The 55,877-nt window shown below is 63.3% G+C and carries 55 protein-coding genes and 6 tRNA genes (1 of these 61 running past the window's edge); 21 read left to right on the plus strand and 40 right to left on the minus strand.

All coding sequences use genetic code 11. The annotated features are described in order from the left end of the window. Positions 1-563: 563 nt before the first annotated feature. The 8 genes from GTP44_RS05600 to gltX form a co-directional block, all read right to left on the minus strand. Complete coding sequence (locus GTP44_RS05600) at positions 564-800, minus strand: hypothetical protein (RefSeq protein ID WP_161018667.1); 237 nt, start codon at positions 798-800, stop codon at positions 564-566. Between the two features lie 360 nt (positions 801-1,160). Beyond that, positions 1,161-1,236, minus strand: a tRNA-Glu gene (locus GTP44_RS05605). A 37-nt stretch (positions 1,237-1,273) separates the two neighbouring features. After that, positions 1,274-1,349, minus strand: a tRNA-Ala gene (locus GTP44_RS05610). A 47-nt stretch (positions 1,350-1,396) separates the two neighbouring features. Further along, a tRNA-Glu gene (locus tag GTP44_RS05615) sits at positions 1,397-1,472 on the minus strand. A gap of 38 nt (positions 1,473-1,510) precedes the next feature. Then, a tRNA-Ala gene (locus GTP44_RS05620) sits at positions 1,511-1,586 on the minus strand. A 41-nt stretch (positions 1,587-1,627) separates the two neighbouring features. Continuing rightward, a tRNA-Glu gene (locus tag GTP44_RS05625) sits at positions 1,628-1,703 on the minus strand. A 33-nt stretch (positions 1,704-1,736) separates the two neighbouring features. After that, positions 1,737-1,812, minus strand: a tRNA-Ala gene (locus tag GTP44_RS05630). A gap of 85 nt (positions 1,813-1,897) precedes the next feature. Continuing rightward, complete coding sequence (gene gltX / locus GTP44_RS05635) at positions 1,898-3,307, minus strand: glutamate--tRNA ligase (RefSeq protein ID WP_161018668.1); 1,410 nt, start codon at positions 3,305-3,307, stop codon at positions 1,898-1,900. A gap of 162 nt (positions 3,308-3,469) precedes the next feature. Here gltX and GTP44_RS05640 point away from each other — a divergent pair, with 162 nt between their 5' ends. The 4 genes from GTP44_RS05640 (at position 3,470) to GTP44_RS05655 (ending at position 5,218) form a co-directional block, all read left to right on the plus strand. Then, positions 3,470-4,012: a hypothetical protein gene (locus GTP44_RS05640; RefSeq protein WP_160991781.1), complete on the plus strand. Its 543-nt coding sequence runs from the start codon at positions 3,470-3,472 to the stop codon at positions 4,010-4,012. 17 nt (positions 4,013-4,029) lie between these two features. Then, positions 4,030-4,311 carry a transcriptional regulator gene (locus GTP44_RS05645; RefSeq protein WP_202423998.1) on the plus strand — a complete coding sequence of 94 codons (282 nt, stop codon included), beginning with the start codon at positions 4,030-4,032 and terminating at the stop codon, positions 4,309-4,311. A gap of 12 nt (positions 4,312-4,323) precedes the next feature. Then, positions 4,324-4,713 (plus strand): DUF2306 domain-containing protein, encoded by a 390-nt coding sequence (locus GTP44_RS05650; RefSeq protein WP_161018669.1) that lies wholly within the window; start codon positions 4,324-4,326, stop codon positions 4,711-4,713. 94 nt (positions 4,714-4,807) lie between these two features. Further along, positions 4,808-5,218, plus strand: coding sequence for a DUF2141 domain-containing protein (locus tag GTP44_RS05655; protein ID WP_161018670.1), 411 nt, complete (start codon positions 4,808-4,810; stop codon positions 5,216-5,218). Positions 5,219-5,246: 28 nt separating this feature from the next. Here GTP44_RS05655 and GTP44_RS05660 read toward each other — a convergent pair whose 3' ends face one another. Together GTP44_RS05660 and GTP44_RS05665 are read right to left on the minus strand one after the other, a co-directional pair. Further along, entirely contained in the window at positions 5,247-5,993 is a 747-nt protein-coding gene (locus GTP44_RS05660; RefSeq protein ID WP_161018671.1) for an alpha/beta fold hydrolase, read from the minus strand. Between the two features lie 128 nt (positions 5,994-6,121). Continuing rightward, positions 6,122-7,231, minus strand: coding sequence for an alanine racemase (locus GTP44_RS05665; protein WP_161018672.1), 1,110 nt, complete (start codon positions 7,229-7,231; stop codon positions 6,122-6,124). Between the two features lie 61 nt (positions 7,232-7,292). Here GTP44_RS05665 and GTP44_RS05670 point away from each other — a divergent pair, with 61 nt between their 5' ends. Beyond that, the gene (locus tag GTP44_RS05670) at positions 7,293-8,276 is read left to right on the plus strand and encodes an ornithine cyclodeaminase family protein (RefSeq protein WP_161018673.1); all 984 of its coding nucleotides are present in this window, start codon (positions 7,293-7,295) and stop codon (positions 8,274-8,276) included. Here the strand turns inward: GTP44_RS05670 and apbC are convergent, their stop codons facing one another. Further along, a complete protein-coding gene (gene apbC, locus GTP44_RS05675; RefSeq protein ID WP_161018674.1) occupies positions 8,277-9,365 on the minus strand; it encodes an iron-sulfur cluster carrier protein ApbC in 1,089 nt (362 codons plus the stop codon). A 101-nt stretch (positions 9,366-9,466) separates the two neighbouring features. On the opposite strand from apbC, the gene metG reads away from it, so the two are divergent. From metG to GTP44_RS05690, 3 genes are all read left to right on the plus strand, one after another. Further along, on the plus strand, positions 9,467-11,632 hold the full coding sequence (gene metG / locus GTP44_RS05680; protein ID WP_161018675.1) for a methionine--tRNA ligase: 2,166 nt from the start codon (positions 9,467-9,469) through the stop codon (positions 11,630-11,632). Positions 11,633-11,642: 10 nt separating this feature from the next. Further along, positions 11,643-12,122: a GNAT family N-acetyltransferase gene (locus tag GTP44_RS05685; RefSeq protein ID WP_161018676.1), complete on the plus strand. Its 480-nt coding sequence runs from the start codon at positions 11,643-11,645 to the stop codon at positions 12,120-12,122. A gap of 107 nt (positions 12,123-12,229) precedes the next feature. Beyond that, positions 12,230-12,538 carry a hypothetical protein gene (locus GTP44_RS05690; protein ID WP_161018677.1) on the plus strand — a complete coding sequence of 103 codons (309 nt, stop codon included), beginning with the start codon at positions 12,230-12,232 and terminating at the stop codon, positions 12,536-12,538. A 40-nt stretch (positions 12,539-12,578) separates the two neighbouring features. Here GTP44_RS05690 and GTP44_RS05695 read toward each other — a convergent pair whose 3' ends face one another. Beyond that, complete coding sequence (locus tag GTP44_RS05695; protein ID WP_161018678.1) at positions 12,579-14,564, minus strand: 2Fe-2S iron-sulfur cluster-binding protein; 1,986 nt, start codon at positions 14,562-14,564, stop codon at positions 12,579-12,581. A 2-nt stretch (positions 14,565-14,566) separates the two neighbouring features. Next, positions 14,567-15,190 (minus strand): glutathione S-transferase family protein, encoded by a 624-nt coding sequence (locus GTP44_RS05700; RefSeq protein ID WP_161018679.1) that lies wholly within the window; start codon positions 15,188-15,190, stop codon positions 14,567-14,569. A 110-nt stretch (positions 15,191-15,300) separates the two neighbouring features. On the opposite strand from GTP44_RS05700, the gene GTP44_RS05705 reads away from it, so the two are divergent. Then, positions 15,301-16,206 carry a LysR family transcriptional regulator gene (locus tag GTP44_RS05705; RefSeq protein ID WP_161018680.1) on the plus strand — a complete coding sequence of 302 codons (906 nt, stop codon included), beginning with the start codon at positions 15,301-15,303 and terminating at the stop codon, positions 16,204-16,206. Here GTP44_RS05705 and GTP44_RS05710 read toward each other — a convergent pair. Next, a complete protein-coding gene (locus GTP44_RS05710; RefSeq protein WP_161018681.1) occupies positions 16,203-17,105 on the minus strand; it encodes a DMT family transporter in 903 nt (300 codons plus the stop codon). The genes GTP44_RS05705 and GTP44_RS05710 overlap by 4 nt on opposite strands. Before the next feature lie 126 nt (positions 17,106-17,231). Between GTP44_RS05710 and GTP44_RS05715 the strand changes: the two genes are divergently transcribed. The 3 genes from GTP44_RS05715 to panC are packed head-to-tail and all read left to right on the plus strand — an operon-like array spanning position 17,232 to position 19,173. Beyond that, positions 17,232-17,441: a DUF3460 family protein gene (locus tag GTP44_RS05715; RefSeq protein ID WP_160991766.1), complete on the plus strand. Its 210-nt coding sequence runs from the start codon at positions 17,232-17,234 to the stop codon at positions 17,439-17,441. A gap of 20 nt (positions 17,442-17,461) precedes the next feature. After that, on the plus strand, positions 17,462-18,307 hold the full coding sequence (locus tag GTP44_RS05720; protein WP_161018682.1) for a segregation and condensation protein A: 846 nt from the start codon (positions 17,462-17,464) through the stop codon (positions 18,305-18,307). Between the two features lie 26 nt (positions 18,308-18,333). Continuing rightward, positions 18,334-19,173: a pantoate--beta-alanine ligase gene (gene panC / locus GTP44_RS05725; RefSeq protein WP_161018683.1), complete on the plus strand. Its 840-nt coding sequence runs from the start codon at positions 18,334-18,336 to the stop codon at positions 19,171-19,173. Between the two features lie 54 nt (positions 19,174-19,227). Here panC and GTP44_RS05730 read toward each other — a convergent pair whose 3' ends face one another. The 15 genes from GTP44_RS05730 to GTP44_RS05800 form a co-directional block, all read right to left on the minus strand. After that, entirely contained in the window at positions 19,228-20,439 is a 1,212-nt protein-coding gene (locus tag GTP44_RS05730) for an EAL and HDOD domain-containing protein (RefSeq protein ID WP_161018684.1), read from the minus strand. A gap of 76 nt (positions 20,440-20,515) precedes the next feature. Continuing rightward, positions 20,516-20,905 (minus strand): chemotaxis response regulator CheY, encoded by a 390-nt coding sequence (gene cheY, locus GTP44_RS05735; RefSeq protein ID WP_160991762.1) that lies wholly within the window; start codon positions 20,903-20,905, stop codon positions 20,516-20,518. A 124-nt stretch (positions 20,906-21,029) separates the two neighbouring features. Then, a complete protein-coding gene (locus GTP44_RS05740) occupies positions 21,030-22,106 on the minus strand; it encodes a protein-glutamate methylesterase/protein-glutamine glutaminase (RefSeq protein ID WP_160991761.1) in 1,077 nt (358 codons plus the stop codon). An 18-nt stretch (positions 22,107-22,124) separates the two neighbouring features. Continuing rightward, positions 22,125-22,724, minus strand: a complete 600-nt coding sequence (gene cheD, locus GTP44_RS05745; protein ID WP_161018685.1) for a chemoreceptor glutamine deamidase CheD — start codon at positions 22,722-22,724, stop codon at positions 22,125-22,127. Between the two features lie 8 nt (positions 22,725-22,732). Beyond that, positions 22,733-23,596: a CheR family methyltransferase gene (locus tag GTP44_RS05750; protein WP_160991759.1), complete on the minus strand. Its 864-nt coding sequence runs from the start codon at positions 23,594-23,596 to the stop codon at positions 22,733-22,735. An 82-nt stretch (positions 23,597-23,678) separates the two neighbouring features. After that, entirely contained in the window at positions 23,679-24,173 is a 495-nt protein-coding gene (locus GTP44_RS05755) for a chemotaxis protein CheW (RefSeq protein WP_160991758.1), read from the minus strand. A 9-nt stretch (positions 24,174-24,182) separates the two neighbouring features. Beyond that, positions 24,183-26,369: a chemotaxis protein CheA gene (cheA, locus tag GTP44_RS05760; RefSeq protein ID WP_161018686.1), complete on the minus strand. Its 2,187-nt coding sequence runs from the start codon at positions 26,367-26,369 to the stop codon at positions 24,183-24,185. A 45-nt stretch (positions 26,370-26,414) separates the two neighbouring features. Further along, on the minus strand, positions 26,415-26,780 hold the full coding sequence (locus GTP44_RS05765; RefSeq protein WP_160991756.1) for a response regulator: 366 nt from the start codon (positions 26,778-26,780) through the stop codon (positions 26,415-26,417). 34 nt (positions 26,781-26,814) lie between these two features. Then, the gene (locus GTP44_RS05770) at positions 26,815-27,363 is read right to left on the minus strand and encodes a chemotaxis protein (protein WP_160991755.1); all 549 of its coding nucleotides are present in this window, start codon (positions 27,361-27,363) and stop codon (positions 26,815-26,817) included. A gap of 62 nt (positions 27,364-27,425) precedes the next feature. Beyond that, the gene (motB, locus tag GTP44_RS05775; RefSeq protein ID WP_161018687.1) at positions 27,426-28,382 is read right to left on the minus strand and encodes a flagellar motor protein MotB; all 957 of its coding nucleotides are present in this window, start codon (positions 28,380-28,382) and stop codon (positions 27,426-27,428) included. 37 nt (positions 28,383-28,419) lie between these two features. Next, positions 28,420-29,280 carry a flagellar motor stator protein MotA gene (gene motA / locus GTP44_RS05780; protein ID WP_161018688.1) on the minus strand — a complete coding sequence of 287 codons (861 nt, stop codon included), beginning with the start codon at positions 29,278-29,280 and terminating at the stop codon, positions 28,420-28,422. 131 nt (positions 29,281-29,411) lie between these two features. Beyond that, positions 29,412-30,140, minus strand: coding sequence for a class I SAM-dependent methyltransferase (locus GTP44_RS05785; RefSeq protein WP_161018784.1), 729 nt, complete (start codon positions 30,138-30,140; stop codon positions 29,412-29,414). A gap of 67 nt (positions 30,141-30,207) precedes the next feature. Next, positions 30,208-30,756: a flagellar transcriptional regulator FlhC gene (flhC, locus tag GTP44_RS05790; RefSeq protein WP_160991752.1), complete on the minus strand. Its 549-nt coding sequence runs from the start codon at positions 30,754-30,756 to the stop codon at positions 30,208-30,210. Positions 30,757-30,774: 18 nt separating this feature from the next. Beyond that, the gene (flhD, locus tag GTP44_RS05795; RefSeq protein ID WP_090177486.1) at positions 30,775-31,092 is read right to left on the minus strand and encodes a flagellar transcriptional regulator FlhD; all 318 of its coding nucleotides are present in this window, start codon (positions 31,090-31,092) and stop codon (positions 30,775-30,777) included. A 146-nt stretch (positions 31,093-31,238) separates the two neighbouring features. Then, positions 31,239-31,469: a hypothetical protein gene (locus GTP44_RS05800; protein ID WP_161018689.1), complete on the minus strand. Its 231-nt coding sequence runs from the start codon at positions 31,467-31,469 to the stop codon at positions 31,239-31,241. A gap of 188 nt (positions 31,470-31,657) precedes the next feature. Between GTP44_RS05800 and kynU the strand changes: the two genes are divergently transcribed. After that, complete coding sequence (gene kynU / locus GTP44_RS05805; RefSeq protein ID WP_160991751.1) at positions 31,658-32,908, plus strand: kynureninase; 1,251 nt, start codon at positions 31,658-31,660, stop codon at positions 32,906-32,908. A 16-nt stretch (positions 32,909-32,924) separates the two neighbouring features. Then, on the plus strand, positions 32,925-33,776 hold the full coding sequence (gene kynA, locus GTP44_RS05810; protein ID WP_161018690.1) for a tryptophan 2,3-dioxygenase: 852 nt from the start codon (positions 32,925-32,927) through the stop codon (positions 33,774-33,776). Between the two features lie 14 nt (positions 33,777-33,790). On the opposite strand, the gene GTP44_RS05815 is transcribed toward kynA, so the two are convergent. From GTP44_RS05815 to GTP44_RS05825, 3 genes are all read right to left on the minus strand, one after another. Further along, positions 33,791-35,716 carry a CocE/NonD family hydrolase gene (locus tag GTP44_RS05815; protein WP_161018691.1) on the minus strand — a complete coding sequence of 642 codons (1,926 nt, stop codon included), beginning with the start codon at positions 35,714-35,716 and terminating at the stop codon, positions 33,791-33,793. 60 nt (positions 35,717-35,776) lie between these two features. Next, the gene (gene htpG, locus GTP44_RS05820; RefSeq protein ID WP_161018692.1) at positions 35,777-37,687 is read right to left on the minus strand and encodes a molecular chaperone HtpG; all 1,911 of its coding nucleotides are present in this window, start codon (positions 37,685-37,687) and stop codon (positions 35,777-35,779) included. A gap of 70 nt (positions 37,688-37,757) precedes the next feature. After that, complete coding sequence (locus tag GTP44_RS05825) at positions 37,758-39,362, minus strand: aminotransferase-like domain-containing protein (protein ID WP_161018693.1); 1,605 nt, start codon at positions 39,360-39,362, stop codon at positions 37,758-37,760. A gap of 76 nt (positions 39,363-39,438) precedes the next feature. Between GTP44_RS05825 and GTP44_RS05830 the strand changes: the two genes are divergently transcribed. From GTP44_RS05830 to GTP44_RS05845, 4 genes are all read left to right on the plus strand, one after another. After that, a complete protein-coding gene (locus GTP44_RS05830; protein ID WP_161018694.1) occupies positions 39,439-40,392 on the plus strand; it encodes a DMT family transporter in 954 nt (317 codons plus the stop codon). 99 nt (positions 40,393-40,491) lie between these two features. Next, positions 40,492-40,953 carry a RidA family protein gene (locus tag GTP44_RS05835; protein ID WP_161018695.1) on the plus strand — a complete coding sequence of 154 codons (462 nt, stop codon included), beginning with the start codon at positions 40,492-40,494 and terminating at the stop codon, positions 40,951-40,953. A 100-nt stretch (positions 40,954-41,053) separates the two neighbouring features. After that, a complete protein-coding gene (locus GTP44_RS05840; RefSeq protein ID WP_161018696.1) occupies positions 41,054-42,247 on the plus strand; it encodes an aminotransferase-like domain-containing protein in 1,194 nt (397 codons plus the stop codon). Positions 42,248-42,624: 377 nt separating this feature from the next. After that, a complete protein-coding gene (locus tag GTP44_RS05845; protein WP_161018697.1) occupies positions 42,625-43,983 on the plus strand; it encodes a diguanylate cyclase in 1,359 nt (452 codons plus the stop codon). On the opposite strand, the gene GTP44_RS05850 is transcribed toward GTP44_RS05845, so the two are convergent. Next, the gene (locus GTP44_RS05850) at positions 43,961-45,082 is read right to left on the minus strand and encodes an MFS transporter (protein ID WP_161018698.1); all 1,122 of its coding nucleotides are present in this window, start codon (positions 45,080-45,082) and stop codon (positions 43,961-43,963) included. The genes GTP44_RS05845 and GTP44_RS05850 overlap by 23 nt on opposite strands. 158 nt (positions 45,083-45,240) lie before the next feature. Here GTP44_RS05850 and GTP44_RS05855 point away from each other — a divergent pair, with 158 nt between their 5' ends. Continuing rightward, positions 45,241-46,293 (plus strand): AraC family transcriptional regulator, encoded by a 1,053-nt coding sequence (locus GTP44_RS05855; protein WP_160991743.1) that lies wholly within the window; start codon positions 45,241-45,243, stop codon positions 46,291-46,293. On the opposite strand, the gene GTP44_RS05860 is transcribed toward GTP44_RS05855, so the two are convergent. The 3 genes from GTP44_RS05860 to GTP44_RS05870 are packed head-to-tail and all read right to left on the minus strand — an operon-like array spanning position 46,285 to position 50,053. After that, a complete protein-coding gene (locus GTP44_RS05860; protein WP_160991742.1) occupies positions 46,285-47,148 on the minus strand; it encodes an SDR family oxidoreductase in 864 nt (287 codons plus the stop codon). The genes GTP44_RS05855 and GTP44_RS05860 overlap by 9 nt on opposite strands. Continuing rightward, positions 47,145-48,653, minus strand: a complete 1,509-nt coding sequence (locus GTP44_RS05865) for an aldehyde dehydrogenase (RefSeq protein ID WP_161018699.1) — start codon at positions 48,651-48,653, stop codon at positions 47,145-47,147. The genes GTP44_RS05860 and GTP44_RS05865 overlap by 4 nt, the downstream gene beginning before the upstream one ends. An 11-nt stretch (positions 48,654-48,664) precedes the next feature. Next, a complete protein-coding gene (locus GTP44_RS05870; protein WP_161018700.1) occupies positions 48,665-50,053 on the minus strand; it encodes a flavin-containing monooxygenase in 1,389 nt (462 codons plus the stop codon). 210 nt (positions 50,054-50,263) lie between these two features. Here GTP44_RS05870 and GTP44_RS05875 point away from each other — a divergent pair, with 210 nt between their 5' ends. Further along, positions 50,264-52,699 carry a TonB-dependent receptor gene (locus tag GTP44_RS05875; RefSeq protein WP_161018701.1) on the plus strand — a complete coding sequence of 812 codons (2,436 nt, stop codon included), beginning with the start codon at positions 50,264-50,266 and terminating at the stop codon, positions 52,697-52,699. Between the two features lie 19 nt (positions 52,700-52,718). On the opposite strand, the gene GTP44_RS05880 is transcribed toward GTP44_RS05875, so the two are convergent. Together GTP44_RS05880 and GTP44_RS05885 are read right to left on the minus strand one after the other, a co-directional pair. Continuing rightward, positions 52,719-53,150 (minus strand): hypothetical protein, encoded by a 432-nt coding sequence (locus GTP44_RS05880; RefSeq protein ID WP_229256797.1) that lies wholly within the window; start codon positions 53,148-53,150, stop codon positions 52,719-52,721. A gap of 13 nt (positions 53,151-53,163) precedes the next feature. Continuing rightward, positions 53,164-53,607: an SRPBCC family protein gene (locus tag GTP44_RS05885; protein WP_161018702.1), complete on the minus strand. Its 444-nt coding sequence runs from the start codon at positions 53,605-53,607 to the stop codon at positions 53,164-53,166. 47 nt (positions 53,608-53,654) lie between these two features. Between GTP44_RS05885 and GTP44_RS05890 the strand changes: the two genes are divergently transcribed. Continuing rightward, the gene (locus GTP44_RS05890; protein ID WP_161018703.1) at positions 53,655-54,053 is read left to right on the plus strand and encodes a VOC family protein; all 399 of its coding nucleotides are present in this window, start codon (positions 53,655-53,657) and stop codon (positions 54,051-54,053) included. Here GTP44_RS05890 and GTP44_RS05895 read toward each other — a convergent pair. Both GTP44_RS05895 and GTP44_RS05900 read right to left on the minus strand, forming a co-directional pair. Beyond that, complete coding sequence (locus GTP44_RS05895) at positions 54,050-54,250, minus strand: hypothetical protein (RefSeq protein WP_160991736.1); 201 nt, start codon at positions 54,248-54,250, stop codon at positions 54,050-54,052. The genes GTP44_RS05890 and GTP44_RS05895 overlap by 4 nt on opposite strands. Positions 54,251-54,262: 12 nt before the next feature. Beyond that, a protein-coding gene (locus GTP44_RS05900; protein WP_161018704.1) for a M16 family metallopeptidase crosses the window boundary here: on the minus strand, positions 54,263-55,877 show its 3' portion. The gene runs 1,211 nt beyond the window's last position; the window shows 1,615 of its 2,826 coding nt (coding positions 1,212-2,826); the start codon falls outside the window, past its right edge; the stop codon is at positions 54,263-54,265.

Here is a 55,877-nt window from a genome sequence, read left to right on the forward strand (position 1 = left end):
GACCACGAAAAAGGTGGTTCTGGACAGCAAGACAAGTGCCAAAAGGTCTGAAGCCGCCGTGCGAATCCGTCCACAGCCGGCGTTTTCTCAGCACATCAGTTCAAATCAGCAGTAATTCGAGGTCCCCCATAGTAGACGGGGCCGTTATCAACACTCCCGGACCACTTCACCTCTCCGCCACACCTCACTTTTATTCCGAACTGCACTAGAAAATGCTCCAAATTGAATTTCAACATCAGCTATTGGCCGTATGCCGACTGCAATGCTGTACGCCTATTCATATATCTTGCCGCAGTAAAGGAACACCGCGAATTTCTTCCATGGTGATGCCACTGAAAGTCCATGCCTAGCTCCGAATCCAGAATCATCAGCCCAACTTCCGGCAGCCTCTAAGAAATCTTCAATTGAAATCATTTTCCCAAGTCTTGCCATCCGCTCGCCGGTCTTTAGCGAGTGCTTGAACAAACTCCAAGAAAGTCGCTTCGTCAGTTACCGCTTCCAGTTTTTCGTGCAACTGCATGTTTCGTTTCCAAGTTAGTTCTGGCACCGTCCGCTCTTGGCCGCTAGGCGACTTTTTTTCGAGAAAAAGTCTGCCAGCAAAAAATCATCGCCAAAAGCAGAGAGATAAAGGACAATCCAGTAACCAAAGGCTCAGGTAAAAGGGCCGGAAATACCTTATCGAAAATTATGTAGCTTAACGAAAAGGCGAAAATCAACGATGGCAGCCATTGCTTTTGCCAAGTAAAGGTCGCTACCGCAACAGTCGAGGCGACAATACTTAACATCGTTGCGAAGTGCATTCCTGACCTCATAAATTTGTATGTACGGTTGTGGCCGATAGCAGGTTTAAGAACGATTCACGCTTCCTGTCAGCTTATTAAAAACTGCATGGCGACTATTGTAAAAATATTCATTTCACAACTAAAAAACCAGACATTCAGTTTGAACCCCGCCTGCACCAATATAGCGAAGAGCACACATAACGAAAATTGCACAGATCAATTCGTCCGTGCTTTTCCAGGATACCAACAATGGCAACAGAATAACAGCTTACTTTGACGAAAAATACGTGGATTGTCACCACGGCGGAGGGATGAGAGGAAAGCGGGCGCAGAAAAACAAAAAGCCGCTTCATGGCGGCTTGATCACTTACGCTGTGTTGGCGTCCCCACGGGGATTCGAACCCCGGTACTCACCGTGAAAGGGTGATGTCCTAGGCCTCTAGACGATGGGGACCTTGGAACTTCTGATGACTTATCGCATTCTACGCTAATGGTGGAGGTAAGCGGGATCGAACCGCTGACCTCTTGCATGCCATGCAAGCGCTCTCCCAGCTGAGCTATACCCCCCGGGCGTAGAAAACTGCGTTACTGCTACCGACCAGCGTTGGCGTCGCTGGCGTCCCCACGGGGATTCGAACCCCGGTACTCACCGTGAAAGGGTGATGTCCTAGGCCTCTAGACGATGGGGACCTCGGAACTACCTGTACAACCTGCTATCCCCTGTGCGGTGGTGGAGGTAAGCGGGATCGAACCGCTGACCTCTTGCATGCCATGCAAGCGCTCTCCCAGCTGAGCTATACCCCCTCTGGCACAGAAAATTTACTACTCACCAGCCTTGGCGAAGCTGGCGTCCCCACGGGGATTCGAACCCCGGTACTCACCGTGAAAGGGTGATGTCCTAGGCCTCTAGACGATGGGGACCTTGGCACTACCGTACTACAACCTCTGCAAACTTGGTGGAGGTAAGCGGGATCGAACCGCTGACCTCTTGCATGCCATGCAAGCGCTCTCCCAGCTGAGCTATACCCCCGTTTGCGCGAGAGACAAGAGTATAGCAGAGGCGCCGTATTATGCAAATACCCTTTTGCAACTTTGCCCCTGCTTCAATCAATATTTCAAAGGAACTTCGCCAGACGTGCCACAACGGTGTCGCGGCCGAAGATTTCCAGCACGGCGTCGATCGCCGGCGTCTGCAACTGACCGGTGATAAACAGACGCAGCGGCATGGCCATCTGCGGCATCTTCAAGCCATGCGCCGCCAGCACTTCCTTGATCATGGCCGACAGCGCCGCCTTGCTCCACTCCACTGTCGCGCAACGCGCGGCGAAGTCGGCCAGCGCCGGTTTGACGGCGTCGGTCACGTGCTGGGTCAGCAGCGCGGCGTCCGGTTGTGGCTCGCGGTAGAACAGCATCGCGGCGTCGGCCAGTTCGTTGACCGTGTTGGTACGCTCTTTCAGCAGACCCAGCACGACGGACAAGGCAGGCGCGCCTTCGAACACCGCGCCATTCGCCAGCATGCGCGGCTTGGCCAGCTCGGCCAGGCGTTGGTTGTCGGCCTGCTTAATATAGTGATTGTTCAGCCAGTTCAGTTTTTCGATGTTGAACTGCGCGGCCGAGTTCAACAGGTGCGAGCCGTCGAACCATTCGCACACCTGCGCCATCGAGAACACTTCGTCGTCGCCATGGCTCCAGCCCAGGCGCGCCAGGTAGTTCAGGATGGCTTCCGGCAGATAGCCTTCGGCCGGATATTGCATGACGTTGACCGCGTCCTTGCGCTTGGACATTTTGGCGCCGTCAGAGCCCAGGATCATCGGCAGGTGGCCGTACTCCGGCAGCGGTGCGCCGATGGCGCGCAGGATGTTGATCTGGCGCGGCGTGTTGTTGACGTGGTCGTCGCCGCGCAGCACATGGCTGATTTCCATGTCCAGGTCGTCAATGGCGACGCAGAAGTTGTAGGTCGGCGTGCCGTCCGGGCGGGCGATCACCAGATCGTCCAGCTCTTTGTTGCCGATGGTGATGGTGCCTTTGACGAAATCGTTCCAGGTCACTTCGCCATCGAGCGGGTTCTTGAAGCGTACCACCGGCTTGCGGCCTTCCGGAATCGCCGGCAGCACTTTGCCAGGTTCCGGCCGCCAGGTGCCGTCGTAGCGCGGCTTTTGGCCGGCGGCGGTGGCGCGGTCGCGCATTGCCTGCACTTCTTCCGGCGACGAGTAGCAGTGGTAGGCGGTGCCGGCTTCCAGCATCTGCGCCACCACTTCGCGGTAGCGATCCATGCGTTGCATCTGATAGAACGGACCTTCGTCATGGTTCAGGCCGAGCCAGGCCATGCCTTCGATAATCGCTTGCACGGCCTCCGGGGTCGAACGTTCCAGGTCGGTGTCTTCGATGCGCAGCACGAAGGTGCCGCCGAAGTGACGGGCGAAGGCCCAGGAATACAGCGCCGTGCGGGCGCCGCCGAGGTGGAGATAGCCGGTCGGGCTGGGAGCGAAACGGGTGCGGACTGGCTTGGCTGGTGCGTTGGTCATCGAAGTAAAAGCTGAGATATATAAAGCAGCTATTTTACCGCGTCGCCAGCGGCAACGGCCAACGGTCGCGCGGCCATGCTCCGCCATACCAAAAAATAAATTGACCAAAAAGAAAATCCTCGCTAATCTACTCTGCATTACAGAGTACTCTACACAAAGAAAATGATCACTCAACAGCATGCCCGCGAACTGCTCGACCAGATCGAGACCACCGAACAACGCAGCCAGTACTACCTGGGCTACTGGCGCTACGCCATTTACGTTCAGTTATGGGGCGTCATCTGGATTGTGGCCCACCTGGCCAACTACGCCCTGCCCGGCCACGCCGGCACCATCTGGGCGATTGCCGACGCCATCGGCATTGCACTTACCATCGCCGGCCGTTTGCGCCAGCAAGAACGCACCGGCGGCGAGCGCCGGCTGCTGTGGGGCGCGCTGATCCTGGCCGCCTTCGGCATGATGGTGACCATGCTGATCGGCGGGCGCCCGCAAGCCATCGAAGTGTTCTGGACCTGCCTGGTGATGACGGTCTACATGCTGTACGGCCTGTGGGCTGGTCCACGCTGGACGGTGCTCGGACTGCTGGTCAGCCTCGTCAGTCTGGCGACGTACTTCTATCTGCGCCCATGGTTTGACCTGGTGATGGCGTTCGCCGCCGGCGGCGGCTTGTTGCTGGGCGGCTTCTGGCTGCGCCGCGCGGCATGAAACCGGCCGATAGCGCCATGGACGAAGTCATACACCAAAGCACCCGGCTGCGCATCATGACCGCGCTGCAGGCACTGCGCAAAGACGAATGGATCGAATTCGTCCGCCTGAAAGCCCTGCTCGGCGCCAGCGACGGCAATCTGGGCGCGCACCTGGAAACACTGTCGCGCGCAGCCTATGTGGAAATCGACAAGCAGATCGCCGGCAAAAAGCCGCTGACGCGCATCCGCTCAACCAGCGCAGGCCGCGCCGCTTACCGCCAGCATGTGGCGCAGTTGCGGGCCCTGCTCGACATGTAGAAAGGTAAGAAAATGAACTTCACCCTGATCGGCTGGCTGCACACCCTGGCCTGCACCTATTCGCTGCTGGCCGGGGCCCGGTTGTTATGGGGCGCCAAGGGCGGCGCGGCGCATCGGCAGGCCGGCCGGCGCTACGTCTACGCCATGACGTTCGCCAGCCTGAGCGCGCTGGGCATCTACCAGATCGGCTCGTTCAATATCTTCCATGTGCTGGCGCTGTGCACGCTGCTCAGCCTGGCGCTGGCCTGGTTCAGCGGGCGGCGCCGCCTGCCGCGCCGTCATTGGCTGCGCGTCCATCTGAGCGCCATCGTCTTTAGTTACTACCAGCTTATCGGCGGCCTGATCAACGAACTGTTTTCCCGCGTGCCGGGACTGATCGGAAAAGCAACCTGCTCGGGTTGACGCAAGCCGTCACGCTGGTGGTGTTCCTGATGATGCTGTCGTATTTCTGGGGCGCGACCACCGCGCCCTCCTTGCAAACTCGTGGGAGTCCACAATGAAGATGATTTTTTCGCTGGTCGTGGCAATGTCCGCTGCGTCGGCACAAGCAGGCGACCTGACACTGGAGCTGCATGGCATCCAGGCCGGCAAAGGGCAACTGATGATCGGCGTCTTCGATAGCGCCGAGAGTTTCCTCAAGAAATCCATGCGCAAGCTGGTGGTGCCGGCCACCAGCGCCGATATGACCGTGTCGCTGCAGAACCTGCCGGAGGGCGTGTATGCGGTGTCGCTGTATCAGGATCTCAACAGCAACCGCAAGTTCGACACGCACCTGTTCGGCATCCCGGCCGAGCCCTACGGCGTCAGCAACAACGCCGAAGGGTTCATGGGTCCGCCTAAATTCGACGCGGCGAAAATCACCGTGCCGGCTCAGGGGCTGACGACCTCGATCAAGCTGCACGACTAAGCGCGCCAGCGCCTTGCGGCCCACGCGATCAGCGTTGCGCGGCGGCGATAATCACCTCCGCCACCTTGGCCGGCTGCGACATCATCGGCACGTGGCTGGTCGGCAACGTGGTGGTGACGGCGTTGAGTTTCTTGGCGAACGCGCGCTGCAGTTCAGGGTCGATCATGCGGTCTTTATCGGCCACGATGTAGTAGTTGGCCTTGTTTTTCCATGCGGCCACCGTGGTGGTGTCGCCGAAGGCCTTGGCGGCGATCGGGCCCTGCGTGGCGTAGATCATGCCCGCGGTGGCGGCCGGCACGTCCTGGGCGAAGTTCTTGGCGACCGAGTCGGCGGGCAGCCACAGGTAGCCGGTGGCGTCGGCGGTCAGGGTTGGCACGCCTGGCGGCACGGCGTAGTTCTTGCCGAGGTTGCCGCTGGCCTCCCCTTCCGACGGCGCAAACGCCGCCACGTACACCAGTGCCTTGATCTTGTCGCTGGTGCCGGCTTCGGTAATCACGGTGCCGCCCCACGAATGGCCAACCAGGACCACCTTGCCGGTTTGCGCATCGACCACGCGCTGGGTCGCGGCAACGTCGTCAGCCAGCGAGCTCAACGGGTTTTGCACGGCCACCACTTTATAGCCCTTGGCGTGCAGGATCGGAATCACTTTGTCCCAGCTGGAACCGTCGGCGAAGGCGCCGTGGACCAGCACGATGGTGGTGTCGCTGGCCGGGGTGGCGGCTACGGCGAAGGTGGTAGCGGCAAACAGGGCGGTGGCGATCAGCGTGCGTTTCATGGTGTGGCTCCTTTAAGTAGTTCATTATTAAATCGTGCTCAATGTATGAATAATAGCGCACAACTAAATTGTGCGCAACTTAAATTTAAAAATATTTTTACAGCGGCCGACGTGAGGTCGGCCCGCATTCACCAGCCGCTAAAACGCGGCCACACCTTCCACTGGCCGCCGGATGCCGGGATCATCAGATACCGGCTGTGCTGCGCGCCGGTGGCGCAGGCATGGTTGGGCAAGATGCGCAGGCTGCTGCCGACCGGGAACAACTGGCCGATATCGCCCTCGCCCGTCCATTGCAGCACGCCGTGTTCCTGGTTGGCCTTGCCGAACGCCAGGCCAGGGATGGCGTTGCCGTCGGCATCGCAGACCAGGCCGTAGCCGTGGCTTCGATGGCCGAGGTCGCGGCTCATCGCCATCCAGCCGCCGTCGGTGATGAGCCAGCCCTTGTCCGCCTGATGACCGATGACCGTGCACAGCACGCTGATGGCGACGTCCTCCGCCGTGCACACGCCCACATCGGCCATCACCATGTCGAAGAAGACATAGACGCCGGCGCGCACTTCGGTCACGCCTTGCAGGTGCTGCGCGCTCAGGGCGGTTGGCGTGGAGCCAACGCTGACCACTTCGCATTGGTGGCCGGCGGCGCGCAGATGTTCGGCGGCGGCCACGCAGCCGGCGCGCTCCTGTTCGGCGATCGCCGCCAGCGCTTCCGGCGTGTTCAAGTCATACGATGCGCCGGCGTGCGCCATCACGCCCTTGAGACGGGCGCCGCCTTGCAACGCGGCGGCGATCTGCGGCAACACCGGATCGGCCGGCTTCACGCCGGAGCGGTGGCCGTCGGTATCGATTTCAATCAGCACGTCGTAGCAGACGCCATGTTCGGCGCCGTGGCGAGCGACCTGCTCCGCCATCGCCACCGATTCCACCAGCAGCGTCAGGCGCAGGCCGGCGCGGATCAGGTTGAGCGCATGGTCCAGTTTGTTGGGCACGATGGCGACGGCGTACAGAATGTCATCCACACCGGCGCGGAAGAACTCTTCCGCCTCCTTCAGGGTGGAAACCGTGATGCCGCGCGCGCCGGCGGCCATCTGTCGGCGCACCACCTCCAGGCACTTGCTGGTCTTCACATGCGGACGGAAGATCACACCCAGCTGGTTCATGCGGTTCTGCATGCGTTCGATGTTGTGTTGCATGCGGCCCTCGTCCAGTAACAAGGCCGGCGTTTCCAGATTGTCGTACATGACTTACTCCTCAAATATCGATACAATACATTCTATCCAATTTTAGACAAAAAAGTTAATAATGCGCAATCACGCTCAACTTCTGATGCTGGGCCGGGATGTCATCGCCGGCCTGCTCACCGCCGATGTCGCGCTCGAAGCCACACGAACCGCTTTCAAACTACAGGCGGCGCGGCAAGGCCGCAGCTTTCCCGTTGTGCGCGAGGCGCTGGCGACCGGCGGCGTGTTCGGCATCAAATCGGGGGATGTCGCTTCGCGCGATCTGCTAGGATTCAAGGCGGCCGGTTTCTGGCCGAGCAACCGCGAACTGGGCGGCGAACCGCATCAGGCCACGGTCATGTTATTCGATCCGACCACGGGACGACCGCGCGCCATCCTCGACGGCAACGCGATCACCACCGCGCGCACCGCCGCCGCCGGGGAACTGGGCTTGCGCCTGCTGGCGCGGCAGGACAGCGCCGCAGTCTGCGTCTTCGGAACGGGTGTGCAAGCGGGCGCGCAACTGGCGGCGGCCGTGCGCGCCCTGCCCTTGCTGCGCGTAGCGCGCTATGTGTCGCGCAGCGGCCGGCCGGACGCAGGCTTCGAGGCCCGGTTTGCCGCCTTGGGCGCCAGCCATTGCACGCTGCAACACACGCGGGACGCCGATGCGGCCGTGGCCGCCAGCGATGTCGTGATCACGGCGACGCCGGCGCGCGCGGTGCTGTTCAGCGCTGGCGCGGTGCGGCCGGGCACACATATCAACTGCGTCGGCGCGGATACGCGCGGTAAGCGCGAGTTGCCGGAAGGCTTGCTGCAACAGGCAAAAGTGATGGTGGATGATCAGGCCCAGGCGAGCGCGCTGGGGGAACTGCAATGGGCGCCCGACACGGCATGCACGCCGCTGGGCGAGGTGCTGACCGGCCAGGCGAGGTTCACACGCGACAGCGGGGACATCACCATCTTCGATATGACCGGCCTGGCCTTGCAGGATCTGGTGCTGGGCGAGTATTTATATCAGGCCGCGCGCCACCAGGGCGCCGGCCTCGCTATTCACTGGCCTTGGTGATCAGTCGTTTTTGACGACGATAGTCGGGAACTTGCTGGTCATGTCCTTGGCTTTTTCCGCGACCTGCACCGCGACTTTGCGGGCGATCGCCTTGTAGATCGCCGCTTCCTTGCCATCCGGATCAGCCACCACGGTCGGCTTGCCGGCATCGGCCTGCTGGCGAATGGCCAGCGTCAGCGGCAGCGCGCCGAGGAAGTCGACGCCGAAGTCGTGACACATCTTCTCGCCGCCGCCATGGCCGAAGATCTCTTCCGCATGGCCGCAGTTGGTGCAGATGTGCACGCTCATATTCTCGACCACGCCCAGAATCGGGATGCCGACTTTTTCGAACATCTTCAGGCCCTTGCGCGCGTCCAGCAGCGCGATGTCCTGCGGCGTGGTGACGATGACGGCCCCGGTGACCGGTACTTTTTGCGACAGCGTCAGCTGAATATCGCCGGTGCCCGGTGGCATGTCGACGATCAGGTAATCCAGATCGCGCCAGTTGGTCTGTTCCAGCAACTGTTGCAGCGCTTGGGTGACCATCGGGCCGCGCCACACCATCGGCTCGTCCGGATCGATCAGGAAGCCGATCGACGACACCTGTACGCCATAATTCTCCAGCGGCTCCATCGACTTGCCGTCCTTGGTTTCCGGACGGCCTTTAACGCCCAGCATCATCGGCTGCGACGGGCCGTAGATGTCGGCGTCCAGCAGGCCGACCGAGGCGCCTTCGGCGGCCAGCGCCAGCGCCAGGTTGACGGCGGTGGTCGATTTGCCCACGCCGCCCTTGCCGGAGGCGACGGCGATGATGTTTTTCACCTTGACCATCGGCTTCAGGCCGCGCTGCACGGTGTGCGCCAGAATCTTGCTGAACACGCTGACGCTGATGTTGCCGACACCCGGCAAGGTCTTCAGACCGGCAATCACGCTGGCGCGAATTGCATCGATCTGGCTTTTGGCTGGGTAGCCCAGTTCGATGTCCAGCGAAATATCGCCGCCATCGACCTTTAAATTCTTGACGGCTTTACCACTGACAAAATCCTTCGTTGTGTTTGGGTCAACAATTTTCGACAGGGCGGCCTTGACGTCTTCTACTGTGATGCTCATGTAACTCTCCGATAAATATGTCGTCATTCTAGCGCAAGCTGCGCAAGTACCGCATCCGCTGTTAAAATGCTCCTTTTCCACCCACAAAGTGCAACAAGACCATGACCCGCAAGCTGTTCGTCACCACTGCCCTGCCCTACGCTAACGCCGCTTTCCATATTGGCCACATGATGGAGTACATCCAGGCCGACATCTGGGTCCGGTTCCAGCGCATGCAGCGCGACAACGGTGTGGCGCGCGAAGTCCACTTTGTGGGCGCCGACGACACGCACGGCACGCCGATCATGATCGCCGCCGAGAAGGAAGGCATCACGCCGCAGGCGTTCGTGGCCAAGATCGCCGCCGGCCGCGCCCAGTACCTGGACGGTTTCCATATCGCCTTTGACAACTGGTATTCGACCGACTCGCCGGAAAACGTCGAGCTGTCGCAAGGCATCTACCGCAAGCTGCGCGATGCCGGCCTGATCCAGACCAAGACCGTGGACCGCTTCTTCGATCCGGTCAAAGGCATGTTCCTGGCCGACCGCAACATCAAGGGCGAATGCCCGAAATGCGGCGCCAAGGACCAGTACGGCGACAACTGCGAAGTGTGCGGCGCGGCCTACCAGCCGACCGACCTGGTCAATCCGTTCTCGGTGTTCACCAACGCCACGCCGGTGCTGAAACCGTCGGAACAGTATTTCTTCAAGCTGTCGGACCAGCGCTGCTATGAGTTCCTGAAGGAATGGCTGAACACGCCAGGCCGCTTGCAGCCGGAGATGGTCAACAAGGTCTCAGAATGGCTGGGCGAAGCCGGCGAAAAGCTGGCCGACTGGGATATCTCGCGCGATGCGCCGTACTTCGGCATCCCGATTCCCGACGCGCCGGGCAAGTACTTCTACGTGTGGCTGGACGCGCCGGTCGGCTATCTGGCCTCGCTGAAGAATTACTTCGCCAAGCAAGGCCTGGACTACGACGCCTTCCTGCGCGACGCGAACACCGAGCAGATCCACTTCATCGGCAAGGACATCGTCTCCTTCCACCTGCTGTTCTGGCCGGCGATGCTGAAGTTCGCCGATCACCCGACCATCGAGCGCATGCGCGTGGCGGTGCACGGCCACCTGACCGTCAACAACGAGAAAATGTCCAAGTCGCGCGGCACCGGCATCTCGCCGCTGCGCTACCTGAACCTGGGCATGAATCCGGAATGGCTGCGTTACTACATCGCCTTCAAGCTGAACTCCAAGGTGGAAGACCTGGACTTCACCGGCGAAGACTTCGTGGCGCGCGTCAACTCGGACCTGATCGGCAAGTACGTCAACATCGCTTCGCGCTGCGCCGGCTTCATCGCCAAGAAGTTCGACGGCAAGCTGGCCGCCAGCCTGTCCGACAACGCCCAGGCGTGGATCAAGCGCGCGCTGGTCACCGCTGACGGCGTCGAGCGCCAGGCCAACATCGCCGCCAACTTCGAGGCACGCGAGTTCGGCAAGGCGCTGCGCGAAATCATGGAAATCGCCGACATCACCAACCAGTACGTCGACGAGAACAAGCCGTGGATCCTGGCCAAGGATGAGGCGAAAACGGCCGAGCTGCACGATGTCTGCACCACCGCGCTGATCCTGTTCCGCCAGCTGACACTGCTGCTGTCGCCGGTGCTGCCGGGCGTGGCCGCCAACGTCGCCAAGTTCCTCAACGACGAGCAACTGCTGTGGACCGATACCGATGTCGCCAGCGGCGTGGTGTCGAGCGCCATGCTGGGCCGCACCATCGGCGCCTACACGCACCTGATGACCCGCGTGGACGCCAAGATGATCGAAGACTTGTTCGACGCGCCATCGGCCGCTGCCGCGCAAGCCGCCGCGCCCGCCGTCAAAGCCGATAAGCCGGCCAAGGCCAAGGCCACCGCGGCCGTCGCCGTGACCGACACCGGCATCGAAGTGATGGCGCCGGAAATCACCGTGGACGACTTCTTCAAGGTCGACCTGCGCATCGCCAAGATCGTCAACTGCGAACACGTCGAGGGCTCGGACAAGCTGCTGCGCCTGACGCTGGACGCCGGCGAAGGCCGTCATCGCAACGTCTTCTCGGGCATCAAGTCGATGTACCAGCCGGAAGACCTGATCGGCAAGCTGACCGTGCTGGTGGCCAACCTGGCGCCGCGCAAGATGAAGTTTGGCGTGTCGGAAGGCATGGTCATGGCCGCCTCGGCAGCCGATGAGAAAGCCAATCCAGGCATCTACATCCTGAATCCGTGGCCGGGCGCCGAGCCGGGCATGCGCATTCGCTAAGGATCACGGCATGAACCTGAGGGTGCGCGAAGCAACAAGGGACGATGCCAAACTGATCGCCGAGCTCACGCGCGCCGCCTGGGCCGGCAAGGTAAGCGTCACCTCCAGCGGCCACCGCGAAACCGCCGTCATCGTCGCAGAACATCTGCGCGATGGCGGCGGTTTTGTTTTGGAGGTCGACCATCAGGCGGTCGGTTCGGTACGCTGGCTGCCACTGGATTCGGCGCAGGATGTGTGGGAGGTGTGCCGCATGGGCGTGCTGCCCGGGCATCGCGGCAACAACCTGTCGCAACACCTGCTGGAAGCGGTGATCCATCACGGCCTGGCCTCCGGCGTGGAGGAAGTGCGCCTCGCGGTGCGCGCCGACCAGCCCAAGCTGATCGACTTTTATGCCGCCTACGGCTTTGAGCTGGCCGAGGAACTGGAGTATTCGCACGCCAATCCGCTGGAACCGGCGCCACGGGTGATGCGCCGCCTGCTGCGGCACTGATCCGGCCAAGTGCGCTAAACGCCTCAGTCCGACTTAATGACGGGCAATGCTCCTACGCGAGCAGCGCGCCCGGCATGGAACAATGATGACGTCCAAAGGAGGTAATCATGAACAAGAAACTTGCCATGTACGTTCTCGCCGCTTGCCTCGGCACCGGCGCCGGTGCTTATGCGCATCAGACCACTCCCGATCCTGCCGTGAAAACCGGCGACGGCAAGGCCGAGCAGGTCAAGAAGACCGACAAGCATCCGTGCACCGCCATGCAAGGCGGCGTGGACGCCAGCGGCGCAGAAACGGTCGAGGCACACGCCAAGACCGACAAGGCCAAGCAGAACAACGCCTGCGGCAGGGACAACGGCAAGGCCTCCGCGCCGCACGCCGCTCCCACCACACCGCATCCCGACGTCAAACGTTAAACAACCGCCCCCCGCAGCCGCGCCCGGCGCCAGCGCGGCCTTACAGCGCCAGCGCCAATGGGCCGCTACCCGCGCGCGGTGCGGTCGAGCACAACAGTACCTGACCGGCTTCCGGCTCGACGCCGCAGGCGCGTGTGTATTCGACCTCGCCACTGCTCAGGCCCACCGTGCAGGAACCGCACAGGCCGGAGCGGCAGCCGGACGGCGCTTCGATGCCATTGGCCTCGGCCAGGTCGAGCAGGCTGCCATGTGAACCGTCCCACGTCGCTTCAATGCCTGAACGAACGAAACGTACCGGCACCGGCGCGACCGGCGTCACCTCGGACGCTGCGTTGACCGCGCTGCGCCGCACGCTGGCCGGACCAAAGGCTTCGAAGCGGATGCGCTCATCGGCCACGTTCAGCTTGCGCAAGCCATCGTACATATCCTGCATGAACCCCGCCGGGCCGCACAGGTAGAAATCGTAATCATCGAACGGCAGCAGCTCTTTCAACGCTTGCACATCGATGCGCTTCAGCCGCACGTGCAAGTGCAAATTGCTGTGCCCCATCGCCAGCGTTTGCAGATGCACGGCAAACGGATGCGCCACCTCGCGCGCGCCATGGATGAAGTGGATCGGATGCTTGTGCCGCGTGCGGCTGCCATTGACCAGCAAACCATTCAGCATCGCAATCATCGGCGTGATGCCGATGCCGGCCGACAGCATCACCACCGGACGCTGCGAGCCTTCTTCAAATGTAAAGTCGCCGCCGGGGCCCATCAGCTCGATCTGCGCGCCGGGCAACAGATGCGCATGCAGCCAGGACGACACCACGCCCTGCCGCTTGACGCTGATGCGATAGCGGCGGCCATCCGGCGCGTCGGAAATGGTATAGCTGCGAATTTGCGACGCCGCGCCCTCGCCCGCCCAAGCCGGCACGCGCACGGAGACGAACTGGCCCGGCACATGCGACGCGACACCACTGCCGTCCGCCGGCTCCAGATAGAACGAGCGCACGTCGCCGCTCTCCCGTACCACATCGACCACGTTGAACGAACGCCAGCTGGTGGACAGCGCGGCGGCGTCCTGCACGCTATCCGCCTCGGCCCAGCTACCGGTGCGCGCGTTCTGCATCGCCGGCTGTGACGCGGTCCAGCGGAACGGCAGCGCGCCAACGTTGCGCACCACGTCGCGCACATGGAAACGCAACAGCTTTTCAGCGCCAGCGAAGGCTTGCAGCTGCGGGCCATCCCAGATGATCTCGCCTTCGACCGCGATGTGCAGCAGGTCGCCGTTCTCGAAGTCGATGAACAGCAGGCCGGCACGCGGATTGTTCAGCAGGTTGCCCATGGTGTTGAAGAAGTAATTGCCGACAAATTCAGGCGCGGTCAGCGTGTGATCGTCGTCCACCCGCACGAAGCCGGGACGGCCGCCGCGATGCGATACATCGACACCCCGGCCACGGCCGGCATCCGCCGCCATGTTGGCGCTGGCGATGAAGAAGGTATCGGCGCGGGCGATCAACTCGCGGTCGGCCGCGCTCAGGGTAACGCCGCGCAGCACCCGCACCTCGTGGTCACTCGTCGGCGCCGGCGTATGCCGCCGATGCTGGATGTACTGCGGGCAGTTGCCGAAGCTTTGCGTGACGGCCACGCGCAAGACGCCATCGCCCGCCGCGACGATCTCGCCATTGACGCGGTTGCGGCGGCGCGTGGTCGGCTCCAGGCCGAGACCGCCGATATGGGCGCCGGCGCGCAATTGGCCTTGCAGCGGATCGCCGGCCAGCAGGCCGCCGCGAATGTCGAGCGTGCGCGCATCCGGCGTCACGATGAAGCCGGCGTCGGCCGCCAGCATCGTCGCCCACGGCTGGCCCGAGGCATCCAGCGCGCCCAGGAAGAAGAACGGCAGGCTGTGGTAAAACTCGCGATGCTGGTCCGGCATGTGGTCGCGTATGTATGCCGCCGCGCCAGCCATCTGCTCGCGCACCCCCACGCGCTGCTGGATGGCCAGTTCGCCGGCATGGAAAATCGAGGCGGCGGCATGCATGATCACACCGCCTCTGGGGCGAGGCCGGCCTGCGTGGCCGGCATGCCGACGAAGCCCGGCAGCGCGCGTACATTGTCCAGCCAGGCGCGAATGTTCGGGTAAGGTTTCAGCGACACGCCGCCCTCCGGTGCGTGGGCGATGTAACTGTAGCCAGCGATGTCGGCGATGGTGGCGTGCTCGCCGGCCAGCCAGTGGCGGCCTTGCAGTTCCTGTTCCATCACGTCGAACAGGTGGGCGGCGATGGTTTTGGCGGTCTCGTGATCGCGCGGGGCGTTGAATACCGTCACCAGGCGGGCGGCGGCCGGGCCATATGCGATCTTGCCGGCGGCGACCGACAGCCAGCGCTGCACCTTGGCGGCGGCGACCGGCTCGCGTGGCAGCCAGCGACCGCTGTCATCGTATTTCGCCGCCAGATAAACCAGGATGGCGTTCGAGTCGGCCAGCGTAACGTCGCCGTCCTGCAGCACCGGGATTTCACCGAAGGGATTCATCGACAGGAAAGGCTGTTGCTGGTGCTCGCCGGCGGCCAGATTGACCTGCACATATTCATGCGGCAGGTTCAGCAGCTTGAGGAACAGGTGCGCCCGGTGGGCATGGCCGGACAGAGGAATGCCGTACAGTTTCATGATGAACTCCTTGGTGGGTGAATGATGGACCCAGTATAGGGAGACAGCATCGTGCTGATAAGTCGGACAAAATCAGAATCACTGTCCACTCAGAGTGTACAATCGACACCATGACCGATCTTTCATCCATCAATCTGAACCGGCTGGCGACGTTCGTTGCGGTCGTTGAAGCCGGCTCGCTGACGGCCGCCGCCGACCGGCTGGGGCTGGCCAAGTCCATGGTCAGCAAGCATATGCAGATGCTGGAGCAGGAAATCGGCGTGGGGCTGCTGTTGCGCTCGACGCGCAAGCTGAGTCTGACCGAGGCCGGGCGGGCATTTTATGCCGCCAGCAAGCAGTTGCTGAAGGCGGCCGAGCTGGCCGTCGAGCAGGCGCGCAGCGGCAGCGAAAGCCCGCAGGGCACGCTGCGTGTCGCCTGCCCGATCGATTACGGGCTGATCGTGGTGTCGCCTTTGCTGGCACAATTGCGGGCGCGCTATCCGGCGCTGAAGATCGATCTGACTTGCGGCGACCACATCATCGACCTGATCGCCGAGGGCATCGACGTCACCGTGCGGCTGGGCAAGCTGGCCGACTCCGGCCTGATGGCGACGCGGGTGGACCAACTGGTGCGCTGGCTGGTGGCCAGCCCGGCATTCATCGCCCGCCACGGCATGCCGCGCACGCCGCAGGATTTGCCGCCGCTGCCGCATGTGGCGCTGTCGGTGCTGGCGCAGCCGGCGCAGTTCTCGCTGACCGACCGCGCCGGCAAGCAGGTCGATGTGCGCATGCTGAACACGGTGTTCTCATCCAATACCGCCTACGCCACGCGGGCGGCGGCGCTCAGCGGCGACGGCGTGCTGTGTGGCACCACGTTCTCGGTCAAGGACGATGTCGCCGCCGGCCGGCTGGTGCGCGTGTTGCCGGACTGGACGCTGCCGGAGAGCGACATCCACGCCGTCTACCCCGCCACCTCGCACGTCCCGCAAAAAGTGCGCGTGTTCATCGACGCACTGAAGGCCGCGACGGCGGGCTAGCCGCGCCGCGCCGAGACCACGATGCCGCCGACGATCAACGCGAACGCGGCGGCGTGGTAGCCATGCGGCGCTTCGCCGAGAAAGGCCGACGACAGCACCGCCGTAAACAGCGGCGTCAGGTTGACGAAAAACGCCCCCACCGACGGCCCCGCCGCACGCACGCCGGCGCCCCAACAGCCGAAGGCGATGATCGCCGGGCAGGTGGCGACGTACAGCAGCGCCAACGTCAGCATCCAGCTCCACTGCACCGGCATCGCGCCCAGCGCCTGCTCGCCCGCCGCAAAGCCGCCCGACCAGATGACGCCGAACGCCACCTGCGCCGCCAGGAAGCTGGCCCAGTTGGCGCGGATGCCGGCCGGTTCGGTGGCGCGCGTCAGCAGCCAGCTGTAGAACGACCAGGCGATGGTCGCCAGAATCATGAACAGGTCGCCCGGCACCAACCGCAACTCCAGCACGTGGCGCCATTCGCCGCGCGCCAGCACCAGCAGCACACCGGCGATCGACAGCACGGCGCCGGCCACCTGCCTGCGAGTAACCGCCACGCCGAAGAACAGCCAGCCGGTCAGCATCATCCACACCGGCAGGCCAGAGGCCACCAGCGTGACGTTGATCGGCGTCGAGCTTTGCAGCGCCAGGTATTGCAGCGCGTTGTACATGCCGATGCCCAGCAGACCCAGCATGGCGTAGGTTTTCCAGTGCGGCCACAGTCCGGCCTCGCGGCGAAACACCGGCCCGGCCAGCGGCAGCAGGATCAGCAAGGCGATGCTCCAGCGCAGGAAATTGAGCAGCACCGGTGGCAACAAGTCGTGCACCAGGCGGCCGACGATGGCGTTGCCGGCCCATAAAAGTGGCGGCAAGGTCAGCAGGAAGATGGTTCTGGCGGTTAAGCGTTGATTCATTTTTGATATTCGTGCAACATTATCGCCCAGAGCATACCCGATCCGGCCGGTCACTAGCGATAGAAATAGCGCTGCGGCACTGCGGCGCGGTAGAATACCCGTTGCTGATCCACCCACTTAGATAATATGAAACTTTCTAAACAACATTCGATGTACGAATCCGATCACACCCTGTTCATCAAGGCGTTGAAGGAAAAAAATCCTGGCATTGAAGCCGGCCAGCAACAAGGCCGTGCGCTGCTGTGGGACCGTCCACCGATCGCGCTGGATGAGCAACAGCGTCAGCTGGAATCGGCTGTCAAGCAACAGGCCTACGTGTACCAGAACAAGGTCTGAGCGCAGGCGGGGCGGCAAGGATGTTGCCAGAGGATACGGCTGACGTGCAGCCGCCAGCACCGGACGCCGCCGCCGTCACGACGGAAGTCGCCGGCCACGCCCGCCTCTACGGCGAGCCGCTGCTGAAGCTGCCCACCGACCTGTACATCCCGCCCGACGCGCTGGAAGTCTTCCTCGACGCCTTCGAAGGCCCGCTGGACTTGCTGCTGTACCTGATCCGCAAGCAGAACTTCAACATCCTCGACATTCCGATGGCGCAGCTGACGCTGCAATACCTGAAGTACGTCGACCAGATCCGCTTGTCCAACCTGGAACTGGCGGCCGAGTATCTGCTGATGGCGGCCATGCTGATCGAGATCAAGTCGCGCATGCTGCTGCCGCAGCGCCAGGCCGATCTGGATGTGGAGGCGGACGACCCGCGCGCCGAACTGGTGCGCCGTCTGCTGGAATACGAGCAGATCAAGCTGGCCGCCTACGACCTGAACGCCGTGCCGCAGGTGGGCCGCGACTTCGTCCGCACCCAGATCTTCATCGAGCAAAGCCTGGTGACGGTCTGGCCGGAGGTCGGCGCGGTTGATCTGCAACAGGCGTGGATGGACGTGATGAAGCGTGCCAAGCTGACCCAGCACCACAAGATCAGCCGCGAGGAACTGTCGGTGCGCGAGCACATGACCGGCATCCTGCGCCGGCTGCAATCGACCCGCTTTGTCGAGTTTGCCGACCTGTTCGACGTGGCCGGCGGCGTGCCGGTGGTGGTGGTCAACTTTGTGGCGCTGCTGGAGCTGGCCAAGGAAACCCTGATTGAAATTACCCAGGCCGAGCCGTTCGCACCGATCTATGTGCGGCTGGCCTACTCGCCGGCGTGAGCCGGCAACAAGAATGAGCGAACACCATGAAAATCATCACCTCGATTGAAGAACTGCGCGACCAACTGAGCGGCCAGCTGCGCACGGCCTTTGTGCCGACCATGGGCAATCTGCACGAAGGCCACCTGTCGCTGATGCGCCTGGCGCGCAAGCACGGCGACCCGGTGGTGGCGTCGATCTTCGTCAACCGCCTGCAGTTCGGCCCGAACGAGGACTTCGACAAGTATCCGCGCACCTTCCAGGCGGACGTCGAAAAGCTGGAGAAGGAAGGCGTGTACGTGCTGTTCGCACCGACCGAGAAAGATCTGTATCCGGAGCCGCAGGAATACCGCGTGCAGCCGCCGGACGGTCTGGGCAATACGCTGGAGGGCGAGTTCCGTCCGGGCTTCTTCAACGGCGTGTGCACCGTGGTGACCAAGCTGTTCTCGTGCGTGCAGCCGCGCGTGGCGGTGTTCGGCAAGAAGGATTACCAGCAGTTGATGATCGTGCGCAATATGGCGCGCCAGTTTGCGATGCCGGCCGAGATTATCGCGGCGGAAACCTGGCGCGCGGACGATGGCCTGGCGCTGTCGTCGCGCAATATGTATCTGTCGGCGGCGGAGCGCGCCGAGGCGCCGGCGCTGTACCAAACCTTGAACGCGGTGGCCGACGAGGTGCGTTCAGGCCATCTGGACGTGTTCCAGCTGGAGCACAAGGCCATGGACGAGCTGGCCAAGCGCGGCTGGCAGCCGGATTACATCTCGATCCGCAAACGCAACGACCTGCAACCGCCCAACGCCGGCGACCTGGCGCAAGGCACGCCGCTGGTGGTGCTGGCCGCCGCCAAGCTCGGCACGACGCGCCTGATCGACAACCTCGAAATCTAAGGCTGGCCTCCGGCGGGCGCGGCGGGCAACACCGCAGCGCCGCAGCGCCGCGGATCATGCGGCGACGGTTTGCGCCCAGGCCAGTGCCGATAGATGGGCCTGATTGACCTCTAACGGACTCAACTTCAGCGTGGCGGATAGTGAGGCCACCAGGTCCATGCTGAGCTCGCAGGCTTCGGCCAGCGCCAGATACGGGCCATATTTACCGCTGCGCGACAGCAAGGCCGCCACTACCTCCTCGGACAGCTGCACATTGGTCAGCACCTCATCCATCGGGATGCCCAGCAACCGGTCCAGCAGCGAGAACATGCCCGCCACGAAGACATTCTCCGCCTCGCCCTGCCCCAACGCCGGCTGCGCCAGCAATTCGGCCAGGCGGCCGCGCACCACCGCCGTCTCCAGCAGCACCGGCGAATAGCCCGAGGTGCTGGCCGTCGCCAGCAGCAGCGTCAGCCAGCGGTACAGCGGCGTGTAGCCGAGCAAGGCCAGCGCCTGACGCAGCGAATGTACGTCCCTTCCCGCGCCAAAACCGGCCGAATTGATGAAGCGCAGCAGCTTGTAGGACAGCGCGGCGTCGTGCTTGAGCACCGCTTCCAACTGGGCGACATCGGCATTCTGGCGTACCATCTGCATCAGTTGCATGATCACCGTCTGCGCCGGATTCAGGCCCTTGGGGTTGGTCGATGGACGCGGCGTCAGGTGCAGCTTGCCGACAAAGGCGTTCAGGCCCAGCGCCGCGCAGGCGTCGAAGTCGGCCCAGTTGCTGACTGGCCGGGCAATCATGCCCACCGCCGTGTGTTTCAGCGCCGCATAGGTGCGCGCCTGCGTCGCCACATCGACACCGGAGCAGCGCACCTCCACATACGACGCCATGCCCGGCAAGCGCGTGCCCAGGCGCGCGAGATCGGCGTCACGCAGCAAAATGCCGACACCGCCCGCGCGTAAGCCTTGCACGGCCGCCATGATATCGGGATTATCCAGTTCGGCCGCCTTGAGCGACAGCACGGTGTGTTCCGGAGGGAGATCGTACAGGGCGTCGGCCGACAGCATCGCCGGCACGGCTTCCAGGAAGAGGAGTTTATCGCGCAGCAGCCAGCCGTTTTCGGCGTCGACCACCTGACTGGCGACCAGACCGATCAACGACTCCAGCGACTCCCGGGTGGAGTCGGCGCCCGCGCCGCCGTGGTGCCACGCAAGCTCATAGCCGACAACACGCTGCCGCGGGTCGAGCAATGGCTCACGGACGAGGAAGGTGGTCTGGTGCATGGCCTTAGAGGTAGCGGCAGGCGGCGCCCGCGTCCGCGCCGTCCGCCAGCGGGGGAGCAGCCCCCGCGACCGCCAATCAAGTTCCGAGTTTTTCGAAGATCTTGTTCAGTTTTTCGTCCAGCGTGGCGGCGGTGAACGGTTTCACCACATAGCCGTTGGCGCCGGCTTGCGCCGCCGCGATGATGTTTTCCTTCTTCGCTTCGGCCGTCACCATCAGCACTGGCAGCTTGGCCAGGGCCGGGTCGGCACGGATGTTTTGCAACATCGTCAGGCCGTCCATATTCGGCATGTTCCAGTCGGACACGACGAAGTCGAACGATTCGGCGCGCAGTTTGGCCAGCGCCATCACGCCGTCCTCTGCTTCGTCGACATTGGCATAACCCAATTCTTTTAACAGATTCCGGACGATGCGACGCATCGTCGAAAAATCGTCAACAACTAAAAATTTCATCTTTGGATCAGCCATGAATTGCTCCGTTGATTCTCTACGCGGTTGTTAATAGTGCCTACAATTTGGCATTAAGTTGTAGGATAGCATTTTCGTTGCCTGAAGGCGAACAAAGTCGCAGTAAAACGTCACACTTGCACAATTAAACACGCAAGGCGCGCATGCCGTGTTGTGCCAGGTGGCCGAGCACCATGCCCGGCAACGCCTGCAATGCGCCGACTTCGTGCGCCCCACCCATCGCGATCGCCTCACGCGGCATGCCGAACACCACGCAGCTGGCTTCATCCTGGGCGAAATTATACGCTCCGGCGTTGCGCATCTCCAGCATGCCGGCCGCGCCATCCTTGCCCATGCCGGTCAGGATAACACCAACCGCGTTTTTCCCCGCCGCCTGCGCGGCGGAACGGAACAACACATCGACCGATGGCCGGTGACGGTTGACGGGCTCGGCCTGGTCGATGCGGGTCATGTAGTTGGCGCCGCTGCGGGTCAGGTACAGGTGCGAGTGGCCCGGCGCGATGTAGGCGTGGCCCGGCAGCACGCGCTCGTTGCCCTGCGCCTCCTGCACCGAGATCTTGCACAGCGTGTCGAGCCGCTTGGCGAACGAGCGGGTGAAGCCTTCCGGCATGTGCTGGGTGATCAGGATGCCGGGGCAGTCGGACGGCATCTGCATCAGGAATTCGCGGATCGCCTCGGTGCCGCCGGTGGAGGCGCCGATGATGATCAGTTTTTCCGACGACAGCAGCGGGTTGCGCAGCGCCGACAGCGGCGCCGCCGCGTGGCCCTCGGCGCCCGGCTGCGGCAGGCGGCGCGCCTGCACGCGCGCCTTGGAGGCGGCGCGGATCTTGTCGGTGATCAGTTCGGTGTACTCGCGCATGCCGGCCTGGATCGAGATTTTCGGCTTGGTGACGAAGTCCACCGCGCCCAGTTCCAGCGCGCGCATGGTGATCTCCGAACCGCGCTCGGTCAGCGATGACACCATCACCACCGGCATCGGACGCAGGCGCATCAGTTTCTCCAGGAAGTCGAGGCCGTCCATCTTGGGCATCTCAACGTCCAGCGTCAGCACGTCGGGGTTGGTCTGCTTGATCAGCTCGCGCGCGACCAGCGGATCGGGGGCCGCGCCGACCACTTCCATGTCGGGTTGGGAATTGATGATCTCGCTCATCACGCTGCGGATCAGTGCGGAGTCGTCGCACACCAGGACTTTGATCTTCATACCATGCTTTCTTGTTATTTAAAACAGATCGATCGCGCCGGCCACCGGCGCCACCTTGAGGCGGCTGGCGTATTCGATTTCCCGTTTGACCAAGGTGTCGTTGTGGCTTTGCATCAGCTTCTTGACCAGCACCTTGCCGGTGCGCGGGAAGAAATACACCTTGCGCGGATAGATGTCGTTCAGGTCCTCGGCCACCACCTTGATCCGTTCCACCTTGAGGAATTTGAGCACGAAGGCGGCGTTGCGTTCGCCCACGTTGATCGCCGTGAAACCCTTCAACACGGCGCCGCCGCCGAACACCTTGGCCTCCAGGTTCTCGCGCTTGGCGCCGGCCTTGAGCAGGTCGTTGATCAGGATTTCCATCGCATAGGTGCCATAGCGCGCCGAGGCCGAGACCGGGCTGCCGGTGTCGCCGCCGCCGTCCGGCAGCATGAAGTGGTTCATGCCGCCCAGGCCGGTGACGCGGTCGCGGATGCAGGCCGACACGCACGAGCCGAGCACCGTCACGATCAGCATGTCCTTGTTGGTGTAGTAATACTCACCGGGCAGGATCTTGGCGGCCTGGCAGTCGAACGTGCGGTCGTAATAGACGTTGGTGGCAAATTGTTCGAGGTCCATGTTTTCTCTCAGGTGCGCGGCGGCGAGGCTTTACGCGCGGCGGCATCGTCCAGCTCGTAGACGGTCTTGCCACGCAGTTTCAACGACTCCGAGACATACAGGAAGTTTTCCGAGTGGCCCGCGAACAGCAGCGCATCCGGTTTCATCAACGGCACGAAGCGCGACAGGATCTTGCGCTGGGTGGCCTTGTCGAAGTAAATCATGACGTTGCGGCAAAAGATGGCGTCGAACTGGCCGCTGATCGGCCAGCTGTCGGCCAGCAGGTTCAGCTGCTTGAACGTGATCATATTGCGCAATTCCGGCCGCACCCGCGCCATGCCCTCGCGGTCGCCCTTGCCCTTCAGGAAGAAGCGGCGCTGGCGCTCGGCCGACATCTTGTCCAGCCGGTCCATGCCGTAGACGCCGTTGGCGGCGGTGGCCAGCACATTGGTGTCGATGTCGGTGGCGACGATCTGGCAGTTCGGCGTCAGCGTGTTGAACGCCTCGCACACCGTCATGGCGATCGAATACGGTTCCTCGCCGGTCGAGCTGGCGGAACACCAGATGGTCAGCGGCTCGCGCTTGCCCTTGACGTGATCGGCCAGCAGCGGGAAGTGGTGCGCCTCGCGGAAGAACGAGGTCAGGTTGGTGGTCAGCGCGTTGGTGAACGACTCCCACTCCTCGCCCAGGTGGCCGGCCTCCAGCTCGTCGAGGTACTTGGCGAACGAGCCGATGCCGGTGGCGCGCAGGCGGCGCGCCAGGCGGCTGTAGACCATCTCCTGCTTGCTGTCGGCCAGCGAAATGCCGGCGCGCTTGTAGATCAGCGCGCGCACCCGCTCGAAATCGCGGGCGTTGAAGTCAAATTCTTTGACGGTATCTTTTGATTGCGGCATCTGTTAGCCCTTTTGTGACGCGTAATGCTGACTATGCCACCGCACACCGGCCTGCGCCGGCGCGACGGCCGCCAGCGGGGACTCAGGCCGCCAGTTGGTCCATCAAGCCCATTTCCGGGCTGGACATCAGCTTGTCGATGTTCACCAGGATCAGCATGCGCTCATCGATGGTGCCCAGGCCGATCATGTAGTCGCTGCTGAAGGCGGTGCCCATTTCCGGCGCCGGTTTCACCTGCTCCGGGCTCAGCGTGGTGACGTCCGACACCGAGTCGACCACCATGCCGACGATGCGGCCATTGATGTTGAGGATGATGACCACGGTGAACTGGTCGTACACCGGCTCGCCCAGGTTGAACTTGATGCGCATGTCGACCACCGGAATGATGATGCCGCGCAGGTTGATCACGCCCTTGATGAAGTCCGGCGCGTTGGCGATGCGGGTCACCGCCTCGTAGCCGCGGATTTCCTGCACTTTCAGAATGTCGATGCCGTACTCTTCGGCGCCAAGCTTGAAGGCCAGATATTCGTGGCCGGCGATCTCGTTGGCATGCGCGACGGTGGATTGGATCTCTGCCATATGGGCCCCCTATGAAGAAAAAATGGATTCGTCGGCCAGTTGGCGCGACGAGCGTATCAATGCGGCGACGTCCAGAATCAGCGACACGCCGCCGTCGCCGAGGATGGTGGCACCGGAAATACCGGCCACCTTGCGGTAATTCGATTCGAGGTTCTTGACCACCACCTGCTGCTGGCCGACCAGCTCATCGACAAACAGGCCGGCCTTGCGACCGTCGGTCTCGACGATGATGACGATGCCCTGGCACGGATCGTCGAAGCGCGGCGTGATGTCGAACATCTGGTACAGCGGCACCAGCGGCAGGTATTCGCCGCGCACCTTGATGACCCGGCCCTTGCCGCTGATTTCCTTGACGTCCTCCGGCGCCGGCTGCAGCGATTCGATGACGAAGCCCAGCGGCAAGATGTAGACCTCGTCGCCGACGCGGATCGACATGCCGTCCAGGATCGCCAGCGTCAGCGGCAGCGAAATCGAGATGGTGGTGCCGAAGCCCTTGGCCGAGCGGATGTCGACCACGCCGCCCATGGCGGTGATGTTACGCTTGACCACGTCCATGCCGACGCCGCGGCCGGAGACGTCGGTCACCACGTCGGCGGTGGAAAAGCCGGGCGCGAAGATCAGTTGCCACACCTCGGCGTCGCTCATGGTGTCGCTGACGGCCAGGCCGTTCTGCTGCGCCTTGGCGAGGATGCGCTCACGGTTCAAACCGCCGCCATCGTCCGACACCTCGATGATGATGTTGCCGCCCTGGTGCGAGGCCGACAGGAACAGGCGGCCGGCGTCACTCTTGCCACCGGCGCGGCGCACCTCCGGCATCTCGATGCCATGGTCGATCGAGTTGCGCACCAGGTGGGTCAGCGGATCGACGATGCGCTCGATCAGGCCCTTGTCCAGTTCGGTGGCGGCGCCGTTGGTGATGAAGTCGACCTTCTTGCCCAGCTTGTGCGCCAGGTCGCGCACCATGCGCGGGAAGCGCGAGAACACGAAGTCCATCGGCATCATGCGGATCGACATCACCGCTTCCTGCAGGTCGCGGGTGTTGCGGGTCAGCTGGCCGACACTGGCCAGCAGGCGCTGGTGCACCATCGGGTCCAGCGTGTCGACGCGCTGCTCGATCATCGCCTGCGTGATGACCAGCTCGCCCACCAGATTGATCAGCTGGTCGACCTTCTCGATCGACACCCGGATCGACGACGATTCGGCGCCGGCATGCGCGGGCGCCTTGTCTTTTTCCTTCTCTTCCTTCTTGACCACCTTCTTCTCTTCTTCCGGCGGCGTCTCGATGACGATGCCGGCGGCGGCGCGGATCTGCTCGACCGGCTGGAAGAAACCATAGCCCTGCGCGTCCTCGGAAGAGGCGGCGGCGTTGGCGCGGATTTCATCGAGCGGCTGGAAGAAGCCATAGCCGTCGCCGCCGGCGGTGGCCGGCTTCAGGTCGGCGGTGTCGAAGAAACCGTAGCCGAGGTCGTTCTCAACCTGGTCGCGCGCGGTTTTTTCCTTGTGCGCCTGCGCCGCGTCCAGCGCCGGCAGCTCGGTCACGCCCATCTCGTCCGGGTTCAGCACGAACGAGCAGATGGCGATGATGTCGTCCAGGCTCTCGTGGGTGGTGACCACCATCGCGTTGCGGTCCTTGTCCAGCGGCGTGATCGACACGTGCCCCATCAGGCCCAGCTCCTCGCCCAGCGCCTGCACCTCGCGGTGCGCCATGGCCGGCAGTTCCAGGCGGTAGCGGCGGCCGCCGCTGTGATCGACCACCTTGGCGTCCGCCGCGTTGAAGGCTGCCACCGGCGCCAGCGCCACCACCGGCACGTCCTGCGCCAGCGATTGCAGCATCATGCGCACGTCACCGACGGCGTCCTGGTCAACCGCGCTACCGAGGCGGTGACCGTCCAGTTGCATCTTGAGTATGTCCTTGGCCGCCAGGAAGGCGTCGACGTGCTCGCCGGTCAGCGCCATCTCGCCCTTGCGGATGCGGTCCAGCAGCGTCTCCAGCACGTGCGTGATCTCGCTCATGTCGGTCACGCCAAAGGTCGACGCGCCGCCCTTGACCGAGTGGGCGGTGCGGAAAATGGCGTTCAGATCCTCGACATCGGGCGATGCCACATCGACGGCCAGCAGCAGCCGCTCCATTTCAGCCAGCAGTTCCTCTGCCTCATCGAAAAAGACCTGGTAAAACTGGCTTATATCGATGGTCATGGTGATACTCCGTTACGTTCGCTTCGCATCATTGCGCGCCTTCTATCAGCCGATGACCTTCTTAACCACCTCGATCAGCCGCTGCGGGTCGAACGGTTTGACCAGCCAGCCGTTGGCGCCGGCGGCGCGGCCCTTGGCCTTCATCTCGTCGGACGATTCGGTGGTCAGCATCAGGATCGGGGTCTTGGCGTAGCTGGGCAGCTCGCGCAGCAGCGTGATCAGCTGCAGACCATCCATGCGCGGCATGTTCTGGTCGGTCAGCACCAGGTCGACGTTCTGCAGCTTGGCCTTGTCCAGGCCGTCCTGGCCGTCCACCGCCTCCACCACCTGGTAGCCGGCCGCCTTCAGGCTGAAGGCGACCATCTGGCGCAGGGAGCTGGAATCATCAACTGCAAGTATAGTCTTGGCCATCTTGTTCTCTCTAGTAAATCGTGTTTATTGGTGGTTAAAACAGCTCGATGTCGCCGCTTTCCAGATGCTGCTGACTGACCGCCTTGCGCAGCACGCTGCGCAGTTCCAGACTCTGTATCGCCAGCGCCATGCTGACCTTGCCCAACAGCTCGACGATCTGCTCGTTGTCGCTCTCCGGCAGCATTTCGGCGCTGTGCGCGCCCAGCGTGCCGAGAAACTCGCGCAGGCCGGTGACGCGCTTCAGCGTGCGGTCCAGCAACTGGCTGGTCATGTCCTGGAACTGCAGGCTGGTGATGGCGGCGTTGACATAGCCGCCCACCTGGCCTTGCAGCGCCTCCAGCTGGGCGCGCTGTTCGGGCGTGACGGTGCCGCCGTCCAGCAACAGCTGGATGGTGGCCTGCTCCGCCGCCACCGTCTGGTGGATCGCCATGAAGTTGAAGGACAGCTTTTCGATCGCTTCCTCCAGCAACAGGCCGGTCTGGATCAGGTCGGTCTCGACTTCGGTCAGATGCCGGCGACCGTGGTCAGACACGCCGGACAACAGGCGCTTGACATGGGAACCCAGAATTTTTTTTCTCGTCATAACAGTCTCGATTACTTCCGCTTGCTTATTTTGCGTGCTTATTTGCTGGCTTATTTGCTGGCTTATTTTCTGACCGGCGGTCCGCCCGGCTTGGCCGGCGCGGCCGCCGCGGCGCCGACCTCGGCCGCCTCGTCGACATCGCCGACCTCGATCTTGCGGCCGTCGCGCAGCACATTGTCCTCGGCGCGCCGGTTCATCACCACGATGCTGATGCGGCGGTTGATCGGATTGAACGGATCAGCCTTGTCGAGATTGATGGCCGAGGCCAGCCCGACCACCCGCAACACCTTGGCGTCCTGCATGCCGCCGGCGATCAGCGCGCGGCGCGAGGCGTTGGCGCGGTCGGCCGACAATTCCCAGTTGCTGTAGCCGGCGTCGCTCATATACGGCGTCGAGTCGGTGTGGCCGGACAGCGTGATACGGTTGGGCACGTCGTTCAGCACGAAACCGATCTCGTGCAGGATTTCCTTGGTGTAGGGCTGCAGATCGGCCTTGGCCAGCGCGAACATCGGACGGTTCTGCTCGTCAACGATCTGGATCCGCAAGCCTTCGCTGGTGATGTCCAGCAGCAGCTGTTCCTTGTATTTCTTCAGCAGCGGATTGGCCTCGATCTTGTTCTCGATGCGCTCCTTCAGGTTCTTCAGGCGCTGGTTCTCCTCCGCCTCCAGCGCCGCCTTGGCCGCCGTCAGGTTATAGGTCTTCTTGACCTGCGGATCGTCGCTGGCCTTGACCTGGCCGTCGCTGCGGGTCAGGTCCTTGCCGCCGCCCTTGATGATGGACGAGCTGTCGCCACTGCCGGAGCCGCCCGACATGGCCACCTTCAGCGGCGTCTTGAAGTATTCGGAAATACCGTTGAGATCGCCCTTGGTGGTCGAGCCGAGCAGCCACATCAGCAGGAAGAAGGCCATCATCGCCGTCACGAAGTCGGCATACGCGATCTTCCAGGCGCCGCCGTGATGGCCCCCGCCGCCCTTCTTGACGCGCTTGACGATAATCGGCCGCAGGCCCTCTTCAGCCATGATTGATCCTTAACCGGGTAACAGTGCACTGCATGGCTTACTTCGACTTCGACTTCTTGATATGGTCTTCCAGCTCGCTGAAGGTGGGGCGCTCGGTCGAGTACAGCACCTTGCGGCCGAATTCGACCGCCAGCGCCGGCGCGTAACCGTTCAGACTGGCCAGCAGCGTGACCTTGACGCACTGGTACATCTTGGTCGACTCTTCCAGCTTCTGCTCCAGCAGGCTCGACAGCGGACCGACGAAACCGTAGGCCAGCAAAATACCGAGGAAAGTGCCGACCAGCGCGTGCGCGATCAGAATCCCCAGCTCGGCCGGCGGCAGGCCCACCGATTCCATCGTGTGCACCACGCCCATCACCGCCGCCACGATACCGAAGGCCGGCATGCCGTCGCCCAGCTTGGCGATGGCGTGGGCCGGCGCGGCGCCCTCGTGGTGGTGGGTTTCAATCTCGATATCCATCAGGTTCTCGATCTGGAACGCATCCATATTGCCGGACACCATCAGGCGCAGATAATCGGTCATGAATTCGACGATATGGTGGTCTTCCAGCACGCTCGGATACTTGCTGAACAGCGGACTCTGCTCCGGGCTGTCGATGTCGCCCTCGATCGACATCAGGCCCTCTTTGCGCACCTTGGACAGCACGTCGAACAGCAGCGACATCAGCTCCATGTACAGGTCTTTGGTGTAGCGCGAGCCCTTGAACAGGGTCGGCAGCGCGGCCAGCGTGGCTTTCAGGGTCTTGCTGTTGTTGCCGACCAGGAAAGCGCCCAGCGCACCGCCGCCGATCATGACCAGCTCCAACGGCTGGAGCAGCGCGGCCAGATGCCCGCCGCTGGCGGCGTAGCCGCCGAACACGCCGACACAGACCACTACATATCCGATGATGACTAACAAGTGCGCTGACTCCCCTGAGCGAAAACCGGCCGAATTGTTACCTGCCTGGGCCGGGTTTTCAATAATTTACATATAGAACTACAATAGCGTGACTAGGGGTAAGCGGGCAAGTGAATAACGTCAAATGATGCTTAAAAGTACCATATATAGAGGGGAATTTCGCGCTCAGTGACTCGAATGATGCTATCCGCTGCTCTTTCCTCAATGACAAATTCATAGCTTACGAGCATCGAATTGGGGCGCATTTCCGCCCTCGCCTTGCGCCACAATCCGGGCATCGCGGCCGGCGACAGGTAGGCGAACACCAGGTCGAACTGGCTGAAATCGAGATGTTCGTAGTCGCCGCGCAGGAAGCGGGCGCGGCTGCGACCGAGTTTGGCGCGCAGCCAGCTATATAGCCAGGGTAACGGCGCCAGCTCGATGCCGGTCACCTCGGCGTCCGGGCGAACGCGGGACAGATACAGCGTCAAGCCGCCGAGGCCACTGCCGATGTCGATCACGCGCGGCGTCGCGCCAGGCTCGGCCGGCAACAGCTGGCGCACCGCGTCCCACACAGCCGGGCCGGACGGGTAATACGGCACCTGCGTGCGGAAGGTCGACCAGTACCAGCCCAGCAGCAGCAGAAAACCGGCGCCGAACAACCAGGACGGCAACTGCAACGCCAGCGCGGTCAGCACCGCCAGCGGGAACAGCAACTGGATCGCGCGCCACCAGGCCGCCAGCGCCAGCTTCCACGTCAGCAGCGCCGCGATCAGCCCCTGCACCACGGCCAACGTCAGATAATCGGTGGGTAAACGCACACTGGCCATCACGTACAGGATGGCCAGCGTCAGCGGCAAGGCGCCGCACTGGATCAACATGGCCTGCACAGCGGGCGCGCGCAGGATGCGCTGAATCGACTGAATATAAGTGGCGGTCACGCCGGCATTATGCCGCGATTGCTTCCGCCTCGCGCGATTTTTTGGTCTTGCCGGCACGCGAAGGCATGTGGCACAGGCCGCAGACGTAGCTGCCGTTCAGGTCCATGGCGTTGACCACGAACCGGCCCTGGCATTTATTGCAGCATGCGGTTTCCAGCATTTTGCTGCTGAAGAAGCGCACCAGGGTCCAGGCACGGGTCAGCGACAGCAATGGCTCCTCGCCCGGTTCCGGCGGCATTTGCTCCAGATAGAGCTTGTACGCCTTCATCACCGCCTCGATGCCGGTGGCGCCGGCATGGGTTACCAAAAAGGCGTGGATATTAATAAACAGCGAGGAGTGGATATTCGGCTGCCAGGTCAGGAACCAGTCGGTCGAGAAAGGCAGCATGCCTTTCGGCGGCGACACGCCCTTCAGCTCCTTGTACAGCTTGAGCAGACGCTCGCGCGACAGCGATACTTCCGACTCCAGCAGTTGCAGGCGGGCGCCCAGCTGAATCAATTCGATGGCCAGCTGAATTTCCTGGGCTTCCGATACGACGCTTTTTTTGGCGGCCATGATCTGTGCTCCAGGCAATTAAACGATTTCTTCGACTGGCTGGCCGGCCATCAGGATGGCGGCGTGCGACTGGGCCAGTACGCGGTCTTTGTTGTAGTTGGTCAGCATGGACAGGATGGCGCTGTCGTCGAAGCGGAAGCGGGCCAGCATCATGTTGCCGCCTGCCAGTTTCAGGATTTGCGCATTGCTCATGCCTTCGATCAGGTCGGCGATTTCAGCGGCGATGCCCAGACGGAAGATCGCGGTGACTTTATCGGCGCGGATCATCTGCTGAGCCAGCATCAGGTAGCTCAGGTTGGCGTCGCGAATTTCAGCCATCATATCGTTTGCGGTCATTTTCCCACTCCTAGCGTTTTCTCTCTGTCGGAACACGTATGCGTTTCCGTTGAGATACATTCTGCTTGAGCAACAAAAAACTCAGAAGAGGGAACTCTCCGTATTTTTTGCAGGGAAATGACGAGCACGACCTGTCGGTGTTTGTCTTACAAACACTCGCAGATCAGCTTGTACGCCTGTGCGGCGAACGTTTCTTGCGGGATACAAGTTCCAAAATACATCCCTTTTGAATCGAAAAATAAAGCGGCAAAGCGACTCTTTTTTGCGACATCTAAACCGGTAACGGCAGCTTTTTGGAGAACTTTAGGGTTGCGACGAAAAATTTTTGATTTTTTTGCCGACCCATCAAACCGGTTGATGCGCGGTTTTCTGCGCATCCAAGAACGGTAACGGCAGCGTTTCAGGGAACTTTAGGGTGAATTTGAAAAAAATCGAAAAATTCTTAAAAAAGTCCTCAAGCCCGCTATTCATGCGGGTTGGCGACCGATACCCCCACTGAAAAATCGGCGCTTGGGGCATTTTTTCGGGTTACACTCACTACTTTAGACCTCAACTTCTATTCACAATGACAACTCGCAACCACTGCCTGGAGCGCGATGCGCAAGATCCGCTGGCCTCGCTGCGCGATCAGTTCGACCTGCCGGCCGGTGTGATTTATCTGGATGGCAACTCTTTGGGCGCCCGCCCGAAAGCCGCCCTCACCCGCGCACAACAAGTGATCGCCCAGGAATGGGGGCATGACCTGATCCGCAGCTGGAACGCCGCCGGCTGGTTCGAGCTACCCAGGCGCCTGGGCAACCTGCTGGCCCCGCTGATCGGCGCCGCCGAGGACGAAGTTGTGGTCACCGACACCACCTCGGTCAATCTGTTCAAGGCGCTCGCCGCCGCGCTGCAAATGCAGGCCGACGAGCCGGCCAGCGCCGGACGCCGCGTGATCGTCACCGAGCGCTCCAATTTCCCGACCGACATCTACATGGCCCAGGGCCTGGCCGGCTGGCTGGACCGTGGCTACACGCTGCGCCTGATCGACAGTCCGGAGGAATTGCCGGGCGCCATAGACGCCGACACCGCCATCGTTATGCTGACCCACGTCAATTATCGCAGCGGTTATCAATACGATATGGCAGCCACCAGCGCCCTCGCCCACGACCACGGCGCGCTGATCGTCTGGGATCTGGCGCACTCGGCTGGCGCGGTGCCGGTCGACCTGCACGCCGGCGGCGCCGATCTGGCGGTGGGCTGCACCTACAAGTATCTGAACGGCGGCCCCGGCGCGCCGGCCTTCATCTGGGTGCCGAAACGACACCAGCCGCAATTCCGCCAGCCGCTGTCGGGCTGGTGGGGGCATGCCGCGCCGTTCGCCATGGCGCCGGACTTCCGCCCGGCCGACGGCATCGCCCGCGCGCTGTGCGGCACCCAGCCGATTGTCTCGCTGGCACTGGTTGAATGCGGCCTTAACGTTCACCACCAGACCAGCATGCAAGCCATCCGCGCCAAATCGCTGGCGCTGACCGATCTGTTTATTGAGCTGGTGGAGCAGCGCTGCGCCGCGCATCCGCTGGGCCTGGTCACGCCGCGCGCACACGCCCAGCGCGGCAGCCACGTCAGCTTCACCCATCCGCACGGCTATGCGGTGATGCAGGCGCTGATCGCGCGCGGCGTCATCGGCGATTACCGCGAACCGGCCATCATGCGTTTCGGTTTCACGCCGCTGTACACCAGCCATACCGATGTCTGGGACGCAGTCGAGATCCTGCGCGACATCCTGGACCGCCAGGACTACAACATCGACGCCAAGCGCGACGCAGTGACCTGAAAACGAGATAAACAGTATGAGCGAAAACAAATGCCCGATGCACGGCGCCGACGACCAATGGCACGGCGCCCGGATGGACTTCAGCGATGCGATGAGCTACGGCGACTATCTGGGCCTGAACAAGATTCTGCACGCCCAGCACCCGCTGTCGCCGAACCACAATGAAATGCTGTTCATCATCCAGCACCAGACCAGCGAACTGTGGATGAAACTGATGCTGCACGAGATGCGCGCGGTGCGCACGCACCTCCAGGCCGACGATCTGCCGCCGGCCTTCAAGATGCTGGCGCGCGTGGCCCGCATCATGGACCAGTTGGTGCACGCCTGGGACGTGCTGGCCACGATGACGCCACCCGAGTACACGGCGATCCGCCCTTACCTCGGCGCCTCGTCCGGCTTCCAGTCCTACCAGTACCGCGAGATCGAATTCATCCTCGGGAACAAGAACGCCGCGCTGCTCAACGTCCACGCCACCACGCCGGAATACCCGCTGCTGCAGGAAGCATTGAACACGCCGTCGATCTACGACGAAGCGGTCCAGCTGCTGGCGCGCCACGGCCTGCCGGTATCGGCCGAGCGCCTGGCCGCCGATCCGACGCTGCCAACGGTGGCCGACGCCTCGGTGCAGCAGGCCTGGTTGCAGGTCTACGGCGACCCGACGCGCTACTGGGCGCTGTACGAACTGGCGGAAAAGCTGGTCGACATGGAGACCGCGTTCCGCTTCTGGCGCTTCCGCCATGTGACCACGGTCGAACGCATCATCGGCTTCAAGACCGGCACCGGCGGCACGGCCGGCGTCAACTACCTGCGCAAGATGCTGGACGTGGTGCTGTTCCCGGAACTGTTCGCGCTGCGCACCGAACTATAAGTTGGAGGCCGCCGCTATCTGACCAGCGGCAGTTCGATATAGCTGTCGTGATAAATGCGCTGACTGGCCTTTTTGTAATCGGCCGGCTGGGCGTGAAAGATATTCGGCACAAAGGTCTGCGGATTGCGGTCGTACAGCGGGAACCAGCTGGACTGGATCTGCACCATGATACGGTGGCCCGGCAGGAAAACGTGATTCGCGGCCGGCAGCGCAAAGCGGTAAGGCAGCGGCGCGTTGGCCTTGATCGGCTTGGGCGTCCCCAGGCTTTCGCGGTAGCGGCCACGGAAAATATCGGCCGAGATCATCAACTGATAGCCGCCCATCTCGGGCTGCGACGGCACCTGGTCCGGATACACATCGATCAGTTTCACCACCCAGTCGGCATCAGTGCCGCTGGTGGCCGCCAACAGATGCGCCACCGGCTCGCCGCTGATCTTGACCGGCGCGGTCAGCACGCCGGTGGTGTAGGTCAGCACATCGGTGCGGCCGGACGCCTCGCGCTGATCGTCCACCAGCCAGCGCGGCCAGGTCTGGCCTTTGGCCTCGTCATAGCCCACCGCCGCGATCGGCCGCGCGCGGTAAGGCACCGGTTTGGCCGGGTCGGAAATGTATTCGTCGTAACCGTTTCTGTACGACTGCGTGGCCGGCATGGCGTCGGCCAGCGTCAGCGTGGCGTTGGCGCCCAGCTTCAGCGCGGCCGGCGCGCCGGCTGCGGCAGGCCAGCGGTCCAACGTACGCCACTTGTTGGTGCCGGTCTCGAACGCCGTCACCGGCGCGATCTTCGCCGCCAGCGCCTCGGGCGACGAATCGTCCTTCAGATAACGGTCGAGGAAGGGGCGCAAGATCTCTTCGCGGAAGTGCAAGCCGGTATCGCTATTGAATTTGACCGGGCCAAGCTTGCTGCCGTCGCCATCCTGGCCGCCGTGGTTCCACGGCCCCATGACGAGGAACACCTTGTTGTCCTTGTCGTTCGGCTTGAGCGCTTGGTAGACGGCGATGGCGCCATAAATATCTTCTGCGTCCCACAGGCTATGCACCAGCAGCGTCGGCACGGTGATCGTCTGCCGCGCGAGGATTTTGTCGACGGCCTGGCTCTGCCAGAACGAATCGTAAGCCGGATGCGCCAGCACCTTGCGCCAGAAACCGCTCTGCTCCACGCCGCGCTGGCGCGCCAGTTCACCGGCCGAGCCGGCGCGCATGAAGGTGTCGTAATCGTCGTAGGTATTGGTGAACCAGCGCGCCTCATTGCGGCGCGTGACCACCTGCTCCAGGATGTACGGCAGATTCACCTGGCGGAACGCGCCGTTGTGGAACCAGTCATCGCCGCGCCAGTTGTCCACCATGGGATTCATCGGCACCGCCACCTTCAGCGCCGGATGCGGATTGACCAGCGCGACCAGCGGCAGGAAGCCGTCATATGAACCGCCGATAATGCCCACCTTGCCGTTCGACTCCGGCACGTTCTTGCTCAACCACTCGATGGTGTCCCAAGTGTCGGTCGAATGATCGATGGCGGTCGGATTGAACTCGGTGCCGGCCATCGGGCGGTTCATCACATAATCGCCCTGCGAGCCGTATTTGCCGCGCACGTCCTGCACCACGCGGATGTAACCACCCTTGACGATGACGTCCGCCTGATTGTCGTAACCCTGCAGAATGGACTCCATCTGCGCGTTCTCGGACTGGCTGGTCATGCCCTCGGCGCTATACGGCGTGCGGGTCAGCAGCATCGGCGCGTTGTGCGCGTTGCGCGGGAGGACGATCACGGTATTCAGGTGCACGCCATCGCGCATCGGTATCATCACCGTGCGTTTGATGTAGTCGAAGCTCGCCACCGGCGCCTTGAATTCGTCGGGCGTCTCACTGGGGAGGGTCTGTTGAGCGTGTGCGGAAAGGAAAACGCTGGCCAGAACAGCCAGCGCCAATGCGGATTTCTTCATGAACGCCCCGGTGTGTTGTGAAGCGCTAAAGTATCACAACACCCCGGAATGACGGTTGGTTTATTTCGCCAGCAGCAGCTCGTTCAAGCGCTTGACGAAGGAGGCCGGGTCGCTCAGCGCGCCGCCTTCCGCCAGCAAGGCCTGATCGAACAGCAGGTTGGACCAGTCGCTGAAGGAACTGGCCACATCCTCGTTCTTCAAGCGCTGCACCAGCGGGTGATCCGGATTGATTTCCAGGATAGGCTTGGACTCCGGCGCATTCTGGCCCGCGGCCTTCAGCATGCGCAGCAGATTGCCCGACAGCTCATGCTCGTCCGCCACCAGGCAGGCCGGCGAATCGGTCAGGCGGAAGGTCACGCGCACGTCCTTGGCTTTTTCTGCCAGCACTTCCTTCATCTTCCCAACCAGATCCTTGTACGACGATTCGGTTTCCTCGTGCTCCTTCTTCTCCGCCTCGTCTTCCAGCTTACCCAGATCCAGGCCGCCTTTGGCGACCGACACCAGTTCCTTGCCTTCAAACTCGGTCAGGAAGGACAGCATCCACTCGTCCACGCGATCGGTCAGCAGCAGCACTTCCACGCCCTTCTTGCGGAAGATTTCCAGATGCGGGCTGTTTTTCGCGGCGATGTAGTTATCGGCGGTGACGTAGTAAATCTTGTCCTGGCCTTCCTTGGCGCGCGCGAGGTACTGCTCCAGCGAGGTGATTTGCTCGTCGCTGTCGTTGGCGGTCGAGGCGAAGCGCAGCAGCTTGGCCAGACGATCCTTGTTGGCCGCGTCTTCGCCGATGCCCTCTTTCAGCACCTGGCCGAATTCGGTCCAGAAGGTCTGGTACTTGTCCTTCTTGTCCTGCTCATCGGCGTTCGCCAGTTCTTCCAGCATGCCGATCACGCGCTTGGTCGAGCCGTCGCGGATCACTTTAACGTCACGCGACTCCTGCAGAATCTCACGCGACACGTTCAGCGGCAGGTCGGCCGAATCGATCACGCCTTTGACGAAGCGCAGGTAGGTCGGCATCAGTTGCTCGGCGTCGTCCATGATGAACACACGCTTGACGTACAGCTTGATGCCGCCGCGCTTGTTGCGGTCCCACAGGTCGAACGGCGCCTTGGCCGGAATGTACAGCAGCTGGGTGTATTCGCTGCGGCCTTCAACGCGGTTGTGGGTATGGGTCAGCGGCGCCTGGAAGTCGTGCGAGACGTGCTTGTAGAATTCCTCGTACTGCTCCGGCGTGATGTCGGATTTGCTGCGTGCCCACAGCGCGCTGGCCTGGTTGACGGTTTCCAGTTCGTCTTTGAGGACGGTTTCCTTCTTCTCTTCGTCCCATTCTTCTTTCTGCATCACGATCGGCAGCGAGATGTGGTCGGAGTATTTGCGGATGATGGATTTGATCTTCCACGACGACAGCAGCTCGTCCTCGCCTTCGCGCAGATGCAGGATGATGTCGGTACCGCGACCGACCTTTTCGATCTGTTCGACCGAATAGTCACCCTCACCGGTCGATTCCCAGCGCACGCCTTCGGAGGCGGAGGCGCCGGCGCGGCGGGTTTCCACGGTGATCTTGTCGGCGACGATGAAGCCCGAGTAGAAGCCCACGCCGAACTGGCCGATCAGGGCCGCGTCCTGCTGCTGGTCGCCCGACAGCTTGCCGAAGAACTCCTTGGTGCCGGACTTGGCGATGGTGCCGAGGTGCGAAATCGCCTCGTCACGGCTCATGCCGATACCGTTGTCGGAGATGGTGACGGTGCGCGCGGCCTTGTCGAAGCTGACTTTGATCTTCAGTTCGTGGTCATTGCCGTACAGGGCATCGTTGTTGATCGCTTCAAAACGCAGCTTGTCCGACGCGTCCGAGGCATTGGAGATCAGTTCACGCAGGAAGATCTCTTTGTTCGAATACAGGGAGTGGATCATCAGCTGCAGCAGCTGTTTCACTTCGGCCTGGAATCCAAGGGTTTGTTTTTCAGTATCAGCCATTTTTAAATAGTCTTTTGGTTAAGATTTTCAGGAAATGGGGATTATAAGAGGCTTTTCAAGACCAAGATGATCAACTCAGCTCACGTTCGAGAAATCGCCACACGGCCGGGTCGTGCATCGCCGACACATTGAGGCGCATGCGGGTCGATGGCAGCTGCTTGGGCGAGAACAGGCTACCCGGCGCCAGCAGCAGGTTATGCGCCATGGCGCGCTCGGTCAGCGCGTTGGTGTCGCAGCCGGCATCGGCCCAGACGAACATGCCGGCCGGCGGCGAACCGTCGACTTTCAGGCCGATGCGCTCCATCTGGCGCAGCGTCTTGGCGCGGATGCCGTCCAGCCGCGCGCGCAGACGGTCGGCGTGCTTGCGGTAGGAGCCTTCGGACAGCACCTTGTACACCACCCGCTCGCCGATATCGCTGGTGGTCAGCGTCGACAGCATCTTGCGGTCGGCCAGGCGCTCGGCGCGCTGCGGCGAGGTGGCGATGAAGCCGACCCGCAGATTGGCGGCCATGGTCTTGGAGAAGCCGCTCAGGTAAATCACCCGCTGCAACTGGTCCAGCGCCGACAGGCGCGTGGCCGGCTGCACGGCGCTGCCGGGATGCAGGTCGCAGTAAATATCGTCTTCGACGATGATGAAGTCATGCTCTTCCGACAGGCGCAACACCTGGAAGGCCTTGGCCGCCGACAGCGAAGTGGAACTGGGGTTGTGCAGCACCGAGTTGATGATGTACAGCTTGGGCTTGTGCAGCGCCGCCAACTCGGCCAGCCTGGCCACGTCCGGGCCGTCGCCAAGGCGCGGGATGCCGATCACTTTCGCGCCCAGCGCGGCGAAAGAGCCGAACATCAGGAACCAGGCCGGGTCGTCGACGAAGATGGTGTCGCCCGGCCGGGTGAATTCGCGCGCCACCAGGTCCAGCCCCTGGGTGACGCCGACGGTGGTGACGATCTGCTCGGGCGCGGCGGCGATCTCCAGCTCCGCCAGTTTGTGCTGCAACTGCTGGCGCAGCGGCAAAAAGCCCTGCGGCACGCCGTAGCTTAATAACAGATTGGGGCTCTGACGGCTGACGGCGCGCAGCGCGTTGGCGACCGCCGGACCATCCAGCCAGTCCGGCGGCAGCACGCCGGAACCGGGCATCTGCTGGTGCGGCATCTGGCGGAACATATTGCGCACCAGCCAAACCACGTCGATCGGCTTGGCGTCGAAGCCGGAACGCGGAATGCGCAGGGCGTTGGTGCTGGCGGCGCTGTCGGCCGCGTTGAGCGCCATGGCCGGCCGCTCGCGCACGAAAAAGCCGGCGCCACGGCGCGATTCGAGGTAGCCGGTGGCCACCAGCTTGTCGTAGGCCGCCACCACGGTGAAGGCCGAGACGGCGTGCGATGTCGCGAACGCCCGAATCGACGGCATGCGCGCACCGCCGCGCAGCACGCGGTCGTCGATGCGCGCCGCGACCGAGCGCACGATCTGGTCGATCAGCGTTTCGCCCGATTCACGCAGCAGCAGGCCCAGCATCGGGCCCGCCGCGCCACCGCGTGGCACGGGCGCCGGCTTGGGCGCGGACGCCACCGGGACGCCGGCTTCGCGCGCCTTAGCCGCCGCCAGCGCCTCGTTGACAGCTTCCGCCGCCGCGGCCGCAGCCGCGCCCAACAGCGAAGTGCGTGGTCGTGTATTGGTCATTTTCCCGTCACAGTATGTCAAGTTATATGGCAAAGTGTACTGGCACTGTATAGGTTTTGTCACGTAGGATGAAGCCATGAACAAAGCCATCACCACACCAACTCCGTCGCTGACCACGCACCGCCGCCTGAGCGACGATACCGCCGGTATGCTGCTTGGGCTGGCCGGCGTGGCGATCTTCAGCCTGACGCTGCCCTTCACCCGCCTCGCGGTCGGCGGCGGCGCGGACGGCGCCGGCGGACTGTCGCCAAGCTTCGTCGCCCTTGCCCGCGCGCTGGCCGCCGCGGTACTGGCCGCCGGTTGGCTGTACTGGAAACGCGCGCCGCTGCCGACGCGCGCCGCCCTGCCCGCGCTGGCCATGATCGCGATCGGCTGCGTCATCGGTTTTCCCTGGCTGACCTCGGTGGCGATGCGCAGCCTGCCCGCCGCCCACGGCGCGGTGCTGGTCGGCGTGCTGCCACTGGCCACCGCCATGTTCGCGGCCCTGCTGGGCGGCGAAAGACCGTCGCGGGGCTTCTGGATCATGGCCATCATAGGCTCGGCGCTGGTGATCGGCTTTGCGCTGCGCCAGAGCGGCGGCAGTCTGCATCTGGCCGATCTGGCGATATTCCTGGCCGTGCTGCTGGCCGCCATGGGCTACGCCGCCGGCGGCCGCCTGTCGCAGACGCTGGGCGGACAGCAGACCATCTGCTGGGCGCTGGTGCTGGCCGCGCCGCCGCTACTGCCAGTGGTGGGCTGGCTGGCCTGGCAGGACAGCGCGCGGATCGCCCAGGCCAGCGCCGCCGCCTGGGCCGGCTTGGCCTATGTTTCGGTGTTTTCGATGTTTATCGGATTCTTCTTCTGGTATCGCGGCATGGCGCTGGGCGGCGTGGCGCGGGTCGGCCAAGTACAGTTGCTGCAACCCTTTCTGTCTGTACTGGGCGCCACCGCGGTGCTGGGCGAAGCGCTGGAATGGCCAACCCTGATCTTCGCAATCGCCGTCATCGCCACCGTGGGCGCGGGCCGCAAAATGCAGGTAAAACGGCGATGAAACCATACAGTATCTGGATTTCGCGGCAACTGTAAGCATCCTCCGCCGCGAGAGTACAATATCGGTCTCCACACATAAATCATTAACTGGATAACCACAATGTCTGTTTACGAAAAACTGAAAGCGCTTGATATCACCCTGGCAGCACTGGCCACCCCGGCCGCCGCCTACGTCATGTACGCCCAAACCGGCAATCTGGTATTCCTTTCGGGTCATATCGCCAAACGCGCCGACGGCAGCGTCTGGGTCGGCCAGCTGGGCAAGAACATCGACACCGCCGAGGGCAAGGCCGCCGCGCGCGCCATCGCCATCGACCTGATCGGCACCCTGCAAGCGGCCGTCGGCGGCGACCTGACCCGCGTCAAGCGCATCGTCAAGGTCATGAGCCTGGTGAACTCCACCCCTGATTACACTGAACAACACCTGGTCACCAATGGCGCTTCCGAGCTGCTGGGCGAAGTCTTCGGCGACGCCGGCAAGCACGCCCGCTCGGCCTTTGGTGTCGCCCAAATCCCGCTTGGCGCCTGCGTCGAAATCGAACTGATCGCGGAAGTCGCGTAAAGCGGGCGGCGGCTTATCCGCTGCCGTTCCTTCTATAAAAGCACGCCACAAGCGCGCTTGTTGAACAACCGGCCCCGCCGGTTCCTCTAGTGAGACACGTATGAAAATCGAAAACCCCAATCCGATCCAGTGGCAATTCGCGGAACGCGCCGAGCAGCTGCAAGCATCGTTCATCCGCGAGATCCTGAAGATCACGCAGCAGCCCGAGATCATTTCCTTCGCCGGCGGCCTGCCCTCGCCACTGACCTTCCCGGTCGACGAAATGAAAGTCGCCTACGACAAGGTCCTCAGCGAAAACGGCAAAGTCGCGCTGCAATACGGCCCAACCGACGGCTACACCCCGCTGCGCCAGTGGATCGCCGACTCGCTGTCGACCGGCGGCGCCAAGATCGTGCCGGAACAGGTGCTGATGACCTCCGGTTCGCAGCAAGCGTTGGACCTGCTGGGTAAAGTGCTGATCGACGAAGGCAGCCGCGTGCTGGTCGAAACGCCGTCCTATCTGGGCGCGCTGCAGGCGTTCTCGGTCTATCTGCCAGAATTCAAATCGGTGGCCACCGACGAACATGGCCTGGTGCCATCGTCGATTGACGCCGTCGCGCAAGGCGCGCGCCTGCTGTATTCGCTGCCTAACTTCCAGAACCCGACCGGCCGTTCGCTGTCGATCGAGCGCCGCCAGGAACTGGTGACGACCTGCGCCCGTCTCGGCCTGCCGCTGATTGAGGACGACCCTTACGGCTCCCTGAGCTACAAGGGCGAACCGCTGCCGAAGATGGTGGCGATGAACCCGGACGGCGTGATCTACATGGGTTCCTTCTCCAAGGTGCTGACCCCTGGCATCCGCCTCGGCTACGTGGTGGCCCCGCTGCCGCTGGCGCGCCGCCTGGAGCTGGCCAAGCAGGCGGCCGACCTGCACACTTCGCAGTTGACCCAGATGGTGGTGCACGAAGTGATCAAGGACGGCTTCCTGGATCAGCACATCCCGAAAATCCGCGCGCTGTACGGCGACCAGTGCCAGGTGATGCTGGACGCGATGGCGCAGCACTTCCCGGCAGGCGTCGAGTGGACCAAACCGGAAGGCGGCATGTTCATCTGGGTCACGCTGCCACAGCACATCAACGCCATGCAGCTGCTGGATGAAGCGATCGCGCAGAAAGTCGCCTTCGTGCCGGGTTCGCCGTTCTACGCCAACGAGCCGGCCACCAACACGCTGCGCCTGTCCTTCGTGACCGTGCCGCCGGAGCGCATCCGCCATGGCATCGAGATCCTGGGCAAGCTGATCGCCGCCAAACTCTAAGTCGAAGTAGGTACCCATAGCAAACCCACCGCGGGCGGCATTCGCCGCCCGCAAAAATACAACACCGTCACCGGCAACTTCGCTACCAATAGTTACCAAAACTGGCAAATCCCATAACTTCCCGCCAACATTACTTATACAATCAGGCGCTAGTGTGGCTGCGGTCCGATGCATCGAGGGCAACACTCGAAAATCACAGGAAATTTTTCAACCGGTCGAGGTTGCAAAGCGGTATGATTTAGACGGATAGTCACTTTCATATCAGGCCAGCCTTTGTTGAAACGCGTACCAATCACCTTCGCTTGCCATCGACGTTGCCGACCCGTGCGACCGACGACTCACGCCAACGCAACCCACCAGGTTAAAGGCGATCCACAATGAATGCCGGAAGTTTGAGCATGACCACGCGGCGCGACGCCGCGATACTCATCGTTGACGACGCCCCCGAGAATCTCGCCGCGTTGCGCAAGCTGATGGTCGAACAGGGTTACCAGACCTTTGTCGCCACCAGCGGCGAGCGGGCGCTGAAGATCGCCCGGCGCGTCCACCCGGACCTGATCCTGCTCGACATCATGATGCCGGGCATGGACGGCTACGAAACCTGTCGTCAGCTCAAGAACAACAGCGCCACCCAGCGCATTCCGGTGATTTTCATGAGCGGGCGCACCGACACCGACGATGTGGTGGCCGGCTTCGATCTCGGCGCGGTGGACTACATCGGCAAGCCGCTACGGCTGCCCGAAGTGAGCGCGCGGGTGCGCACGCAGCTGCAAATCCGCAGCAGGAGCGAGACGCATGAAGAACAGGCCGAGCGCCTGCGCACCATCGTCAACAACATGGCCGAGGGCCTGCTGATCATCGAAGCCGATGGCCGCATCCAGTTCACCAACCCGGCCTGCGACAAATACCTCGGCTACCAGACGGAGGAACTGGCCGGCCGCAGCATCTGCGAGCTGCTCAATCCCCTGGTGGCGCAGGAATACCTGGACTACTTCGAGCGCTACGCCGCCGCGCCGCAGGCCGCGCACAACCACGGCACGCGCGAAGTCATCATCCGCCACCGCAACGGCAGTTCGGTGTGCATGGACCTGACGCTGACGCCGATGTACCTGCGCCAGCCGCTGTTTATCGGCCTGCTGCACGACATCACCCACCACAAGCAATCGGAAGACGCGCTGCAACGCGCGGCCATGGTCGACCCGCTGACCATGATCGCCAACCGCCGCCACTTCGACAGCTTCCTGGAGAAGGAATGGCAGCGCGCCATGCGCAGCGGCCAGCCTTTGTCGCTGGTGGTGCTGGATGTCGACCATTTCAAGCTATACAACGACACGCTGGGCCACGCCGCCGGCGACGCCTGCCTGCAGCAAGTGGCGCAGGCGATCGCCGCGCATGCGCTGCGGCCGACCGACCTGGCGGCGCGCTACGGCGGCGAGGAATTCGTGCTGCTGTTTGCGGAAACCGACGGCGACACGGCCCACCGCCTGGCCGAATCGATCCGCGCGCGCATCGAGTCGCTGCAGATCCCGCATCCGCGTTCCAGCACCTCGGCGTGGCTGACGGTCAGCATCGGCGTGGCGACCATCCACCCGCACCATCTGGATAACATCGAATCGCTGTTCGTCGCCGCCGACCGCGCCATGTATGTGGCCAAGGAAGGTGGCCGCAATCAGGTGCAGGCCACCAAGGCCGGCGGCGCCTCGCTGGCCGCCGTCAAAGCGCTGGTGATGCGCTGAAGGCCTTGAGCCCGAGCGGCACGCTGCCCGCCAGCGCCAGCAGCGCGAACACGATCACACCCACGCCGCCGGCGTCCTGGAACAACTCCCCCGCCCCCACGGTGCCCAGCGCCACGGCGGCAAACGTCACCACCACGGAGCGCGACAGCAGCGAGCCGTCGCGGTCCTGCGCCGAGATAAAGCTGTTGAGCACCGCCATGATGGTGTAGAAGGCCGCGTTCAGCATCAGCTGCCCGACGAAGTACAGCACCGCGCCGTGCGCCAGGAAGAAGCAGGCCACCGACGCAAACATCACCGCCAGCGCGCCGATCACCGTCAGCCCGCGCCGCGCCGCCAGCGCGGGTATCGCCGGCACCACCGCGCCAAAGAATCCCAGCAGCGACGACACCGACAGCAGCACGCCGATCTGCGGCAACGTCAGGCCGATACGCTCGCCCTGCAGCGCCGACACCGCCCACACGCCGGCCTGCACGCTGTACACCCCGGCGAACACGCCCCACGCCAGCCAGATGCCGCCCATGCCGCCACGCCGTCGCCCGCCCTCATGGGCAACGGGCGCGGACACCGTCGCCGGCACCAGCGACGGCACGCGCACCGCCACCACACCCAACACCAGCGCCATCAAGGCCAAGCCTTGCCACACCGCCGCGCCGCTGGCCGCATCGGGGAACAATGTCAGCGCCGTGAACACGCCTGCCACCGCCAGCCCGGACACCAGCAGCACCAGCCCCCACAAGCGTTCCGCATCGCGATGACAGGCCAGGCAAATGCCCACCATGACGATCATCTGCGCCTCGCATAAACCGGCGGCCAGCCGCAGCACGGAGAACACCGGCACCGGCAATGTCAGCGTGGAGGCGGCCTGGCACAGCGCCAGCAGCACCAGCGCGCCCGCCGTCAGCGGCGACGGCAAGCGGCGCGCCAGCGGCGGCAGCACGATGCAGCCGATCAGCATGCCGATCATTTCGGCGCCGACCAGCATCGTGGCCTGGCCTTCGTCCAGATGCAGCCGCGCCATCGCACTGGTCACCAGCAACGGCATCATGGTGGTGCCGCCGATGCCCAGCGCCCAGGTGCAGGCAAGGATGATGGTTCTCATGGTTTGTCCCCGTTGTTTTTTCACAGCTTACGATGGCGGCGGCGTCTGACGGGTCTAAAATGGCCAGACAGGACGTCAAAACGGTCATTTCGGCGCGGCGTGATCCGGCCGCCACAAACCGTACTATGCTAGCCGCAAAATCCACACGAGGAGCGCCCATGCCGGTCAAGCCGCATCATCCCGACGCCGAAGCCGCGGCCGATGTGCCGCCGCATGTGATCCGCCAGGTGCTGCAACTGGTGGCCTCCCGCGGCCATTCGCCGGAGCGCCTGTGCAAGGGATTGGGATTCACGCCCGAGAACCTGTGCGACGCCGACTTCCGCGTATCGTACCGCCAAACCAGCCTGCTGGTGCGGCGCGCGATGCAGCAATGGGGCGATCCGGCGATCGGCCTAGCCACCGGCGCGCGCCAGACCGTGGTGTGTTTCGGCCTGCCCGGCCTCGGCATGCTGACCTGCGCCACGCTGGGCGAGGCGTTCCAGTACCTGATCAAATACCAACGCGCGGCCGGCGCGCTGACCATCAACGAGATGAGCGTGCTCGATGAGCACCATTTCGTCACCGAGGTATCGACCCGCTTCCACGATCCCGAACTGGAACCGTTTTTCATTGAAGAGATATTCGTCAGCGGGGTTGAGGTGTCGCGGGCGATGGTCGGCTCGCACTTCCGGCCCGCGCGGCTGGAACTGCGCTATCCGCGTCCCGACTACGCTGCGGCCTACAGCGAATACTTCCGCTGCCCGGTGGTGTTCAACGCGCCGCTGAACCGCCTGATTTGCGACATCGCCTGGTATCACTGCCCGCTGCCCACGCACGACCGCTACATGCAGGGCAGCTTGCAGGCGCAGATCGACCAGTTGCTGGAAACCGAGACGCCGCGCAACGATCTGGTGGAGTCGATCATGAACGAGCTACGCGGCTCGGTGGACGAGGTGCCCGGCCTGGCGCAGGTCGGCGCGGCGCTCAACCTCAGCGAACGCACGCTGCGCCGCCGGCTGGCGGAACTGGACACCTCTTACCAGCGCCTGGTGGACCAGGTGCGCTACGAGGCGGCGCTCGATCTGCTCAAGCGCAGCGACATGCCGCTGGTCGATATCGCCATGGCCACCGGCTTTACCGACGCGCGCAACTTCCGCCGCGCCTTCAAGCGCTGGTCCGGCATGCTGCCGAACCAGATCCGCCAGGGCGCACCGGCGCCCCGGTTAAGGTAACTCCCACTGGCCGTCACGCACCCGCACCAGCCCGCGCCGCCGCAACGACTCCAGGTAGCGCGCATGGCCGCGCACGCCCTTCTTGCGGAACAGCGGTATCAGTTTGGGCAGCATGTTCGGCACCAGCATCGCCAGCCGCACCGTCCACGATTCGCTGACGCGCGGATAGCGCTCCAGGCATGGGTCGTCCAGCATGCGCATCACCTGCCTGGCCACATCCTCCGGCTGCTGCGGCGGATCCATGAACTGCAGCGTGTTGCCGCCCTCGATGGCTTCGCGCATCAGCATCGGCGTTTCGGTGGCGGACGGCATCACGTTGCCGACCTTCACGCCGTGCCGTTCGGCGTCCATGCCGAGGCACAGCATGGCGCCGCGCAGGCCGAACTTGGTGGCCGAGTAGATGCCCGTTTCTGGCAGCGGGAAAATGCCGCCCAGCGAAACCGTGTTGATCACGCGCCCGTCGCCGGAGCGCTGCAAGGACGGAAAGGCCAGCCGCGTCAGCACAATCGGCGACAGCAGGTTGATATTCAACTCGCCCAGAATATTCTCGACCGAGCGCTCCTCGAAATGCCCGGTACCGGTGATGGCGGCGTTATTGACCAGAATATCCAGCCGGCCGAAGCGCTCCTGCACCAACGCCAGCAGGTCCGGCAACTTGCCGAAGTCGCGCAGGTCGATCTGCACACCGGTGGCCGCCGGCCCAAGCTCGGCCACCGCCGCGTCCAGCGACGCCTGGTTGTAATCGGCCAGCACGCACTGGATGCCGCGCGCGATAAAGCCACGGCAAACGGCGCGACCGATGCCGCCGGCGCCGCCGGTGATCAGGGCCACGCGGCCCGTTACAGTCGTCGTCATGCGCCGCCCCTCGCCAGCTGTATCCATACGGTCTTGGTTTGCGTGTACTGGTCGTGCGCCAGCAGCGATTTTTCTCGGCCACCGAAGCCCGACTCCTTGTAACCGCCGAACGGCACGCCGGTGTCGCCTTCCGAGAAGCAGTTGACCGACACCGTGCCGGCGCGAATCTGTCTGGCCACGCTGTGCGCCGCATCCAGGCTGCTGGTATAGACCGACGAGGCCAGGCCGTAGCTGGTGTCGTTGGCGATCGCCACGCCCTCGGCCAGATCGCCAAACGTCAGCACAGACAGCACCGGACCAAAGATTTCTTCCCGCGCGATGGTCATTGAAGAGCGCACGCCGTCAAAGATGGTCGGCTCGACAAAGCTGCCGCCGCTGTCCTGCCGCAGCTGATTGCCGCCGTAGACCAGCTGCGCGCCCTGCGCCTTGCCGCTGGCGATATAGCCCAGTACGCGTCGCATGTGTCCCGGCTCGATCATCGCGCCAACGCGGGTGGTCGGATCGAGCGGATCGCCGACGCGCCACGCATCGAAAGCACGCTTGACCTCCTCCAGCAATTCATCCTTGCGCGCGCGATGAACGATGAGCCGCGATCCCGCGCTGCAATTCTCGCCCTGGCAGAACAGCGCGCCCAGCGCCACCTGTTCCGCCACGCCGGCCAGGTCGTGCGCGTCGGCCAGCACCAGCGCCGGGCTTTTGCCGCCGCACTCCAGTACCACGCGCTTCATGTTCGACTCGGCCGAATACTTGAGGAACAGCCGCCCCACCTCGCCGGAGCCGGTAAAGCTGACGCAATCGATATCCCGATGCCGGCCGATCGCCTGCCCCACCGTCTCGCCGTCACCCGGCACGATATTCAGCACGCCTTCCGGCACGCCGGCTTCCAGCGCCAGCCGTCCCAGCACCAGCGCCGTCAACGTGGTCTGCTCGGCGGGCTTGATGACGATGGAGTTGCCGCTGGCGAGCGCCGGCCCGATCTTCCACCCGGCCAGATAGATCGGAAAGTTCCATGGCAGGACTGCGCCGACCACGCCGATCGGCTCGCGCACGATCATCGCCACGATATCGGGTGCGGTCGGCGCCACCTGGTCATAGAGCTTGTCCGCCGCTTCCGCGTGCCAGCGCAGGCTTTCAATCATGTCCGGCAGGTCGGCGGACAAGGCGTCGCGTATCGGCTTGCCGGAATCCAGGCTTTCCATCACCGCCAGCGTCTCCAGATTGGCCTCGACCAGATCGGCAAAGCGCAGCAGAACCTTCTTGCGATGCTTGGGCGTGGCGCGCGACCAGTCGCCGCTCTCAAACACGCGCCGCGCGGCGCTGACCGCCGCATCCACTTCACGCTCGCCGCAGCGGGCGATGCCCGCCAGACGGCGGCCGTTGGCCGGATTGACGGTATCGAATAGCTCCCCCGACGCGGCATCGACGAAGCGTCCGTCGATCAACGCGCGGGTTTCAAACGCCAGCTGCGCGGCGCGCTGCTGGTAATACGCAAAGTTTTTTTCCATGCCGCGCTCCCTCACGCCGCCGCGCGCAACGCGGCTGGCTGTTGGGCCGCCGTATCGACGCGCAGCCGGTCATAGTAATTTTCGGTCAGTTCCGGCCAGCCCATTTTGCGACGCAGGCGCTTCAGGTAAGACTTGAGCGCATGCGCTTCCAGATACACCTCATGCCGTTGCGATTGCACGAACTTCAGGCCGCCCGACAGATCCGGATTGTCATGTGCGATCAAGTCATCGAAGCGGCTGGCGCCGGCCGGGTTGTCCAGCTGGTCGCGCAGGTAGGCGGCGATCATGAAGGCTTCCGTATCAAACAGCTTGTAGGCGCTGGAATTGGTTTCCACGTAGCCGATGCCGAACAGGTTGCGATGATCGCGGCTGAACATCGACAGATACAGCTGCGGCCTGCCGCCGCGCCACTCGAAGTAATCGGCCGCGTACTTGCAGCTCCACTTGTAGCCGGTGGCGTAGATCACCAGGTCCAGCTTCTCGCGGCTGCCGTCCTTGAACACCACATCATCGCCATCGTAGTGCGACACATCCGGCTTGACCGTGATGTTCCCGTGCTGCAGATTGTGCAGCAACTGGGAATTGAGCAGCGGGTGGCTTTCAAACAGCTGGTGGTCCGGCTTCGGCAGGCCGAAGCGCGTCAGGTCGCCGGTGAACATCTTCAGCAGCAGGCCCATTACCGGACGCGCCACCCAGATCGGCAGCGGCGGGCCGCTCTCGCCCACCTGGTCGGCGGGGATGCCGAACAAATGCTTGGGGATGAAGTGGTAGCCGCGCCGCATGCTGATGAAGGCGCGCTGCGCGCGATTGGCCGCGTCGCAGGCGATGTCCGCGCCCGAATTGCCGGCGCCAACGATCATCACCCGCTTGCCGGCGAATTCATCGCTGCTCTTGTAGGTGACCGAATGGCGGATCTCGCCGTTGAACTGTCCCTTCACTTCCGGCATGTTCGGGTCCCAGTTACAGCCGGTGGCGCAGATCACCGCCAGATAGCGGCGCCGCGCGCCGTCGCCCAGCGTCACCACCCATTTGCCGTCGGCCTCCTTCTGCACATGCTGCACCGGCGTGTTGAAGCGGATCGCCGGACGCAGGCCGAATGCGTCGGCATAACCGCGCACATAACTGAGGATCTGCTGGTTGGTCGGATAGTCCGGATAGGACTTCGGCATCGGATAGCCGATGAAACCCGACAAATCGCGTGACGATATGAAGTGCGCCGATTCGTAAATCGGACTGCCGGGATTCTGCATGTCCCATATGCCGCCGACATCCGAATGGCGTTCAAACTGTTCATACGCCAGCCCCATCGCCTTCAGCGCGCGCGCCGCCGACAGGCCGCCCGGCCCCGCGCCCACCACGCAGACCGCGTTGCCGCAGTCGGTAATCTCGTTTGTGATCATTGTGTGCTCCCCTATTGTTGAACGTCCCGGGGTCATTGTGCAAACAAAGCCGACGCCCGACGGGGGCGAAAAGGACAGGCGGGGAGCCGAAGCGGCCACGCAACACTGTGGCGGTTTGGCCGGGATGGCATCCTTGTCTGTCCGATCCGGCCCCCGGCGCGACGAAGCACGCGTCTACATTGAAAAAAATCAAACACCCGAGGAGACACCGTGAAGCCACATGCACCGCAGCCGCCATTTCGCCTATCCGCGCCATCCCGTCGGCCGCGCATCCTTGCGCACAGCATCGCCCTGGCCTTCGCCGGCACGCTCGCGGCCCATGCCGACGACGATATCCAAAAGGTCATCGTGACCGCGCAATCACGCGCGCAGTCGTTGCAGGAAGTGCCGATCTCGATGGAGGTGGTGACCGCGCGCGACATCCAGAACCTCGGCGCGCGCAACCTCGGCGACATCACCGGCTACCTGCCCGGCCTGCAGGTGGACGCCACCCAGCCCACGCAGCCGGTGTTCGGCATCCGCGGCGTGCAGGCGGGCGACTTCGGCATCGGCACCGACACGCCGGTCGGCATTTATGTCGATGGGGTCTACACCGGCAAAACCGGCGGCGCGCTGATGAACTTCGTCGACATCCAGCGGGTGGAGGTGCTGAAAGGGCCGCAAGGCACGCTGTTCGGCCGCAACAGCGCGGCCGGCGCCATCTCGGTCGTCACCAACGAGCCGGAAGCGAGCTTCGACGCCACCGGCAGGATCAAGGTGGGCGACTACGGCCGCGTCGACGCCGACGCCATGCTCAACGTGCCGCTGGGCGACAGCACCGCCGCGCGGCTGGTCTTCGTGCGGGCGCGAAGCGACGGGTGGGTGCGCAATACCAGCACCGGCAACCGCACCGCCGGCGACAACACCTGGGCCACACGCCTGTCCGTCAGACAGAAAGTCCGCGACGCCACGCTGATCCTGTCGTGGGAACATGAACAACTGCGGCAGAATGGCTGGCCGGCGTTCGGCGTGGTCAAAGATCCCGCGCTGCCGTTCGCCGGCTACACCGGCGTCTACGACGCGGCCTATGTCGCCAACTTCAGCGATCCGCGCAAGGCGCCGCTACAGAACGACACCGACGGCCGCGAAAGCCGCAACTTCGATGGCGTCACGCTGCGCGCGGAAATACCTATCGGCGGTGCCACACTGCGCTCCACCACCGCCTTCCGCACCTTCTCTTCCCTCAATCTGACCGATAACGACGGCACCGCGCGCGTAGACTTCCGCCTGGCCACGCAGGATCAGAAGAAAGCCTACAACTGGCAGCAGGACTTCAAGCTGTCCGGCGCCACCGATAAGCTGGACTGGATCGCCGGCGCCAGCTTCTACGACAACCGCGAACGGCAAAACAGCGCCGCCATCGTCAACACCGCCACGCTGGATAGTCTGAGCCTGATGCAGGGCGGCGCGCCCGATTTCGCCACGCTGTTCGGCGGTTTGGGCATGGCCGGCGTGCCGGGCGTGGACCAGAACTCCGTGTTCAGCTGGCAGGAGGACAACCTCGCCAAACTGCGCACGCGCGCCTTCTCGATCTACGGAGACCTGATCTGGCGCCTGGCGCCAGGCACGCGCCTCACCACCGGCCTGCGCTGGAGCCGCGACCGCAAGGAGATGCAATGGCAGGTGCCGGGCCGCCAGTCGGCCGCACTGGACTCGCTGCTCAACACCTATGGCCCGGCGGCGGGGCTGGACGCCAGCGCGCTGCCGTCCAATATCATCTTCGCGGCGGCCGGACCGCTGGCCGCCACGCCGGTCAACGCTACGCGCAGTTGGACCGACTGGAGTCCGCGCTTGGTGCTGGACCACAAACTCAATGAGGACCTGCTGCTGTTTGCGTCGCTGTCGCGCGGATATCAGGCGGGCGGTTTCAATGTCTTCACGCCACCGAATCCCGGCTCGGCGAATCCGCGCGAGCGCGACCCCAGCTTCAATCCGGAGAAGATGACCAATCTGGAACTGGGTTTCAAGCTGTCCGCGCCGGCGCTGCGCGCCACCATCAATGGCTCGCTGTTCGCCTACCGCTTCAAGAATCTGCAGGATGTGAAGCTGGGCGGCAGCAGCGCCATCCCCACCTACAACATCATCAACAGTGACCAGCAAGCGAAAGGCCTGGATCTGGACGCCCGCATCCGCATCTCGCCGCGCCTGACCGCCTTCGCCGGCATGGAGCTGATCGACCAGACCTACCAGCGCTACCAGACCACCGACAGCAGCGGCGCCGCGCTCAACCTGTCCGGCCAGCCGGTTGGCACACCAAGCTTCACCGGCATGGCCGGCATCAACGCCAACTGGGAAGCGCTGAATGGCCGCATGAGCGCCACGCTGCAAGGGAATTACCACGGCAAGTCACGCTGCAACGACGACACCCGCGCCCTGCAATGCCTGAACGCGCCAGCCTTCCGCACCGGCACCTCGGGCGGCAAAGCCGACCTGCGGCTTGGGTGGGACGCCAGCAACGGCAAGTTCGGCATCGGCCTGCTGGTCAACAACCTGTTCGACCAGCGCTATGTCTACAACCTGGATGGCCAGACCAAGGCCTTCGGCCTGCCCTACGCCAGCGTTACCCCGCCGCGCACCTTCGCCCTCGAACTGCGCGGCAGTCTGTGACCATGCCGCGTCGGTCGGCCTAAATCGGCCGGCCGCGCACGCGGATGAAGGGACCGATGCAGCGCTCCAGATTCGGCTCAACGCACATCACGAACAGGTCGCCGCTCGGGTGAAATTGCAGATAGCTGGTGACGGAGCGCCCCGGCTTGGTGATGGCGCCGCTACAATCGGGCTTGCCGTTGTCCTTGGCGATGGTGTCGGTCTGCTTGTAGAAGCCCTTCTTGTCCGGCTTGTCCGACACGGTGAAGGTGGACTCGGCCACCTCCTCGTTGCTGAACACCAGCGTGGTGCCGTCGGCGCGAACGCGATAGGTCTCGCTGCATCCGGTGTCCGGCACGGCGATGCGCCAGGTGCCGATGAAGGGATGGTCGGTGCGCAGCGACGCCGCCTGGACCGTGATGGCTGCGGGCATCACCATCGCCGCCGCCAGAATGAACGCGCACATCTTCATCGCCCGCCTCCGTTTATTTTTCCGCCACCGCCTTCATTTTTGCCAGGCCGCTTTCAAACGCCGGGCCCAGCGCCTTGTCCATGCTGATGATCATATTCATGATCTTACCCGTAAAATCGACTTCGCCATTCATGCTCCAGCGTACCGTGGTGCCGCCATCCCGCGGCTGCACCCAGAACTCCATCATGGACGGCTTGGCGCTCTCGCCGGGGAACTCCAGCTTGACGCTGATATTGGTCGGCGTCTGGCTCAGCACCTCCATGCGGGCGGCCTCGATATGATTCCACGGCGACCATTGCGGCCAGTTGCGAAAATCGCTAATCAGCGGCCTCACCTTGTCCGCCGGCGCCTGGATGCTGATCGCGCGCTGCACGGTGTAGGTCGACGGCTGGAACGCGGCGATCACAAACAGGACCAGCACCAAAGTCGAGAACCCGACGATTATTTTCTTGAACATGCTTTCTCTCCACGTACACTACAGCATTCACACACAGGAGCCGGCCCATGCTGTCGCACGTTTACATAGGAATTAACAATTTTGAACCGGCGCTGGCATTTTACAGCGCCGTGATGGAAGCGGTCGGCGCGCGCCAGCGCTTTGTCGACGCCGGCAAGCCATGGGCCGCGTGGCAGCCGGCGGAAGGCGCCCGCCCCTTGTTCGTGATCGGAAGACCGCATGACGGCCAGCCGGCAAGTCGCGGCAATGGCCAGATGGTGGCGCTGATGGCGCCCTCGCGCGCGGCGGTTGACCTTACCCACGCCGCGGCGCTGGCGCACGGAGGCAGCTGCGAAGGCGCACCGGGCCTGCGGCCGCACTACCACGCCAACTACTACGGCGCCTACTTCCGCGACCCCGAGGGCAACAAGCTAGGCGTCGTCTGTCACGACGCGCCGGCGGATTAAGCCAGGGCTTCCTTGGCCGCTTCCTCCGGGGTCAGGCCGTCGTAGAACTGGTCGGTAAACCACTCCACCTGCTCTTCGATGTGGTCCTGCGCCTGGGCCTGCGTGGCGCCGCCCTTGACCAGGAAGCCCTCCACCTCGATGCACCAGTTGATCAGCTCCAGGGTTTCCGGGTCCAGCTCTTCTTTTTTCTTTGCCATGATGATTACTCCTTACTTCTCGGGGTACAGCACTACTTGCAGATAGTTGTTGGTATCGAAGTAGCGTTGCGCGGCCTCTTGCAAGTCCGCAGCCGTCAGCGCGTTCACGCGCGACTCGTAAGCCAGTATATCCTCTGGATTGTTATTATTGAAGAAGGCATTTTGTAAAGACGCCATCCAGTAGCCGTTCTCGCGCATGCCCTTGCGGTAGCCCTTGATCCACGAGGCCTTGACCTTGTTCAGATCCGCCTCGTCCACGCCCTGCCGCTTGATCTTGTCGATCTCGGCGAAGGTCGCGGCCAGCACCTTGTCCACGTTCTCCGGCGCGCACGGCAGCGTGGCGCTGATCGAGTAATTCCCGTAGGGGATGCGGTTCATGGTGCCGCTCATGCCGCCGCTGTACATCGCGCCCATTTTCTCGCGCAGCGTTTCGATCAGCTTGATGTTCATGACTTCCACCAGCGCTTGCAGGCGCATGCGCGCGGCGCGCGAGTACGCCACCTCGCCGGTGAACGACAGCGAGATGGTGCTCTTGGGCTCCGAGCCGGCGTGCACTTCCTTCTTCACCACGCCCTTGATCGGCCGCACGCCCTCGTCGCGGAAGGCGACCGGGATCTCGCCCACCGGCAGGCTGGCCAGATAGGTGGCGATCAGCGGCTTGATCTTCTCCACGTCAAAGCTGCCGACGATGAAAAAGGTGAAGTCGCGCGCGCTCGACATGCGGCTGTTGTAGATATCCAGCACGCGGTCCAGCACCAGCTTGTCGAAGTCCGCCGGCTTGGCGGCGCGCAGCACACGCGGATTGTTGTTGTACAGCGTGGCGGTCACCGTGTCGTAGAACACCGACTCCGGACGCGCCAGATTGTTCTGTGCCAGTTCACGCTGGCGGCCGACGTAGGCGCTATAGATGGCGGCGTCCTTGCGCGGCTGCGTCATTTGCAGGTACACCAGCTGCAGCATGGCTTCGACGTCGGAGCTACCGGAGCTGCCGCCCACCGATTCGTTGAGCGAGCTGACTTGCGCGCTGGAGCTGACGCTCTTGCCGGCCAGGACCTTCACCAGATCGTTCGGCGAGTAGTTCAACACGCCCATCTGACCGACGATGCTGCTGGCGTAGTGCGCGGCGAAGACGTCGCTGTCCGGCAGCAGCGACCAACCGCCGTAGCGCAAGCCGCCGAGTATCACCTGGTCGTTATTAAAGTCGGTCGGCTTCAGCACCACCTTGACGCCGTTGCTCAGCGTGAGCTCCGTGGTGCCGATTTTGGCGTTGACGGTCTCGCTGACGATGCTGCCGGCCTGCGGCAACTTCGGCATCAGCTGGCTGGCGTACACCTTGTCCGCCAGCGGCTTGACGGCGATCTTCTCGGCCGCCGTGGCGGTGGCCAACAACTGCGCGGCCTTCGGCGGCGTCACGCCCGGCTTGTCGGTGCCGCTGTAGATCACCAGCTTGCTCTGGTTGACCGGGATCGCGGCGCGCACGGCGGCGTTCACCTCCTGCACTGTAATCCCCGGTATCAGTTCGGTGGCGTAGCGGTACTCGGCGGCAGTGCCGGGAATGGTCTCCTGCTCCAGGAAGTTGCGGATGTATTCCGCCGCGTAGCCTGAAGAATCGGATTTATCGCGCTCG

Source organism: Duganella lactea, assembly GCF_009857505.1.
GTDB classification, from domain to species: domain Bacteria; phylum Pseudomonadota; class Gammaproteobacteria; order Burkholderiales; family Burkholderiaceae_D; genus Rugamonas; species Rugamonas lactea.

Coding starts and splice junctions, on each gene's coding strand:
- GTP44_RS05865 (WP_161018699.1), bottom strand. CDS start 48,653: ATGGAAAAAAACTTTGCGTATTACCAGCAGCGCGCCGCGCAGCTGGCG.
- GTP44_RS05750 (WP_160991759.1), bottom strand. CDS start 23,596: ATGCCGCAATCAAAAGATACCGTCAAAGAATTTGACTTCAACGCCCGC.
- GTP44_RS05655 (WP_161018670.1), top strand. CDS start 4,808: ATGAAGATGATTTTTTCGCTGGTCGTGGCAATGTCCGCTGCGTCGGCA.
- panC (WP_161018683.1), top strand. CDS start 18,334: ATGAAAATCATCACCTCGATTGAAGAACTGCGCGACCAACTGAGCGGC.
- GTP44_RS05685 (WP_161018676.1), top strand. CDS start 11,643: ATGAACCTGAGGGTGCGCGAAGCAACAAGGGACGATGCCAAACTGATC.
- GTP44_RS05845 (WP_161018697.1), top strand. CDS start 42,625: ATGAATGCCGGAAGTTTGAGCATGACCACGCGGCGCGACGCCGCGATA.
- GTP44_RS05770 (WP_160991755.1), bottom strand. CDS start 27,363: ATGACGAGAAAAAAAATTCTGGGTTCCCATGTCAAGCGCCTGTTGTCC.
- GTP44_RS05860 (WP_160991742.1), bottom strand. CDS start 47,148: ATGACGACGACTGTAACGGGCCGCGTGGCCCTGATCACCGGCGGCGCC.
- motB (WP_161018687.1), bottom strand. CDS start 28,382: ATGGCTGAAGAGGGCCTGCGGCCGATTATCGTCAAGCGCGTCAAGAAG.
- GTP44_RS05665 (WP_161018672.1), bottom strand. CDS start 7,231: ATGTACGACAATCTGGAAACGCCGGCCTTGTTACTGGACGAGGGCCGC.
- GTP44_RS05755 (WP_160991758.1), bottom strand. CDS start 24,173: ATGGCAGAGATCCAATCCACCGTCGCGCATGCCAACGAGATCGCCGGC.
- metG (WP_161018675.1), top strand. CDS start 9,467: ATGACCCGCAAGCTGTTCGTCACCACTGCCCTGCCCTACGCTAACGCC.
- apbC (WP_161018674.1), bottom strand. CDS start 9,365: ATGAGCATCACAGTAGAAGACGTCAAGGCCGCCCTGTCGAAAATTGTT.
- GTP44_RS05600 (WP_161018667.1), bottom strand. CDS start 800: ATGCACTTCGCAACGATGTTAAGTATTGTCGCCTCGACTGTTGCGGTA.
- GTP44_RS05705 (WP_161018680.1), top strand. CDS start 15,301: ATGACCGATCTTTCATCCATCAATCTGAACCGGCTGGCGACGTTCGTT.
- GTP44_RS05650 (WP_161018669.1), top strand. CDS start 4,324: ATGAACTTCACCCTGATCGGCTGGCTGCACACCCTGGCCTGCACCTAT.
- GTP44_RS05835 (WP_161018695.1), top strand. CDS start 40,492: ATGTCTGTTTACGAAAAACTGAAAGCGCTTGATATCACCCTGGCAGCA.
- GTP44_RS05710 (WP_161018681.1), bottom strand. CDS start 17,105: ATGAATCAACGCTTAACCGCCAGAACCATCTTCCTGCTGACCTTGCCG.
- GTP44_RS05740 (WP_160991761.1), bottom strand. CDS start 22,106: ATGAAGATCAAAGTCCTGGTGTGCGACGACTCCGCACTGATCCGCAGC.
- GTP44_RS05850 (WP_161018698.1), bottom strand. CDS start 45,082: ATGAGAACCATCATCCTTGCCTGCACCTGGGCGCTGGGCATCGGCGGC.
- GTP44_RS05715 (WP_160991766.1), top strand. CDS start 17,232: ATGAAACTTTCTAAACAACATTCGATGTACGAATCCGATCACACCCTG.
- GTP44_RS05670 (WP_161018673.1), top strand. CDS start 7,293: ATGCGCAATCACGCTCAACTTCTGATGCTGGGCCGGGATGTCATCGCC.
- htpG (WP_161018692.1), bottom strand. CDS start 37,687: ATGGCTGATACTGAAAAACAAACCCTTGGATTCCAGGCCGAAGTGAAA.
- gltX (WP_161018668.1), bottom strand. CDS start 3,307: ATGACCAACGCACCAGCCAAGCCAGTCCGCACCCGTTTCGCTCCCAGC.
- GTP44_RS05870 (WP_161018700.1), bottom strand. CDS start 50,053: ATGATCACAAACGAGATTACCGACTGCGGCAACGCGGTCTGCGTGGTG.
- GTP44_RS05730 (WP_161018684.1), bottom strand. CDS start 20,439: ATGCACCAGACCACCTTCCTCGTCCGTGAGCCATTGCTCGACCCGCGG.
- GTP44_RS05645 (WP_202423998.1), top strand. CDS start 4,030: ATGGACGAAGTCATACACCAAAGCACCCGGCTGCGCATCATGACCGCG.
- kynA (WP_161018690.1), top strand. CDS start 32,925: ATGAGCGAAAACAAATGCCCGATGCACGGCGCCGACGACCAATGGCAC.
- kynU (WP_160991751.1), top strand. CDS start 31,658: ATGACAACTCGCAACCACTGCCTGGAGCGCGATGCGCAAGATCCGCTG.
- cheY (WP_160991762.1), bottom strand. CDS start 20,905: ATGGCTGATCCAAAGATGAAATTTTTAGTTGTTGACGATTTTTCGACG.
- GTP44_RS05855 (WP_160991743.1), top strand. CDS start 45,241: ATGCCGGTCAAGCCGCATCATCCCGACGCCGAAGCCGCGGCCGATGTG.
- GTP44_RS05815 (WP_161018691.1), bottom strand. CDS start 35,716: ATGAAGAAATCCGCATTGGCGCTGGCTGTTCTGGCCAGCGTTTTCCTT.
- GTP44_RS05765 (WP_160991756.1), bottom strand. CDS start 26,780: ATGGCCAAGACTATACTTGCAGTTGATGATTCCAGCTCCCTGCGCCAG.
- GTP44_RS05825 (WP_161018693.1), bottom strand. CDS start 39,362: ATGACCAATACACGACCACGCACTTCGCTGTTGGGCGCGGCTGCGGCC.
- flhD (WP_090177486.1), bottom strand. CDS start 31,092: ATGACCGCAAACGATATGATGGCTGAAATTCGCGACGCCAACCTGAGC.
- GTP44_RS05840 (WP_161018696.1), top strand. CDS start 41,054: ATGAAAATCGAAAACCCCAATCCGATCCAGTGGCAATTCGCGGAACGC.
- GTP44_RS05660 (WP_161018671.1), bottom strand. CDS start 5,993: ATGAAACGCACGCTGATCGCCACCGCCCTGTTTGCCGCTACCACCTTC.
- GTP44_RS05885 (WP_161018702.1), bottom strand. CDS start 53,607: ATGTTCAAGAAAATAATCGTCGGGTTCTCGACTTTGGTGCTGGTCCTG.
- GTP44_RS05895 (WP_160991736.1), bottom strand. CDS start 54,250: ATGGCAAAGAAAAAAGAAGAGCTGGACCCGGAAACCCTGGAGCTGATC.
- GTP44_RS05720 (WP_161018682.1), top strand. CDS start 17,462: ATGTTGCCAGAGGATACGGCTGACGTGCAGCCGCCAGCACCGGACGCC.
- GTP44_RS05830 (WP_161018694.1), top strand. CDS start 39,439: ATGAACAAAGCCATCACCACACCAACTCCGTCGCTGACCACGCACCGC.
- GTP44_RS05700 (WP_161018679.1), bottom strand. CDS start 15,190: ATGAAACTGTACGGCATTCCTCTGTCCGGCCATGCCCACCGGGCGCAC.
- GTP44_RS05640 (WP_160991781.1), top strand. CDS start 3,470: ATGATCACTCAACAGCATGCCCGCGAACTGCTCGACCAGATCGAGACC.
- GTP44_RS05690 (WP_161018677.1), top strand. CDS start 12,230: ATGAACAAGAAACTTGCCATGTACGTTCTCGCCGCTTGCCTCGGCACC.
- GTP44_RS05695 (WP_161018678.1), bottom strand. CDS start 14,564: ATGCATGCCGCCGCCTCGATTTTCCATGCCGGCGAACTGGCCATCCAG.
- GTP44_RS05890 (WP_161018703.1), top strand. CDS start 53,655: ATGCTGTCGCACGTTTACATAGGAATTAACAATTTTGAACCGGCGCTG.
- GTP44_RS05800 (WP_161018689.1), bottom strand. CDS start 31,469: ATGCGCAGAAAACCGCGCATCAACCGGTTTGATGGGTCGGCAAAAAAA.
- GTP44_RS05880 (WP_229256797.1), bottom strand. CDS start 53,150: ATGAAGATGTGCGCGTTCATTCTGGCGGCGGCGATGGTGATGCCCGCA.
- cheD (WP_161018685.1), bottom strand. CDS start 22,724: ATGGACCTCGAACAATTTGCCACCAACGTCTATTACGACCGCACGTTC.
- flhC (WP_160991752.1), bottom strand. CDS start 30,756: ATGGCCGCCAAAAAAAGCGTCGTATCGGAAGCCCAGGAAATTCAGCTG.
- cheA (WP_161018686.1), bottom strand. CDS start 26,369: ATGACCATCGATATAAGCCAGTTTTACCAGGTCTTTTTCGATGAGGCA.
- GTP44_RS05785 (WP_161018784.1), bottom strand. CDS start 30,140: ATGTTGATCCAGTGCGGCGCCTTGCCGCTGACGCTGGCCATCCTGTAC.